This window comes from Amycolatopsis sp. NPDC004378, assembly GCF_053602455.1.
Genome location: NZ_JBSGDR010000029.1, coordinates 1 through 56,159, shown reverse-complemented (window position 1 = coordinate 56,159; position 56,159 = coordinate 1). Strand labels below are relative to the sequence as shown.

Genomic DNA, 56,159 nt, shown 5'->3' with positions numbered 1-56,159 from the left:
GTCGGCGCCCTCTCCGCCGGGCGCGCCACCGGTGTCTGTCATCGAAGCCCCTCGCCTGCAGTACCTGCTTGCGGACACTCTCTCAGAGCCCGTTGCACCCGGCCAGACCTGGGGTGACGTCCGCGCGTGGTGACACCGTGCGCACGAACGGGTGCGAGCGGGCCCGTTCCCCCGATATGCTGAACGCCGGGATCGGGTACCCCCGGTCCGTACCGAGACCCTTCGGGACTGCCCAGTGACGCAACCGCCCCACGGCCGGATACCGCCTCGCGGAACCGTCCAGCCGCCGCCGGTGCCGGATGCGCAACCGGATCTTCCCTGGCTGGGCCACCCGCACACCGTGTCCGCGCCGCGGCGCCGCTCACCGGCGGCCGTGATCGGCGTGTGCCTCGGAGCGGTCGCCGTGCTGGTGCTCGGGCTGGTCGCGATCGTGGTGCTGAACCGCGGCGAGACCCCCCTCGCCAACCCGAGCTACCGCGACACGCCGTCGTCGGCGGACAACCCTTCGCAGCTGCCGCTCGGCGGCAACGGTGCCCCGGCCTCGGCGTCGACCCCCTCGACCGAGGCGTCGGCACCCAGCGCGACCGGCCCGCAGAAGATCCTCAAGCTCGCCGACCACCCGATCCTGCAGGACCCGAACGCCGGCCTGCAGAACCGCGTCTGCAACCTGCCGCCCTGGCAGAGCACGCAGGACGGCGCCGAAGCGTTCTTCACGGCGGCGAGCAAGTGCCTCGACGCGGCGTGGGGCCCGTTCCTCGAGGCCTACCACCTGCCGTTCACGCCGCCGGCGCTGCACTTCCCGACCGGCGCGAGCTTCGAGACCGAGTGCGGCACCATCCAGGTCGGCATCGCGACCGCCGCGTACTACTGCGAAAACAACCTGTACGTCCCGTTCCGCGGCCTGCAGACCGACCAGTACGGCAACAACCCCGGCGTCTACCTGGCCCTGTTCGCCCACGAGTACGGCCACCACGTCCAGGAGGTCGCCGGGCTGATGGACGCGGCCTGGCAGAAGATCTACGAGGCCGGCCAGAACAGCCCGGCCGGGCTGGAGATGTCGCGGCGCAAGGAACTGCAGGCCCAGTGCTTCTCGGGGATGTTCCTCGGCGCGCACGTCGACCAGGGCGGCACGATCAGCCGCGACATGTACAACAAGGCGTGGAACGACCAGGAAACCCGCGGCGACAACACCTCCCGCAGCCACGACCACGGCACGAACGCGCACTACGCGTCCTGGTGGCGGGCGGGGGCGACGAGCAACCGGATCGCCGACTGCAACACCTTCGCGGCGCCGTCGTCCGAGGTCAGCTGACCTTCACGGCCGGCTTCGGCCGCAGCGGGATGCTCAGCCAGAGGTAGACGAACATCCCGCCGGAGAAGCACGCGAACACCAGCAGGGCCAGGCCGACCGGGCGCCGCGCGTCCGACGCCCCGGCCGAGGTGTCCGCGGCCCGGACGGTGACCGTGCCCTGGTCGGGCAGCACCTCCGGGACGCCGACGTCGATGCGCTCGCCCTGGCCGTGCCCGCAGCCGTTGAGCGTGCCCTCGTGGGTCTTGCCGGCGACGGTGAACTTCACGGTCTCGACGGCGTCGGGCTTGTCGCACGCCGCCGGCTTGGTGACCTCCGCCGGGACCGGGGCGCCGAGGTCGTCGTTGGTGATGCCCAGCAGCCCGGGCCCGGCCAGCCAGGCGAGCAGCACGACGAGCACGCCCGCCGCGGCGGGGATCGCCACCGTGGGCCACTTCAGGGCGAGGGATCGCGGAGGCACTTCGCCATGGTTCCAGATCCGCCGGGCAAAACCCAGGTGCCCTGGTCAGCGCTCGATCTTCTCCGCCTGCGTCACCTTCTTGACGTACAGCAGCTTGTCGCCCGGCTCGATGGCGTCGGCCTGCGGGGCGTCGACGCGGTACAGGACACCGTCGCGGACCAGGCCGAGGACCAGGTCGGACAGGTGCCGCGGCGAACCGCCCTCTTCGGACGGTTCGACCGGCCGCTCGGCGATCGCCAGCCCCGACTCGGGCGTGAGCAGGTCCTCCATGATGTCGACGACCAGCGGCGTCGACGTCGCCATGCCGAGCAGCCGCCCGGCCGTCTCGCTGGACACCACGACCTGGTTCGCCCCCGACTGCTTGAGCAGGTGGACGTTCTCCGCCTCCCGCACCGACGCCACGATGTGCGCCTTGGGCGCCAGCTCGCGGGCGGTGAGCGTGACGAGCACCGCCGTGTCGTCGCGGTTCGGGGCGACCACCACCGCGCGGGCGTGCTGCACCGCGGCGACGCGCAGGACGTCGGACCGGGTGGCCGAGCCGTGCACGGCGACGAGGCCGAGCGCGCTCGCCGCGTCGAGGGCCTGCTGGTCGGTGTCGACGACGACGATCTGGCCCGGCGCGACGTTCTCGTCGCCGAGCAGTGCGTTGACGGCGGACCGGCCCTTGGTGCCGAACCCGACGACGACCGTGTGGTCGCGCACCTTCGTCCTCCACTTCTGGATCTTGAACGCCTGCCGGGAGCGCTCGGTGAGCACCTCCAGGGTGGTCCCGACCAGGACGATGAGGAAGAGCACCCGCAGCGGGGTGATCACCAGCACGTTCACCAGCCGGGCCGACGACGTCGCGGGCGCGATGTCGCCGTAACCGGTCGTCGAGAGGGAGACCGTGGCGTAGTACAGGCTGTCCAGCAGGGACAGGCCGTCACCGTTGGCGTCGCGGTAGCCGTCGCGGTCGATGTACACGATGACCACGGTGGCCAGCAGGGCCAGCAGCGCGCCGATGATCCGCTTCAGGATGGAGCGCATCGGGCTGACGGTCAGCTCGGGCATCCGCAGGACGCCGACGAGCTCGTGGTCCGGCCGATCGGTGAGACTGCCCAACGGCAACCGCCTCAGGGCCTTCATGCACCTACTCCCAGCGGCAGGTGTCGAGCGTCACTCACGCCCGGAGAATAGCCGAACCGCCGGGCGCGCCGCCGCGTGGAACGATCAGGTCATGGCGATCTCACAACGGCCCGCGCACCTCCTGGCCGGCGCGCTAGGCGCGATGGGCGTCCTGCACTTCGCCGCGCCGAAGCCGTTCGACGGGCTGATCCCGGCTTCGCTGCCGGGGTCCCGGCGGGCGTGGACGTACGGCTCGGGCGTGGCGGAGCTGGCGGTCGGGGCCGCGGTGGCGGTCCCCCGCACGCGCCGCCTGGGCGGCCTGGCGGCGGCCCTGCTGTTCCTGGGCGTCTTCCCGGGCAACGTCAAGATGGCCGTCGACGCCCGCACGTCCCCCCAGCGAGCCGTCGCCTACGCCCGCCTCCCGCTGCAGTGGCCCCTGATCGCCTGGGCCCTGAAGGTCCGCGACCGCGCTTGACGGGGCATCACGCGTGATTGAGCGGGCATCACGCGTGTCTGAAGAGGCATCGCGCTGATGCCCCGCCAATCACGTGTGATGCCCCTCTGATCACGTGTGATGCCCCTCTGGTCACGCGTGTCGCCCCTTCGATCACGCCTCGGGGATGTCGCGGAGCAGGCGGCGGAGGCCTTCGGCGTCCAGGAGGTCTGCTGGGCGGATCGTGCGGTTCGCCCGGACGTAGTGGAACGCCGCGCGGACCTCGTCCACCGGGATGTCCTTCAGCGCCGCCCAGGCCATCCGGTACGCCGCCAGCTGGACCGCCAAGGCGTCGCGGCGGGACTCCGGCGGGATCGCGCCCGTCTTCCAGTCCACGACCTCCCAGTAGCCGTCCGGGTGCCAGAACACCGCGTCCATGCGGCCGCGCAGGGTGATGCCTTCGACGTCCGCCGAGAACGAGACCTCCGTCGCGTGCGGGACGCGGTCGGCCCACTCGCTCTCCTCGAACGCCGCCTGGAGCTCCTCGAAGTCCGCGTCGGGAGCCGCGTCGACGTCGGCGGCGCCGGGGAGGTCGTCGATCTCGATCAGCTGGTCCCCGGCGAAACGGCGTTCCAGCCAGCCGTGGAACTCCGTGCCGCGGCGGGCGAAGCTGTTCGGTTCCTTCGGGAGCGGACGGCGCAGCTCCGTCGCCAGCCGGTCGGAGTCCTCGGCCAGGGCCACCAGCTGGCTGACCGAAAGCCGGGACGGCAGCGGGACCCGGTGCACGTTGTCGTCCTTGCGCGCCCACTCCTCGAGCAGGACGTCGGTGTCGGTCAGCCAGCCGTCCGGATCGTCCTCTTCGGACTCCGATTCGTCCGAAGAGGACAGTGCCTCGAAGACCAGGTCCACGCCGGTCTGCACGCCGGTGCGGCGGTCCGCCAGCGGGTCGACCGGCCACTTCGACGTCCGGGTGTCCGACACGAGCGGGTTTTCGTCCTCGGCGGCCGGTTCCGGCGCCCATTCGGCGAGCTGCCCGACGCCGGTCTCGCGCAGCACGTCGCCGATCTCCGTCAGGAACTCCGACGGCCCCTTGAACCGGCTGCTGCTTTCGTTCCACCAGTGCCCGGACACGATCAGGGCGTGCTCGGACCGCGTCAGCGCGACGTAGCAGAGCCGCCGTTCCTCCGCCTGTTCCCGCTCGACGAACCCGGCTTCGTGCAGTTCCAGTCCTTCTTGGACTTCCTTGCGGTCGTAGCCCTCGGCGATCCGCAGGTCGGGCAGGTCCTGGGAGTCGCCGCGCAACGCCGCGGGCAGCGACGTCGCCGTCCGCAGCCACGACGACGACCGCCGCCGTCCCGGGAACACCTCGTGCACCAGGTGCGGAACGGCGACGACCTCCCATTCCAGGCCTTTCGCCGAGTGCACGGTGAGCACCTGCACGCGGTCCGGCACGACCTCGACCTCGCCCGGCGTGAGCCCGTCTTCGGCGTGCGCGGCGGTGTTCAGGTAGTCCACAAAGGACAACAAGGTGGCCGTCGGCGCGGTCTCGGCGTAGTCGGTGACGACTTCGGCGAACGCGTCCAGGTGTGCCCGGCCCGCGGATCCCGGCCGGGCCAGCGATTCGACGTCCAGGAGCAGCGTGCGCTCGACGTCGGCGACGAGTTCCGGCAACGACTGGTCGAGCCGTCGCCGCAACGCCGCGAGCTCCCAGCCGACCCGGCGGATGCGCTTGTAGCCCTCCTCCGAATAGCGGTCCGGCGAGCCCGGCTCGTCGATCGCGTCGATCAGTCCCGCCTGCTCGACGCGTTCCACGACCAGTTCCGGACTGTCCGAAGCGGACTTCTCCGGGGTGGACAGCTCCCCGGCGCGCCGCCACAGCGCGGCGACGTCGGCGGCCGCGAGCCGCCACCGCGCGCCGGTCAGCAGCCGGGCCGCCGCGCTGCCCGAAAGCGGGTCGGCGAGCACCTTCAGCGTCGAGACGAGGTCCGCGACCTCGGGCTCGTCCAGCAGGCCGCCGAGCCCGACGACCTCGACCGGCAGCCCGCGCGCCCGCAGCTCGGCGGCGATCGGCGCCATGTCGGCGCGGCGCCGCACGAGCACGGCCGCGGTCGGCGGCTTGCCGGTCTCCTCCTGCACGGCGTACCAGCGGCGCGCGAGCGCGTCGGCCACCCACCCGCGTTCGGCGCGGATGTCCGGCAGCAGCGCGCACGCGATGTCCGCGGCGCCGGCGCCTTCGCGCGCCCGCAGGCGTTCGACGCCCAGACCGCGGGCCCGGAGCGGTTCGGCGATCGCGTTGGCGAGGTCGAGGATCTCCGGCGGGTTGCGGAAGCTCGTGAGCAGGCCGTACTCGTTCGCCGGGACGAGACGCTCGCCGTCGGAGCGCGGGAAGTCCGTGGTGAACCGGGGCAGGTTGGCCGCGCTGGCCCCGCGCCAGCCGTAGATCGCCTGCGCCGGGTCGCCGACCGCGGTCACCGGCATCGGCGCGTTCTCGCCGCCGCCGAACAGGGCTCGCAGCAGCACGCGCTGGGCGTGCCCGGTGTCCTGGTATTCGTCGAGCAGCACGGCACCGAACCGCTCGCGCTCGCCGCGCACGACCGACGGGTAGCCGCTCGCCAGCTGCGCCGCCAGGGACATCTGGTCGGCGAAGTCGAGCGCGCCTTCGTTGCGCTTGCGCCGGTGGTAGTCCTCGACGAGCGGCAGCAGCGCGAGCCGGAAGTGCTGCGCCGCCATGATTTCCGTCAGCTTCTGCGGCAGCGCGGCCCGCTGTCCCTTGGCGCGCGGGGCGTTCTCGATGACCTGGCACATCCACCGCGTGTACTCGGCGAGCTGGTCGGTCGAGATCAGGTGCTCGCCGAGTTCCCCGGCGAGCTGCAGGACGTCGGCGGTGACGGTCGGCGGCACGCGGTCGGTGTCGAGCTCGTTGTCCCAGGTGGACACCACGCGGTGCGCGATCTGCCACGACGACGTCTCGGACAGCAGCCGGACGCCGGGCTGCACGGGCAGCCGCAGGCCGTGTTCGGAGAGGAGCCGCCCGGCGTAGGCGTGGTAGGTCAGGACGGTCGGTTCGCCGGCGACCACAGTGGACCGCAGCCCGCCGGACGGGTCGAGCCGGTCGAGCAGCCCGGAGCCGGCGAGCCGCCGCAGCCGCGCGCGGACGCGTTCACCGAGTTGCCGGGCGGCCTTGCGGGTGAAGGTGAGGCCGAGGACGCGGTCGGGGCTGACGATCCCGTTGGCGACGAGCCAGACCACGCGCGCGGCCATGGTTTCGGTCTTCCCGGCCCCGGCCCCCGCGACGACGAGCGAGGGTTCGACGGGCGCGGCGATGACGGTGGCCTGCTCGGGAGTGGGCCGGTGCAGCCCGAGCGCGTCGGCGAGATCGGCGGGCTCGACGGGATTGGCGGTGACGAGCGGGCTCACGCACCCCCCTCACCGGAGGCTCGTGAGGGAGAAACCGGGTTAGCACACTGGTTGTCGCCCACGACATCGTTCGGCTTGGTCACGGGCCCGGCACCTGTCGTCCTTCGGGGCGCAGCGGGCAGCAGCCGCGGGCCGGGCAGCGGTCGCAGTCCGGGTTCTCCTGGGCCTGGTAGTCCGGCCCCGCCGCCGAGGCCGCCGCGTCGCGGACCAGCTCCAGCCACTGCTTGCCACCCACGTCGTCCAACGGCGGCTGCGAACGCTCGGTCGCCCCGGTCTTGTTGTTCGCCTTCGCCACGTACACCAGCCGCGCGCCGCCGGGCTCGTTCGCGCCCTTGATCGCGCCCAGCAGCACCGCCAGCTGGTACGCCGCCAGCTGCGGGTGCTCCTCGGCGTCCTTTCCGGACACCGGGACCTTGCCCGTCTTGATGTCGACGATCACCGGCCGCCCCTCGGCGTCCAGCTCGACCCGGTCGACGCGGCCCCGCAGCAGCACCCGGACTTCGTCGGCCCCGCCCGCCGGCAGTTCGACCTCGATGTCCTGCTCGACGCCCGCCGCGGTCAGCTCCGCCCGGCTCTGCTCCAGCCACGTCGTGAAGTTGCGCAGCATCTGCTCGACCCGCCGCCGCTCGCGCCGCGAGAACCACGGCGCTCCGGCGTCGACGCGCACCCAGGCCTCGTCGAGCGCCGCCTGCAGCTCGGCGTCCGTGCTCCCGGACGCGACGGCCTGCGCGAGCCCGTGCACCAGCGTCCCGGTGACCGCGGCCAGCTGGGCCGGGTCGCTGCCGCCGTGGCGCTCGATCATCCAGCGCAGCGGGCACTTCGTCAGGATTTCCACTGTGGACGGTGAGATCCGGATCAGGTCGCCCGGCGGGTGCACCGGCTCGTCCGTCGACGCCGGGAGCAGGCCGTACCACGTCGAAGGGTGCGCGCCCGGCACCTTCGCGTCGGCCAAGCGGGCCAGCTGCGCCGCCGCCCGACGCCGGCGCGCGGGGTCGGCCTTGTCGTCGCAGACGACCTCGCGCAGCTCCCCCACCAGCTCGGCCAGCACCAGCGACCGGCCCGGCGGCTTCATCCGCGAATCGAGACCGCCGTCGTCGGCGCCGTTCTCCTCGAGGTCGTCGAGGAACCGCGACGGCTGTTCGTCCTCTCCGGACACCGCCGTCACCAGCAACGTCTGCTTCGCCCGGCTCATCGCGAGGTAGAACAGGCGCCGCTCTTCGGCGAGGATCGGCGCCGTCGCGGAGACGGCGTCGTCGTCCACTCCGGACATCAGGTCCTTGAGCCGTTCGACGCCCAGCACGGATCCGCGCAGCCGCAGGTCCGGCCACGCGCCTTCCTGCACACCGGCGACGGCGACGACCGTCCATTCGCGACCGGCGGCCGCGTGCGCCGTGAGCAGCGAGACGCCGTCGGCCGGGACCGCGGCCGGCGCGAGCGTGTCACCCGCGATCTGTTGCGCGCCCAGGTAGTCCGCGAAGGACGCGACACTCGACCGCGGCAGCCGGTCCACGTACCGCCCGGCCGCGTCGAACAGCGCGACGACGGCGTCGAGATCGCGATCGGCCTGCGCACCCAGCGAACCGCCGCGCTCGACCTGCTTCAGCAGCTTGTCCTGAAGGCCGCTTTCGTTCCACAGCCGCCACAGCACCTGCTCGACACCGTCCCCGCGCGCGACGGCCTGGTGCGTGACGCGCAGCAGCCCGCCGACGCGCCGCACCGGCTCGGACTCGGCGTCCGCCAAGCCGGCGAGGATGTCCCCGCCGCGCAACGCTTCCACGAGCAGTTCGTCGCTCGACCGCTGACCGCCCCCGGCCAGTTCGAGCCGCCGCAGACCGCGTCGCAACCGCCGCAACGCCAAGGGATCCGCGCCGCCGAGCGAGGACGACAGCAGCATCTCCGCGAGGTCGACGTCGAGCAGTTCCGGCGAAGGCGCGAGCTTCAGGACGGCCAGCAGCGGCCGCACCGCGGGCTGGCGGGCCAGCGGCAGCTCCTCCGTCGCCGAGCCGATCGGGACGCCGGCGGCGCGCAGGGCCCGTTGCAGCACCAGGAAAGTCCGCGCGGGCGACCGGACGAGCACCGCGATCTCCGACCACGGCACGCCGTCGACGAGGTGGGCGCGGCGCAGCTGGTCGGCGATCCAGCTCGCCTCGGCGGCCGGGGTCGGCATCACGCGGACCCGCACGTTCCCGCCGGTCGCCCCCGCGGGCGGGACGATCTTGCGGTGCGCCGACGCACCCGGCAGCGTCGCGCCGATCTTGGCGACCGCGAGCCGCACCGCCGGGGCGAGCCGGTGCGCCGTGGTGAGCGTGACGGTCCGGCTGCCGTCCGGGTCGGCGTCGGCGAACAGGCTCGCGTCGGCGCCGCGGAAGGAGAACACGTTCTGGTCGGGGTCGCCGGCCACGACGAACTCGGCCGCGGTGTGCCCGATCATCCGGACCAGGCTGGTCTGCAGCGGGTCGAGGTGGTGGGCGTCGTCGACGAACAGGTGCCGCACGCGCGTGCGCTCGCGCATCCGCAGCTCGTCGTCGTCCTCGAGGGCGAGCAGCGCGGACGTGACGAGCTCGGCGGCGTCCAGGGCGGGCGCGCTCGCGACGCCCAGCGCGTTGCCGCCCGCGCCCTGCAGCTGCGTGACCTCTTCGTACTGGGCCCAGAACTGCCCGGCGGCGACCCACTCGTCGCGGCCGCGGCGACGGCCCAGCTCGGCGAGGTCCTCCGGCCCGAGCCCGCGCTCGGCCGCGCGCATCAGCAGGTCGCGCAGCTCTTCGGCGAAGCCGGGGACCATCAGCGCGGGCCGCAGCTGCTCGGGCCAGTAGCCGGCCTCTTCGTCGAGGTCACCGGCCAGCAGTTCGCGGACGACGACGTCCTGTTCGGCGCCGGCGAGCAGCCGGGGCGGCGGCAGCTCCTCCGCCATCGCCTCCAGCCGCAGCAGGGAATAGGCGTACGAGTGGACGGTGCGCACCAGCGGTTCGCGGACGGTCCGGGGCAGCGGCCGCGCCTGGTCGGGGTCGGCGGTGAGCCGGCGGGTGATGTCGGCGCGCAGCGCGTCGGCGGCCTTGCGGGACGTCGTGAGCACCAGCACGCTCTCGGGGTCGGCGCCCTCGGCGATGCGGCGGGTGGCGGCCGACGCGAGCAGCGCCGTCTTGCCGGTGCCCGGGCCGCCGAGCACGCGGCGGAACCCGCCGGGTGCGGAGAGCACGCGCCGCGCGCCTTCGTCCCAGGTGAACGTGGGTGCGTCGGCGATCGGCATGCGCACCAGCCGCGCGTCCGCCTGGGCCGTTCGCCTCGCGTTCACCCAGCGATGGAACCACGACCGGTCCCCCGGGTGTCGCACCGGCACGCTTGACGGCACCCGCGGTGCGGCGGACGGCTGTCGTACCCATCCGGCAGAGTGTCGGTATGGACGACGTTCTGCACGAGCGCGTGCGGGAGATCATCGAGTCGGTGCCGGCCGGCACGGTGGCGACGTACGGCGACATCGCGGCGCTCGCCGGCGCCCCTTCGCCGCGGATGGTCGGCGCGATCCTGGCCGAGGACGGGCACGACCTCCCGTGGCACCGGATCCTGCGCGCGAACGGGACCCCGGCACCGCACCTAGTGCACGACCAGCTGGAGCGGCTGCGCGCGGAGGGTGTGCTGGCCGACGGTCAGCGCGTCGACCTGCGCAAGTACCGGTGGCAGCCGGACGGTGACGAAGATCCCGGTGAGGAGGGACTGTTCTGACCCCGTCTTTTTAGGTTAGCCTCGCCTAATGACGATCCAGGCGGAGCGGCCGACTCTGACGTACCACGGGGCCCGGGTCACCGTGGTCCGGCCGGTGACGCCGCACACGGTGCGCGTGACGTTCTCGGCGGTGAGCTTCCGCGACGTGCCCGCGGGGCCGCCGGACCAGTACGTCAAGGTGTTCTTCCCGCTGCCCGGGCAGGAGACGCCGGTGCTGCCGGAGACCGGCTCCGACGTCCTGTCCTGGTACCGGACGTACCTGGCGATGCCCGACGACGTCCGCCCGCCGATGCGCACGTACACGGTCCGGGCGCACCGCCCGGAGGCGGCGGAGATCGACGTCGACTTCGTGCTCCACGGCGACGACGGCCCGGCCTCGGCGTGGGCGTCCCGGGTCGCGCCGGGCGACCGGGTGGCGTTCCTCGGCCCGCACGGCCTGTACGCGGCGCCCGCGGAGTGCGACTGGCAGCTGCTGGTCGGCGACGAGACGGCGCTGCCGGCGATCGGCGCGATCGTCGAGCGCCTCCCGGCGGGCGCGCGGGCTTCGGTGTACGTCGAGCTTTCGGACCGCGCGGAGCGCCAGACGTTCGAGACCCGCGGAGCGGTCGAGGTCCACTGGGTGGTGCGCGGCGCGCGCCCGGTGGGCACGGCGCTGCTGGACGCGGTCCGCGGCGCGGCGTTCCCGGGCGGGACGCCGTACGCGTGGGTGTCGGGCGAGGCGGGCGTGGTCAAGCAGGTGCGGCGGCACCTCGTGCGGGAGCGCGAGGTGGACAAGCGGCTGATCTGCTTCACGGGCTACTGGCGGCAAGGCGTCAGCGAGGAGGCGGCCGGCCGGGAGTCGGTGCGGGCCGCCGAAGCGGGCGAGCTACCGTCCGACGAGGACTGACACCGGCGCCCCGCAGCTTAGGGAAGCTACCCGCCGAGCCGGTTGACCAGCAGCTTCACCAGCGCGCCCAGGCGCTGCCGGTCCGGCTGCAGCGTCGCGATGCCCGCCTCCTCCAGGGGCGCCGCGGTCACCGGGCCGACGCACGCGCACACCACCGGTCCGCGCAACGCCGTCAGCAGCTCGTCGTAGCGGCCGTAGGACCGGGCCAGCGTCAGGAAGTTCGCCGCCGCCGGGGCGCTCGTGAACGCCAGTGCGCCCAGGTCGCCCGTGATGGCGGCGTCGATCAGGTTGTGGACCGGCGTCACGTCCGGTGGGGAGAACCACCGGTACGGCTGCACCTCCACCAGCGACGCCCCGGCGTCCACCAGCGGCTCCGTGTGCTCGGGCAACGGCGTCCCGTGCAGCTGGACGGCCACCCGCGCGCCGCCGATCGCGGCCGAAGCGGCGGCGCCGAACAGCTCCGCGTTGGTCTCCGAAGCAGCCGAGAAGGACTCACGCAGACCGGCGCCGCGGACCGCGCCCACCGCCTTCGGACCGCGCGCGTAGATCCGGGACTCGCCCAGCCGCGCCAGCAACGGCTCGCGCAGGCCCCAGCCGGACGCCGCCTCGAGCCAGCCGCGGAAACCCGCGCCCGTCGTCACGATCGTGAGGTCGACCGGTGACGCCGCCAGGGCCAAGGTCGCTTCGCGGAGCGCGGGGTCGGAATCCAGGGGGACGATGGTGATCGTCGGGGCGTGGCGGACCTCGGCGCCGTGGCGTTCCAGCGCGGTGATGAACTCCCCGGCCCGGCGCTCGGCGGTGACGCCGACCGCGATCCCGCTCAGCTCAGCCATACATCGCGCCCATCTCCTCGATCGCTTCCGCCAGCTCCGCACGCAGGTCCGCCGGTTCGAGGACCTCGAGGTGCGGCCCGAACCGCAGCAGTTCGCCGATCGCCGGCTCGCCCGGCTCCACCGGCAGCTCCACGGTGAGCCAGCCGTCCGCGTCGGGCTCCCCGGTCGCCGAGCGCAGCGCGCGGGCGCCGACCGAGCCCGCGTAGAACGGTACGAGAGCCTGCGCGCGCGGCGACAACCGCACCACGGCGACGCGCGGGAACATCCGGCGTTCGAACTGCTCGGACCACTCCTGCCAGTAGCGCGCGAGGTCGAACCCGGCCGGTCGCTCGAACTCCTCTCCGAGGTCGGTGAGCTCCAGCACGCGTGAGATCCGGTAGGTCCGGTCGGTGCCGTCGCAGCGCGCGGCCAGGTACCAGTTGCCCGCCTTGAGGATCAGCCCGAGCGGCTCGACGTCCCGCTCGACGACGCGCTGCCCCCACCGCTCGTAGCGGATCCGGATCCGGTGCGACGACCACACGGCGTCGGCGACCGCGGACAGCACCGGCAGGCTTTCGATACCGCGGTGCCAGCCGGGGACGTCCAGGTAGAAGCGCTCGGCGACGCGTCCGGCGCGGTCGCGCAGCTCCTGCGGCAGCGCCGCGTACAGCTTGAGCTGGGCGGCCGCGAGCACCGTGCCGAGGCCCAGCTCGGCCGCGGCCACGGGCAGCCCGGCCAGCGACAGCGACTGGGCCTCCTCCTCGGTCATCCCGGTGAGCCGGGTGCGGTAGCCGTCGACCAGGCGGTACCCGCCGGTCCGGCCGCGGTCGGCGTACACCGGGACGCCGGACGCCGACAGCGCGTCGATGTCCCGGTAGACCGTGCGCACCGAAACTTCGAGCTCCTCGGCCAGCTCTTCGGCCGTCATCCGGCCGCGGTTCTGCAGCAGGAGCAGGACCGAGAGGAGCCGGCTGGCGCGCATGAACCCAGTTTGGCAGAAATACCTGACACAAGCTGACAGGTATGCCCGGCAGAGTGGCCTCCATGAACGCATTCACCATGAAGAACTGGGAAGAGAAGATCGTCAGCGGGACCGAAGGCGGCCCTCGCGTGGCGTACGCGCACGCGTCGATGGCTTACGAGGGCGTCGTCGAGGGTGAATCGATCTGCGATCTCTTGCTGTACTACGCGGGCGAAGGCTACGAAAGCGGCAAGACGACGTCGCCGAGCTTCGAGCGCTTCGACGGCAAGGTCGACGGTCGCGAAGGGACGTTCATCGTGAAGCACGAGTTCACCTTCGACGCCCAGGGCATCGCGTCGACGTTCGAGGTGGTCCCGGGCTCGGGCACCGGCGAACTGGCGGGGCTCACCGGGCGCGGCACCGTCGGCGGCGCGATGGGCGAGGAGAAGATGGGCTACACCTTCGAGTACACGTTCTAGGAGCCGCACGTGGACCGTCGTCAGGTTCTCGCCTACCGCATCGCCGAGCACGGGCTGCACCGCACGGCACGGGACGTCGCCGACCTCGCCGTCGTCCGGGCCGGGCTCCAGGACAGCATGCGGGACACCGCGCAGCTGGCCCTGGTGGCCCGGCTCGACGGCGAAGTGTCCCTTGTGGACGATCCGCGGCTGGTGCTTGCGTGGACGTTGCGCGGCGCGCCGCACTACCACCTGCGCACGGACCTGCCCGAGGTGATCCGGGCGCTGGTCCCGCTGGACGACGCGGACGCATTGGCCCGGATGCTGTGGCAGCGCAAGGAACTGGCGGCGACCGGGCTTTCGGCGTCCGATGTGGTCTTCACGGCGGCGGCCGCGATCCGCGCCACGGTCAAGGGCGAGATGACGAAGGGCACGGTGTCGACGGCGGTCACCAAGAAGGTGCCCGCGGAGTTCTCCCGCTGGTGCCGCGGCTGCAACGCGACGCACATCCACGAGCAGCTGATGCGCATCGCGGCCCCGCACGGCGGCGTCCGGCTGGTGGCGGGCGCGTCCCCGGCGACGCTGACCCCGCTGGAGGGCCGCGGCCGCGCTCGCCGCACCCCCGACCCGGCGGCCGCGACGGCGGTCGTCCGGCAGTACCTGACGTTGAACGGCCCGGCGTCCCCGGGCGAGGCGGCGGAGTTCGCCGGCACGGCGAAAGCGGTGGTCGACCGGACGTGGCCGGCGGACCTGACCGAAGTGGACGTCGAGGGCCGTCGCCGCTCCTTGCCCGCGGACCGGCTGGCAGCGCTGGAGAACCCCCCGGAGCCGGACGTGGTGCGCCTGCTGCCGCCGTGGGACCCGTTCGTCCAGGCCCGCGACAAGGCCCTGCTGGTCCCGGACCCGGCCCGCCGCAAGGAAGTCTGGAAGATGCTGGGCAACCCCGGCGTACTGCTGGCGGACGGCGACATCGCGGGCACCTGGCGGACGAAGGGCAGCGGCGCGAAGCTGACGTTCACGGTCACGGCGTTCGACCCCCTGCGCCCGGCGATCCGCGAAGAAGCCGAAGCCGAGGCAGCCCGGGTGGCGGCGGCGCGCGGCTTCGAGAAGCACGCGGTCGCCTGGGCGCCCTAGAACACCACCCGTGCCGCACGCAGGGCGTCCACCACGGCGGGGTCGCCGTCGACGTCGAATTCCGGGTCGCCCGGCCGGCCCGAGAGGTGCCAGAGGTAGTCGAGCGGATCGGCGCGCACCCACGCGACCGGCTCGCCCTCGCCGAGCCGCCACGCGCCGCCCAGCTCCAGCACCAGCGGCGGCCCGGTCCACTCCTCGGCAAGGTCACGGGCCACCTGCATGACCACGACGTCGTCGTTCACCGCGAACGGACGGCCGGTCGCGCGGGCGATCTCCAGCCGGTGCAGCCAGGTGTCCCGGTTGGACAGGACGTCGAGCACGTAGGCCATGGCCGGGTCGACCAGCGGTTCGCCGGGGAAGTACCGCTCGGTGCGCTGCCGCCGGACGAACGCCGGGGTGCGCCGCCGCCTGCGGACCGCCCGCGGCCCGACCCGCGCGAGCAGCGCGCGAAGCTCCTCGTCGGACAGCGGCGAGAAGGTCGCCACCTGCAACGCGTTGTGCGCGTCCAATGCGGACAGTTCCGGGAACCGCCTGCGCGCGGCCCGGATCCGGCCGGGGATCGTCCACGGCCGCGCCGTCTCCGCGTGCTGGCCGACCAGGTGGGCGACCACCTCGCGCACGGTCCACCCGCTCGCCGTGGGCCGCCGGCCGTCGTCCGGGCCGAGCGAACCGAGCAGGACGTCCAACGCGGCCAGCTCGGCGAGGCCGACGCGGGCGACCTCCTCGCGGTCCGGGCGTGCGATCGTCAGGGCGTGGCTGGTCCGGGTCTGTCGCATGGCTGCCCTCCCGGGGCGAAGTACCGGACGAACATGGTGAAAACCTCGGGCAGCAGCGACGTGAACCGCCCGGCTTCGTACCCCGCACCGGGCTCGTTCGCGAGCTGCTGCGACAGCGTCCCGGTGACGACGATCGACAACAGGGCGATGCCGGCCTCGGAGTCGGCGCCGGGATCGAGCTCCCCCGCGGCCACGGCGTCGCGCACCGCCCCGCGCAGCAGCTCGACCAGCTCGGCACTCGGCTGGAACGCTTCGGCGGACGGCTCGAACTCCGGCACCGGCCGCCACGCGACGAGCTGGGCGTGCACCGGGTGCGCCATGGCGACCCGGCCGAGCGCCTCGACCGCCGCGGCCAGGGCAGGCAGCCCGGGCACCCTCCCCTTCAGCGCCCGGGCCACCGCCTCTCGCTGCTGCTCCGCCCCCTCCCGGAACAGCACGTCGTAGACGGCGTGCAACGAAACGAAGTGCTTATACAGCGACGGTTGCCGGATGCCGACCCGCCGCGCGACCTCGGACAGGCTGAGGCCGGCCACCCCGCGTTCGGCCATGACCTCGACGGCGGTGTCCAGGATCTCCCGCCGGGTGTCCGCCCGCCGGCGTCGTTGCGGTCCGCGCGTCTCGTCCACCAGTCCCGCCCTCGGCTATGACCTCTAGCTTGGGCTATAGGTTATCCCCTTCGCCACGGACACCGCAAGGGGCCGTTCAAGCGTCCACGGCCAGCCGGTAGCCGCGCTTCACCACGGTCTGGACCACCCGGCCGCCGCCGAGAGACGTGCGCAGGCGGCCGATCGCCGTCTCCACCGCGTGTTCCTCGCCGCCGCCCGGCAACGCCGAGATCAGCTCGCGGCGGGACACCACCCGGCCCGGTGACGCCGCCAGCGCCCGCAGCAACGCCATCGGTGCCGGGGCCACTTCGTGCCACTCGCCGTCCACCACCGCCGCCTGGCCGCGGAGTTCGATCGCGCGGCCGCCCGCCGAAAACCGGGGTGAGCGGGTCAGCAGCGTCTCCGACACCGTGCGGGCCAGCGCCCCGATCCGCGCCCGGTGCGGCTGGACCGTCGGAATCCCCAAGGCCGCCAAGGGGCCCGCCGTGATCGGGCCGACGCACGCCGCCACCACCGGGCCCGACAACGCCGTGACCAGGCCCGGGAGCCGGCCGGTGCGGCGGGCCAGGGCGATCAGCGAGGCCACCGCCGGCGCGCTCGTGAACGGCAGCGCGTGGATCGAGCCCTCCAGGACCCCGTCCAGCAGGCGGTCGACCGGCGCCGGGTCCACCGGCCCGACCCAGCGGTACACCGAGATCTCGATGACCTCCGCGCCCGCCGCCCGCAGCGCGTCCACGAAGTACGGCAACGGTTCGCCGTGCAGCTGCACCGCGATCCGCTTCCCGGAAACCCCCGAAGAAAGCAAGTGCTGCAACAACTCCGCGTTGCTTTCCGACGCCGGCGAGTAGGCCTCCGAAAGCCCGGCCGCGCGGATCGCGCCCGTCACCTTCGGCCCGCGCGCCAGCAACGCGCACTCGGAAAAGCGCGAGATCAGGGAGTCGCCCAGGCCCCAGCCCTCTGCCGCCTCGAGCCAGCCGCGGAAGCCGATGCCCGTCGTCGCCACCACCGTGTCGACCGGGGTCTCCAGCAACGCCGTCGTCGCCTGGTGCAGCTCCGTGTCGTCGGTCAGCGGGACGATCCGGATCGCCGGGCCGTAGCGGACGCTGGCCCCCTTGCGCACGAGCAGCGCGCCGAGCTCGTCCGCCCGGCGCGCCGCGGTGATGCCGACCACGAAACCGCTCAGCGGCAACATCACGGGCTCTCCACTTCGACCACGCCCTCCCGCACGCGCACGTCGTACACCGGCACCGACACGCCCTCGGCGTCCAGGCACTGTCCACTGTCGAGCGCGAACCGCTCCTTGTAGACCGGCGAGGCGACCACCGGGACACCACCCGCGTCACCGACGATGCCGCGGGAAAGCACGGCCGCACCACTGCACGGGTCCCAATTGGACAGTGCGTACAGCCGCTCGCCAGGCAGCCGGAAGATGGCCACCTGGACGCCGCCGTCGAGCAGCGCGGCGACTCCGGCGTTCTCGGGGACGTCGGTCGCCGCGCACACCGCCGTCCAGGTTCGTTCGATCGACGTGGTCATCGGCGCACCTCCGGTACTCCCAGCATCACGGGCACCTTCTGCTCCCGCTCCGAGCGGAAGGAGATCGCGGGGTCGGGCGTGCCCGGCGCGTTGACGAACGACGTGAACCGCGCCAGCTTCTCCGGGTCCTCCAGCACGCCCTTCCACTCGTCGGCGTAGTTGTCGACGTGCTTGGCCATCGCCGCGTCGAGGTCTTCGCAGATGCCGAGCGAGTCGTCGACGATCACCGCGCGCAGGTGGTCGAGCCCGCCCTCCAGCTCCTCGATCCACGGCGCGGTCCGCTGCAGCCGGTCGGCCGTGCGGACGTAGAACATGAGGAACCGGTCGATCGTGCGGATCAGGGTCTCGGTGTCCACATCGGACACCAGCAGCTCGGCGTGCCGCGGGGTGGTGCCGCCGTTGCCCCCGACGTAGAGGTTCCAGCCGTTCTCCGTGGCGATGATCCCGAAGTCCTTGCTCCTCGCCTCGGCGCACTCCCGCGCGCAGCCGGAGACGGCCGACTTCAGCTTGTGCGGCGACCGCAGCCCGCGGTAGCGCAGCTCCAGCTCGATCGCCAGTCCTACGCTGTCCTGCACGCCGTAGCGGCACCACGTCGACCCGACGCACGACTTGACCGTGCGCAACGCCTTACCGTACGCGTGCCCGGACTCGAAGCCCGCGTCGACCAGCCGGCGCCAGATCAGCGGCAGCTGGTCCACGGTGGCGCCGAACAGGTCGATCCGCTGCCCGCCGGTGATCTTCGTGTACAGCCCGAAGTCCTTCGCGACCTCGCCGATCACGATCAGCTTGTCCGGGGTGATCTCGCCGCCGGGGATGCGCGGGACGACCGAGTACGTGCCGTTGCGCTGCAGGTTCGCCAGGTACCGGTCGTTGGTGTCCTGCAACGTCATCTGCTCGCCGCCGAGGACGTGCCCGTTGCCGAGGGTGGCCAGGATGGACGCCACCGCGGGCTTGCAGACCGCGCAGCCGCTGCCCGTGCCGTAGCGGCCGATCAGCTCGCTGAACGTCGTGATCCGGGTGGCCTGGACGATCTCGAACAGCTCCGCGCGCGACTGCGGGAAGTGCTCGCAGACGGCCTTCGACTGCTCGACCCCGCACGCCGTCAGCAGCTTGCCGAGCAGCGGGACGCACGAGCCGCACGCGGTGCCGGCGCGGGTGCACGCCTTGACCTTCGGCACCGAGTCGCAGCCGTCTTCGTGGATCGCCCGGGTGATCGTGCCCTTGGAAACCGCGTTGCACGAACAGATCTGGGCCGCGTCCGGCAGCGCGTCGACGCCGACCGCCGCGCCCCCGCCCGCCGGGGCGAGGATCGCGCCCGGCTCGGCCGGCAGCGGCCGCCCGACCAGCGCGCGCAGCGTGTTGTACTCGGTCGCGTCGCCGACGAGCACACCGCCGAGCAGCGTCTTGCCGTCGTCGGTGACCACGAGCTTCTTGTACGTCCCGGCGACCGCGTCGTTGACCGCGACTTCCAGCGCGCCTTCGGCCTGGGCGTGCGCGTCGCCGAACGACGCGACGTCGACACCCATCAGCTTCAGCTTGGTGGACGTGTCCGGCTCCGGGAACGTCCCCGAACCCCCGGTGAGCTGCGCGGCGACGATCTCCGCCATCGCGTACCCGGGTGCCACGATGCCGTAGACGCGCCCGTCGACCGCGGCGCATTCGCCGATCGCGTAGACCGCCGGGTCGCTCGTGCGGCAGGACGCGTCGGTCAGCACACCGCCCCGCGGGCCGACTTCGAGGCCGGACTGCCGCGCGAGGTCGTCGCGCGGCCGGACGCCCGCCGAGAACACGACGAGGTCGACGTCCAGCTCGGTGCCGTTGCCGAGCTTGGCCAGCAGCCGCGAGCCGTCGGCTTCGATGGCGTCGGTCGACGTTCCCGTGTGGACGGTCACGTCGAGGTTCGTGATGAGCCGCCGCAGCAGCGAGCCGCCGCCTTCGTCGACCTGCAGCGGCATCAGCCGCGGCGCCATCTCGACGACGTGCGGGGAGAGTCCCATGTCCCGCAACGCCTTCGCGGCTTCCAGGCCGAGCAGGCCACCGCCGATGACGACGGCCGAGCGCCGCCCGCGGCCGGGCTTTCCGACGGCCGCCGCGCGGATCGCGTCGAGGTCTTCGATGGTCCGGTAGACGAAGCAGCCGGGCAGGTCGTGCCCGGGGACCGGCGGCACGAACGGCCGCGAGCCGGTGGCCAGGACCAGCGCGTCGTAGGAGAGGACAGCACCGGAGGCCGTGGTGACCGTCCGGGCGGTCCGGTCCAGCGAGGTGACCAGCTCGCCGAGCCGCAGGTCGACGTGCGGGTCGTCCGCGTAGTCCGAACCCGGCAGGGCGAGGGCCGCCGGGTCCCAGGTGTCCACATAGGACGTGAGCGCCACCCGGTCGTACGCCGGGCGCGGCTCCTCCGACAGGACGACCACGTGCCAGTTCCCCGAAGGGTCTTCCGCACGCACCGCCTCCACGAGCCGGTGGGCGACCATGCCGTGTCCGGCGACGACCAGGGTGGGCATCTCAGACCTCCGCTCCCGCGAGCGCCAGACCGCGCTCACTCGTGGGCTGTTCGGCGGGCTTGCGCAGGTAGACCGCCCAGGTGACGGCGAAGCACAGCCCGTAGAAGACGAGGAACCCGACGAAGGCGGGCACACCGCTCTTCGTGTCGGCGAACGACTGGCGGAACGCGAGGTTGATGAACAGGCCGCCTTCGGCACCGATCGCTCCCGCCAGGCCGATCAGCGCACCCGACAGGCGACGGGCCTTGAGCAGCTCGGCCGCCTCCCCGGCGCCGTTGGCGATCGCCACCTTCGCCTTCGCGCGGAAGATCGCCGGGATCATCTTGTACGTCGAACCGTTGCCGACGCCGGTGAGCACGAACAGCACGATGAACGCGACCGTGAACAACGCGAGGGACTTCGACGTCGAGGCCAGGATCAGCACGGCCGTCGCCAGCGCCATGCCGATGAACGTGTAGAAGGTGATCTTGCCGCCGCCGATCCGGTCGGCGAGCCAGCCGCCCGCCGGCCGCGAAAGCGAGCCGAGCAGCGGGCCGAGGAACGTCACCGCGGCCGCCTGCAGGGGGCTGCGGCCGAACTGGTTCTGCAGCACCAGGCCGAACGCGAAGCTGTAGCCGATGAACGAGCCGAACGTGCCGACGTAGAGGAACGACATCACCCAGGTGTGCGGGTCCTTGACGACCTCGCGCATCCCCTTGGTGTCGCCCCTCACCGTGGCCAGGTTGTCCATGTAGAAGTACGCGCACAGCGCGGCGACGACGATCAGCGGGACGTAGACGTAGAGCACGATCCGCGGCGCGGTCGCGCCCGCCGTGCCGATCACCAGGAGCCCGACGAGCTGGATCGCCGCGACGCCGAGGTTGCCGCCGCCGGCGTTGAGGCCGAGCGCCCAGCCCTTGTGCTTCTCCGGGTAGAACGTGTTGATGTTCGTCATGGACGACGCGAAGTTGCCACCGCCGACACCGCCGAGCGCCGCCACCAGCAGGAACGTGCCGAGCGACGTGCCGGGGTGCAGCACGACCGCGGCCAGGATCGTCGGGATGAGCAGCAGGGCCGCGCTGACGACCGTCCAGTTGCGACCGCCGAACTTCGCCACGGCGAAGGTGTAGGGCAGCCGCATCACGCCGCCGACCAGCGTCGGCGTCGAGACGAGCAGGAACTTGTCAGCGGCGTCGAAGCCGTAGTCCTTGCCCATGAACAGGACGATGACCGACCACAGTGTCCAGATCGAGAAGCCGATGTGCTCGGCGAACACGGAGAACCAGAGGTTGCGGCGGGCGATCTTCTTGCCGGTGGACGCCCAGAACTCCTCGTTCTCGGGCTCCCAGTGCTCGATCCAGTGCTTGCCTCGGTGGGCCATCGCGGTCTCCTTGTCGTACGGGTTCATTGCGCCGCGAGCCAGTTCGCGATGCCGCCGACGGCGTCCGTGCAGCCGCCGCAGCCCGTGGTGGCCCGCGTGGCCCGCGCCAGTGCGGGGGTGTCGGTGGCCCCGGCCTTCCAGGCCTCGACCAGGCGGCTCTTGGTGACGTTGGTGCAGCGGCAGATCACCGTCGCGGCGGGCAGGTCGGCCGGGCCGGCCGCCTGGGCGCTGCCGTGGGGCAGCGCGCGGCCGAGCAGCACCGCGAGCCGGTCTTCCGGCAGCGGCGTGCCGCGGTCGTGGAACTGGGTGATCGAGGCGGCCGCGTCGGGCAGGCCGAGCAGGATCGCCCCGGTGACGCGGTTTTCGCGGACGACGAGCTTGCCGTAGCGCCCGCCGGTGGGGTCGTTGAAGGTCAGCACCTCGGCGTCCGGGGTATCGGCGGCGAGCTGCGTTTCGCCCAGGGCCGCGAGGTCGATCCCGCGGGCCTTGAGCCGGGTGACGGCCGTGGTGCCGCGGTAGCGGGCGGCCGCGTTCGTGCCGGTCAGGACGTCGGCGAGCACCTCGGCCTGCTCCCACGCCGGCTGGATCAGCCCGGCGGGCGCGCCGGGGTGCCGGGCGCAGTCGCCGAGCGCGTGGATCCGGCCGTCGCTGCTGCGCAGGACGTCGTCGACGAGGATGCCCCGGTCGACCTCGAGGCCGGCGTCCTCGGCCAGGCTCGTCTCGGCGCGGACTCCGGCGGCCACGACGACCAGGTCGGCCGGGACGAGCGTGCCGTCGTCGAGCTTGAGCCCGTCGCCGGGCAGGTAACGGGCGGCGGTGGCGCCGAACTTGAAGGTGACGCCCATGCCGGTGAGCTGCCGGGCCAGCACGTGCCCGGCGGCCGGGTCGAGCTGGCGTTCCATGACGTGCCCCAGCGGGTGCACGACGGTCACCTGGTTCCCGCGCCCGGCCAGGCCGCGGGCGGCTTCGAGGCCGAGCAGGCCGCCACCGAGGACGGCGACCGGCGCGCCGTGGCGGGCGGCGTCGAGGATCTTGGCGCAGTCGTCGAGACTCCGGAACGCGACCACGCCCGGCCCGGCTTCGAGGCCTTCGACGGGCGGGATCCACGGGTTGGCCCCCGTGGCCAGCACGAGCGCGTCGTAGTCCACAGTGGACTCGTCGGTCAGTTCCACGCAGCGCTTCTCGCGGTCGATCCGGGTGACGTCGACGCCGAGCCGGAGGTCGATGTCGTGCCGGGAGGCCCATTCGTCGTCGTGCAGCCGGACGCTCTCGGCACTCATCACCCCGGCGACGACGGCCGACAGCAGAACGCGGTTGTAGGCGGCGTGCTTCTCCGAGCCGAGCACGGTCAGCCGGACGCGTTCGGCGACCGGATCACGGCGCCGGATGTCGTCGGCCAGCCGGGCACCGGCCATGCCGTACCCGACGATGACGACGTCACGGGGACTCATGCGGCACCATCCACGGTAGACAGGGACACGGCACACACCTTGAACTCCGGCATCCGGCTGACCGGGTCGAGCGCCGGGTTGGTGACCAGGTTCGCGCGCTGCTCACCGGGGAAGTGGAACGGCAGGAACACGAGGTCCGGCTTGAGACTCGGGACGAACCGGACGCGCGCGAACGTCTCGCCGCGGCGGGACCGGATCCGCGCCCGGTCGCCTTCCTCGAGCCCGGCACGCTTGGCGGTGTCCGGGTGCACCTCGACGTACACGTCCGGGACGACGTCGTTCAGTTCCTGGATCAGCCGGGTCTGCGCGCCCGACTGGTAGTGCTGCAGGACTCGCCCGGTGGTGGCCTGCAGCGGGAACTCGTCGTCGGGCAGTTCGGCGGGGCCGGTGTGCTCGACCGGGGTGAACCGGGCGCGGCCGTCCGGATGCGCGAAGGCGTCGAGGAACATCCGGGGCGTGCCAGGGTGTTCCGGCGACGGAACCGGCCAGTGGAGGGCCTCGCCGTCGCGCAGCCGGTCGTAGGTGACGCCGGAGTAGTCGGCGACACCGCCCTTGGAAGCGATCCGCAGCTCCTCGAACACCGCCTCGGGGTCGGCCGGGAAGCCTGACCCCCCCAGCCGCGCCGCGAGTCCGTTGAGGACGTCCAGATCGGACCGGACGCCGGGAGGCGGGTCCAGTGCCTTGCGGCGCAGGAGAACCCGGCCTTCGAGGTTGGTCAGCGTGCCGCTCTCCTCGGCCCACTGCGTCACCGGGAAGACGACGTCGGCCATGGCCGCGGTCTCCGACAGGACGAAGTCCGCGACGACCAGGAAGTCCAGAGCGGACAGTCGATCTTGGACGCGCTGGGCACGCGGAGCCGAGACGACCACGTTGCTGCCGAACACCATCAGCGCCCTCGGGCCGTCCTCGGTGCCGAGCGCTTCGAGGAGTTCGGTGGCCGAGCGGCCGGGCCCGGGCAGGCTGTCCGGGTCGACACCCCAGACGCCGGCGACGTACTCGCGCGCGGCCGGGTCGTCGAGCTTGCGATAGCCGGGCAGCTGGTCGGCTTTCTGGCCGTGCTCGCGGCCGCCCTGGCCGTTGCCCTGGCCGGTGAGGCAGCCGTAACCGGAGCCCTCCCGGCCCGGCAGGCCGAGTGAGAGCGCGAGGTTGATCCAGCCGCCGACGTTCGCGGTGCCGGTGGCGTGCTGCTCGGTGCCGCGGGCGGTGAGGACGTAGGCGTTGCGCGCGCCGGCGAGCTTGGCGGCGGCGAGGCGCATGTCGGCGGCCGGGACGCCGGTGACGCGTTCGGCGCGTTCCGGCCACCAGCTCGCGGCGATCCGCCACACCGCGGCGAAGCCGGCCGTCCGATCATCCACATAGGACTGGTTGAGGTGGCCGCCTTCGACGACCGCGTGCAGGATCCCCAGCGCCAGTGCGAGATCGGTGCCGGGCGCGGGCGCGAGGTGCAGGGTCGCCAGCTCGGCCGTCGGCGTGCGCCGCGGGTCGACAACGATCAGGTCGGCGCCCCGCAGGTGCCGGGTGAACGGCGGCATCGTCTCGGCCGGGTTCGCCCCGGCGAGCAGCACGACGTCGGCGCCCTTGAGATCGGTGACGGGGAACGGCATCCCGCGGTCCGCCCCGAAGGCCTTGATCCCGGCCGCGGCGGCCGACGACATGCAGAACCGGCCGTTGTAGTCGATCTGCGACGTCCCGAGCGCGACCCGGGCGAACTTGCCGAGCAGGTAGGCCTTCTCGTTGGTCAGCCCGCCGCCACCGAAGACCGCGACGGCGTCCGGGCCGTTTTCCCGCTGGATCTCCTGCAGCTTGCGCGCGACGAAGTCGAGGGCGAAGTCCCAGCTGACGGGTTCGAGCGCGCCGTCGACGCGGATCATCGGGGTGGTCAGCCGCCGCGGCGACGTGAGGAGGCTGCCCGAAGTCCAGCCCTTCTGGCACAGGCCGCCGGCGTTCACCGGGAAGTCCCGCTGCGTCACGCGGACGCCGTCGAGGCGCATGCCGCACTGCAACGCGCAGTACGGGCAATGGGTGTCGACCTGCGGCACGGGCACCTCCTCGGTCAGCGGGAACGCCCTGACGCTAAGGAGGCCGTGTTACTCGGAATCGACCGAATGTTTCAGGCAGTTGACATTGCGGCGGGACTCGCGGGCCCCCGGCGGTGAGGTGCGTGCCCCCCTCACAGGACGCCGCTCACCTCACGGGCCGCCATCCGCAAGCCGTCCAACGAGGCCTGCGTCGACCGCGGGTTCAGCGCATTGGCCGCCAACCGGAACAACACCGCGCGCAGCAGCAGCTGCGGCCACTCCGGCAGGTGCGCCCACCGCTCCAGCAGCTCCCGGGTCGCGCCGCCCCAGGCCAGGGCGTCCACCGCGACGATGGCCGCGCCGTACTCGCCCGGGCGGTAGTACGGGACGAAGTCCACCACGCCCGGGGCCGCGTCGCCGTCGAACAGCAGGCCGGCCAGCAGCTCGCCGTGCGCCACCTGCGACGGCAGGCGGATCGGGCGGCGGGCACCCGCGAGGACCTCGAACCAGCGGCCGCCCTTCGTCTCCTCGAGCGGGACCTCGAGCTCTTCCCACGCCACGCGGTCCGCGATCGCGTCGACGTCGCGACGGCCGGCGATGAAGTCCGGCCGGGGCAGGCCGATGGTCGCGCGGTGCAGCTTCACCGCCGCGAGCACCGACGCGTCGCCGCGGTGTTCCGGCGTGCCGGCGACGAACCGCGACGCCGTCCAGCCGCCGACGATCCAGCGGCCGTCGCTGGAGCGGACCGGCTTCGCGACCCGCAGGCCCGGCTCGTCGGCGTAGTCGAGCGCGCGGGCCGTCCACAGGGTCTTGGCCTTGTCGGTGACCGGCTTGAACACGAGGTCTCCGCAGCGCCACGCCGTCGAGCCCGGCATCGGCTCGCTGCCGTCGTCAACGCCGCCGAAGGCCGCGCAGACGTGCGCCGGAGGACGTTCGAGGGTTGTCCGCACAACGGGTCACGGTACCCGGCCGGGTGGTCCACGAACGAGAAGACGCGCTGGTCACGCAGTGTTTTAGGACTCGGACGAAACGCCACGAGGGGCACCCCTTCGGCCTTGGGAGCCGGCGGGGTGCCCCTCGGGGAAGAGCGACTGTCAGTAGGTCGGCAGGCTCGGGTCGATCTGCTTGGCCCAGGCGAGGACGCCGCCACCGAGGTGCGTCGCGTCCTTGAACCCGGCCGCGTGCAGCGCGGCGAGGGCCTCGGCGGACCGGGCACCGGACTTGCAGTGCAGGACGATCGGCTTGTCCTGCGGCAGCTCCGCCAGCGCCTCGCCCGAGAGGATCCGGTCCTTCGGGATCAGCGTCGCGCCCTTGATGTTGACGATCTCGTACTCGTGCGGCTCGCGGACGTCGATCAGCGCGAAGTTCTCGCCGCTGTCGAACTTGGCCTTGAGCTCGGCCGGGGTGATCGTGCTGCCCGACGCCGCCGAAGCGGCTTCGTCCGACACGACACCGCAGAACGCCTCGTAGTCGATCAGCTCGGTGATCTTCGGGGTGTCCGGGTCCTTGCGGATCTTGACCTCGCGGTACTTCATCTCCAGCGCGTCGTAGCTGATGAGCCGCCCGAGCAGCGGCTCGCCGATGCCGGTGATGAGCTTGATCGCCTCGGTCACCATGATCGAGCCGATGGACGCGCACAGCACACCCAGCACGCCACCCTCGGCGCAGGAGGGCACCATGCCCGGGGGCGGCGGCTCCGGGTAGAGGTCGCGGTAGTTGAGGCCCTTGCCGTTCGGCGCGTCCTCCCAGAACACGCTGACCTGGCCCTCGAACCGGAAGATCGAGCCCCAGACGTACGGCTTGCCGAGGATCACGGCGGCGTCGTTGACCAGGTAGCGCGTCGCGAAGTTGTCGGTGCCGTCGACGATCAGGTCGTACTGCTCGAAGATCTCGAGCGCGTTCGACGAGTCCAGCCGGTCGGTGTGCAGGTGCACCTTGACCAGCGGGTTGATCTCCGCGATCGACTCCTGCGCGGACGCGGCCTTGAGCTTGCCGACGTCGGACTGGCCGTGGATGACCTGGCGCTGCAGGTTCGACTCGTCCACCACGTCGAAGTCGACGATGCCGAGCGTGCCGACCCCGGCCGCGGCCAGATACAGCAGCGCGGGGCTGCCGAGGCCGCCGGCCCCGATCACCAGGACCTTCGCGTTCTTCAGCCGCTTCTGCCCGCTCACCCCGACGTCCGGGATGATCAGGTGACGGCTGTACCGGGCCACCTCTTCCTTGGTGAGCTCGGCAGCCGGCTCGACGAGCGGCGGCAGTGCTGACATTGGTCCTCCATCTCGCGCGCGGATCGCGTCCATCCCACTATGCACAACGCGCGCAGGCAAATAGACCTTCCCGCGTCCGGATGGTGGGACGCGCTACTGCTGGGTCTTCGCGGACGGGTTCGGCCAGGCGTTGGGCTTGCAGACGCGGCCGTCCTTGGCCACCTTGCCCTTGTCGCCGCCGGGGATGTCGTTGAGCATCGAGACGTAGTCGTCGGCGACGCCGAACGACTGCTGCATCATCACCGGCGCGGGCTGGTCGTTGCCGCCGCACCCGACGTGCTGGTTGCCCAGGGCGTGCCCGACCTCGTGGTTGATGGCGTACTGCCGGTACCCGGTCATGTCGGCGCCGAACGCCTTGGCGCCGCGCACCCAGCGGGACAGGTTGATCAGCACGCGGCCGAGGCTCTTGCGGTAGCAGGACGCCTCGAAGGTGATCTGGAACCCGCAGGCGTCGGCCCGGTGCGTGGTCTCGGGCGTGGTGAGGCTCACCCTGAAGGACGGGTTGGGGAAGTTGGCGTCGACGCGCTGCAGCGCGATCTTGCCGTCCCACGTCCAGCTCTTGGGATCGGACAGGGTGCCCTGGACGGCGGTCGCGAAGGCGTCGTCACCCGCGTAGCTCGCCGGGTCGATCCCGTCCTCCACCTCGACGGTGTAGGTGTACAGCTTCCCGGTGCCGACCTTCGGGCCGCTGCCGGCCACGACGTGCCACTTGCCGGCGCCGGCCTGCGTGAACGGGCCGCCGTCGGGCAGGTCGGCGGTCGGCACCTTGAGGTCGACCGGGGTGGCCGGGTTCTCCGGGATGGTCTGCTCGCCGTTGCCGTCGATGGCGCCGCCCGCCGCGTCGCCGCCCGCGGACTCGATGCCGTTGGCGGCGCCCTGCTCGGCGATCGGCTCGGCCGGGCTGTTGGCCGTGTTGACCACGACGAGCACGGTCAGCACGACGAGGATCGGCAGGGCGTAGACGCGCCAGCCGTAGGTCTTGGTGAGCTTCGCGATGCCGGACTTCGCCGGCGGCTCCTTCTTCGGCTCCCGGCTTTCCGGGTCGTGCGGCTTCCAGGAGGCGCTCAGCGGCTCGGCGGCGGTCCGCCGGCCACCCGGGCGGTAGCGGTCTTCGCCGATGCGCTGGGCCTGCGGCTTGGCCGGGCGGTACTGCCCGGTCCGCGGCGGGTCCTCGGGCTCCGCGGAGCTGTGGGTCGAGCGGCGGGCCGAGGCGCGGTGAGGTGACCGCCGATCTTCGCCTCGCGCGTCCTGCTTCACCCGATCCACCGCACCAGGGTGCCACAGCGCCACCGAACCGTTATCGGCGACTGGCGGATGACCCGGCGATCAGTTGTCACCCTTTCGGGTTACCAGGTCCCGGCTTCCACGTGCTCCCACATGCCCAGGACCGCCTTCGCGACGACGATCGGCCGTTCCATCTGCGCCACGTGCCCGGTCCTCGGGAGCACCAGCAACCGCGCGGCCGGGATCACCTTCGCCGTCCGCATCGCGCGCCGCACGGAGATGACCCGGTCGTCCCGGCCCCACACCACCAGCGTCGGCGCCTGGACACGCGGCGCGGCCGACCACAGCGACGCCTTCCCGAGCGTCGACCACGCCCGGAAGATCGCGAACGTGCTGCGCGCCATCGCCGGCGCGGCCCAGGCGAACCCCGCCCGGGCGCCGTGCTCCTGCTCCAGCTCGTCGAGCCGCTGCTCCGGGAACCGCGACGGGTCGGCGAAGCACAGCTTGATCACCTGCGCGGCGCGTTCCCGCGGGCCGAGCGCGGCCAGCTGCGCCCGCACGCGGGCGCCGACCAGCGGCAGGTAGGCCAGCGCCATCCGCGGGTCCGACAGCCGCCGCGGGTCGAGGCGGCGGTCCGGCATCGCGGGCGAGATGAGCGTCAGGGTCTTGACCAGCTCCGGGCGCCGTTCGGCGATGAGCAGCGCGATCGCCCCGCCCATCGAGTTGCCGAGCAGGTGCACCGGCGCGCCGACGTCCTCGATGTGCCGCGCGACGACGTCCGCGTGCGCTTGGAGGCTGAAGTCGAACCCCGCCTCGGGCTCGGAGTAGCCGAAGCCGGGCAGGTCGGGCGCGGTGCCGCCGGCGACCGGCGCGAGCAGCGCGGCCAGGTCGGTCCAGTTCGTCGACGAGCCGCCGAGGCCGTGCACGTACACGGCCGGGACGCCGTCCGGGCCCGGCGTGCGGCGGACGTGCAGCCGGGCCGTGCCGACCTCTTCGAACGTCGCCGGCCACGGCGGCAGGATCGGGTCGAGGGACGGCAGTTCCCTGGTCGAAAGGGGCACGTGGGTCAGCGGCGCCCGCGCCTTCACGGGGGTGTTCACGGATCCAGAATGCCCGACCCTTGGCACGGCACACGTACCGGCGAGTAATCTTCAGGGCGACTTCACGCGGTGGCGACCCCGCCCGTCGAAGGTGTGATGACGGGAGGAAGAGCATGACGGAGATGACGCGGCTGCAGCAACGTGGGGTGCGCCTGCCCCGGACGGAACGGCGGGCCCAGCTCCTCGCCGCGGCGCAGCGGGTCTTCGCCGAGAACGGCTACCACGCCGCCGCCATGGACGAGATCGCCGAGGTCGCGGGCGTCAGCAAGCCGGTGCTCTACCAGCACTTCCCCGGCAAGCTCGACCTGTACATCGCGCTGCTCGAGAGCCACGTCGACGAGCTGGTGAAGCGCGTGCAGAACGCGCTGGACTCGACGACGGAGAACAAGCAGCGCGTCCCGGCCACGGTCGGCGCGTTCTTCGACTTCGTCAGCGAGGACGCGGGCGCGTTCCGGATGGTGTTCGAGTCCGACCTGCGCGGCGAGCCGGCGGTCCAGGAAGCGGTCGACCGCGCGACGTCGGCGAGCGTGGACGCGATCACCGAGACGATCACGGCGGACGCCGGCCTCGACGAGGACAAGGCGCGGCTGCTGGCCGTCGGGCTGGTCGGGATGAGCCAGGTCAGCGCCCGGTTCTGGCTGCAGCACCACCAGTCGATGAGCCGCGAGGAAGCGGTGGCGCTGACGGCCAACCTGGCCTGGCGCGGCATCGGCGGCGGCTTCCCGCTCAAGGACTCCTGACCAGTGCCGTGAATGCCACATTGAGGGACTTGAAGTCCCTCAATGTGGCATTCACGGCACTTCAGCGGGCGGCGGCGCGGACCAGGGCGGAGATGCGGCGCGCCACTTCGTAGGGGCGTTCCTGCGGCAGCATGTGGCCCGCGCCGGGGTAGCGGACGAACTCGGCGTGCGGCAGCTCGTCGGCGATCACCTTGGCGTGCGCCAGCGGGCAGAGCCGGTCCTTCTCCCCCGCCAGCACCACCGACGGCACGTCGCACAGGGCGCCCAGCCCGCCGACGCCGCGGTGGGCCGCGATCGCGTCCAGGAACAGGCCCGCGCTCGCCGGGTGCGCGCACAGCAGCTGGTCGACGACGCTGTCCACCTGGGCCCGGCCGGGCCGGTCGCCGAACACGAGCTTGCGGGCGCCCGAGCGGACCATGCCCGGCCGCATCCGCAGCGTCTCGCTCCGGAGCCCCGACAGCAGGCGGGCCAGCCGCGGTTCGAAGCGCGTGACGCTGCGCCCGGCCAGGCCCGGGAAGCCGAGCGTCAGCTGGTCCATGTCACCTGACGACGTCGCGACGAACGCCGCCCCGGCCAGCCGCTCCCGGACGAGCGCCGGGTGCCGTTCGGCCAGCACCATGAGCGTCATGCCGCCCATCGAGTGCCCGGCCAGGACCAGGGGTCCGGCCGGGACGCGGTCGGCGACCAGCTCGGCGAGGTCGTCCGCGAGCCGCGCGATCGTCGCCGAGCCCCGCCGGGCGTGTGCCGAACCGCCGTGGCCGCGCAGGTCGTAGCGCAGCACGCGCACGCCGGGGTCGAGGTGCGGCAGCACGAAGTCCCAGGTCCGGTGGTCCTGCGTCCAGCCGTGCACCAGCACCAAGGTGACCGCGGAGTCCGCCGGCCCGGTCTGCGAGACGTGCAGCGCGGCGCCGTCGCTCGCGACGAACCGGTGCTCGATCGACGGGTCCCGGAGCCGCGACGCGGTCGTCATCGGCCCGCCGGGAGCAGGAACGACTTGCGCCAGAAGTACTTCCCCGGCAGCCCGACCAGGCCGGACTCCTCCAGGAACGGCATGATCTTCTCCCCGGCCCACGCGATCGTCCCCTGCCAGTGCGGGTTGTTCAGGGCCGCTTCCACACCGTCACGCGGCCGGATGCCGACCGCCTTGTAGACGTTCGGGTTGATGAACGCCCGCGTCACGAAGTACGAGATCAGCGCGATGATGAACTGCTGGTAGGCGATCTCGGCCTTCGACAGCTTCGCCATCCCGCGCGTGACCTCTTCGCGGGCGAAGGTGACGTGGCGGGCCTCTTCGAGCACGTGGATCCGGTTGACCATGCGGACCAGCGGCTGGACGCCCTCGTCGTTCATCTGCTCGCGCTGCAGCCGGTCCAGGACCTCTTCGGCGACCAGGATCGCGCCGTAGCGCGCCGGGCCGTAGGAGATCGACGGCATCAGCTTCGCCAGCTTCCGCAGCCACGGCACCGGGCCGTAGGCGGGGCAGCCGATCCGCGACGCCATCCGCGCGAACATCGTCGAGTGCCGGCACTCGTCGGCGATCTCGGTGAGGGCGAACTGGGCGTGCGCGGACGTCGGGTCCTCTTCGTAGACCTCCTTGAGCAGCATCTGCATCAGGAGGATCTCGAACCACAGCCCGGTCGTCGCGACGCTCGCGACCTCGTGCTTGCCCAGCTCGATGCGCTGCTCGGGGGTCAGCTTGTCCCAGAGTTCGGTGCCGTACAGCGAGGAGCGCTCGTCGAGGATGAAGCGCTTGCCCTCGACCAGCGGCGCAGTCCAGTCGATGTCGACGTCGGGGTCGTAGAACTTGTTCGCCGAGGACTTCAGCAGGCGGTCCGCGGTCTTCTCGCGATCCGGTTCCTTCAGCGTCCGCGTCATCGCCGACACCCCTTCCGCAACATGTAACTTGAGGTAACAGTTACCTCTGGTAGCATGACCCGGGTGATCGAACGTGTCAAGCGCTCCGGCAAGCAGTCCAGGTCGTCTTCCCGTGACGAGGAGGCGACCGGCGACGCCCGGCGCGACCGCTGGCGCAAGCACCGGATCGCGCGGCGCAAGGAGTTCGTCGAAGCCGCGCTGCGGGCGCTCGACACGCACGGCCCGGACCTCGGCATGGAGGACGTCGCCGCGGAGGCGGGCGTCACGAAACCCGTGCTGTACCGGCACTTCGACGACAAGGCCGACCTGTACGTCGCCCTCGGCCAGCGCGGCACGGAGATCCTCTTCGAGCGGCTGATCCCCGCCATCAACGCCGAACTCGCGCCGGTGCCGCGGATCCGGATGGCGCTCGACGCGTTCTTCACGGTCATCGAGGAGCACCCGAACCTGTACCGGCTGCTCGCGCACGGCCGTCCGGAGAAGCCGGCCGGCTCGGACGTCGTGGCCGAGGACAAGGAACTGATCGCGACGGCGCTCACCGCGCTGCTCGGCGACTACATGCGGATGTTCAACATGGACTCCGGCGCGGCCGAGCCGTGGGCGCACGGCATCGTCGGCATGGTCCAGAACACCGGCGAGTGGTGGCTGGACCGCCGCTCGATGGGCCGCGACGCGGTCGTGGAGTACCTGACGCAGATCATCTGGGCGGCCATCGACGGGCTGACCCGCCAGAACGGCGTGGTCATCGACCCGAACCAGCCCCTGGAAGCCAACAAGGTGGTCCAGCTGGGCCGCGCTTCGGAGTCGCTGGAGGAAACGTCATGAGTGAGCACGACGAAGACGGCTACAGCGGCGAAGCGACGCTGGTGGTCGACGGCGTTTCGCTGACGGCGACGGTCGAGCTGCGCGGCTACTTCCAGCCGATCGACGGCTACTACCGCTGGTATGGCCGGGTGGCGGTCAACGACGAGCTGACGAAGCTGGCGGGCGGCAAGAAGAAGCCGGTCACCATCCAGGCCGGCACCCACTCGGCGACGGGCGAGCTCTCCGACCCGGACCCGTGGGGCCGCTACCGGATCACGGGCACGAGCACCCCGCCGTTCTCCGTGCCGACGACCCTGGAAGAACTCAACGCCTGAGAAACGCCGTGAATGGCACATCGAGGGACTTGAAGTCCCTCGATGTGCCATTCACGGACTTCGGAGCCGGGGCGGCCACCCCGCGCGGCGGCCGCACCGGCCGGCTCAGGAGGTGCGCGGCCCGGGCAGCTCGCGGCCCGGCAGCCAGCCGTTCGGGATGTCCGTCGCGCGCCACTTCCGCACGCTCAGCCGGATCGCCGTGACCGGGGCGCCGAGGAACGGCTCCGCCTCCGGCACCTTCGCGACGAGCAGCTCGCGCACCAGCGGGTCGTCCTCGGCCGGGACGACCTCCGCGAGCGCCTGGGCCTGCAGGAACGGCTGCATCGGCGAGCCTGTCGAGACCACCACCGACACGACCGGGTTCTCCCGGACGGCGGCCAGCGTGCGGCCGCGGTCCTCGAGCACCAGGTTCAGCGTGAACGGCCCGCTCTCGGCGAAGTACACGCCGCCGACCCAGGGGCCGTCGCTGCCCGAAGTGGCGAGGAACAGCGCTTTGTGCGCGGAAAGGGTGGTCCGCACGAGGTCCGCCACATCGCCGGCCAACGGCTCGACAGTGGTCATGCTGGTAGCTCCCGGGGTGTCCCGTCCGGGTCCTGTGACACCGGATCGGATGCCGAAGCTAAGGGCCGGAATCGCGACACACCAAGGAGAACCGACCGATCCGGTGAACCCCGGACGCACGAAGGCCACCCCGGGGACGTCCCGGGGTGGCCTCCGAACGGGTTACGAGTCAGTCGCCGACGCCGAAGCCGACCTTGCGGACGTCGGACGGGGCGATCTCGACGTACGCGATGCGGTCGGACGGGACGATGTACTTGCGTCCCTTCTCGTCGTTGATGCGGAAGAGCCCGTCACCGGCCGTCAGGGCCTCGGCGACCAGCTTCTCCACCTCTTCGGGAGACTGGCCACTGGACACCACCAGCTCGCGCGGCGTGTCCTTGATGCCGATCTTGACCTCCACGTGGGACCTCCGCTGGAAATTCGAAAGGGATGTGCCGGCCAAGGCTAACCGAACCGGCTCGTTCCGGTGGCGCATGACCGCGCCGGACCGCGTCGTCACGTCGTCGTACTCCATCGGGGTCAGCCCAGGCCGAGCGCCTGCATGCGCTTGGTGTGCCCCTGTTGCAACCGCCGGAACAGCGCCGCAATTCCGGAGAGGTCGCCCGAACCGCCGATGATGAGCTCGGCCAAGCCGTCGCGCTCGGCGACGACGTACTGGGCCTGGGTGAGCGCCTCGCCGAGCAGGCGGCGCCCCCACAGCGCGAGCTTGTCGCGGGTCTTCGGGTCGGCCTCGATGCCGGCCGCGACCTCGCGTTCGGCGAAGGCGGAGTGGCCGGTGTCGGCGAGCACGGTGAGCACGAGGTCCTTGGTCTCCGGGTCGAGCCAGCTGGCGATCTCCCGGTAGAGGTCGGCGGCCAGCCCGTCGCCGACGTAGGCCTTGACCAGCGACTCCAGCCACGACTTCGGCGGCGTAGAAGCGTGCCAGGCGTCGACCTGGGCCACGAACGGCGTCATCGCGTCTTCGATCTTCACGTCGTGGCCGGCCAGGTGCTGGGCGAGCAGGCCGTAGTGACCGATCTCCGCGGCCGCCATCTGCGCCAGCGCGGCCCGCCCGGCGAGGGTCGGGGCGCTCCGCGCGTCTTCGGCCATTCGGTCGAACGCGGAAAGTTCGAGGTAGGCGATCACACCCAGAAGGTCTACGACGCCCTCTGAGATCTCTTTCGGCTCGGTCACGGGGGCAGGGTATCGCCGAAGCACCCGGGCGTGTCGGGACGAGACCGATCCCACTGGTTCCGGCGTGCCGGGTACTGTCGAAAAACTGCTGACCAGGTACACTGCGATTGACATCAAGCTTCCGTACGCCATACCGGCGTCGGGAAACAGGCAGGTCACGTGGCTTGCCGACGTACTGCAATGTGCGTGCACGCCTCTTCCGGCATTCCCGGGACGGACCGGTTCCGCGCTCCAGATCAGCGCCAGGGACCAGGGTTTACTCCCGGTCGAGTGTCGAGCGGACCAACGGCGGTGCGCGCTGGTCACGAGAGAGGCGATCACCCTGACCGCAGAAATTCCCACAACCGAACAGACCCCCGCCGTCGCGCTGGAACACAGCGAGACCGGCCCGGCCGCGCTCGACACGTCGCACCCGCTGCAGGCGGGCGTCGACGTCGAGCCCGAGGCCCCGACCTTCGCGTCCTTCGGCGTCAAGCCGGAGATCGTCAAGGCCCTGGGCGAGGCCGGCATCGAGCGGACCTTCGCGATCCAGGCGCTCACGCTGCCGCTCGCGATGGCCGGCGACGACCTCATCGGCCAGGCCCGCACCGGCATGGGCAAGACCCTCGGCTTCGGCGTCCCGCTGCTGCACCGCGTGCAGGTCCCCGGCGACGGCACCCCGCAGGTGCTGGTCGTGGTCCCGACCCGCGAGCTGTGCATCCAGGTCGCCAACGACCTCAAGGGCGCCGGCAAGCACCTCGGCATCCGCACGCTGGCCATCTACGGCGGCCGCCCCTACGAGCCGCAGATCGAAGCGCTGCGCAAGGGCGTCGACGTCGTGATCGGCACCCCCGGCCGGCTCCTCGACCTGGCCGAGCAGCAGCACCTGGTGCTGGGCAAGGTCCGCGGGCTCGTGCTGGACGAGGCCGACGAGATGCTCGACCTGGGCTTCCTGCCCGACATCGAGCGCATCCTGCGGATGGTCCCGGACGAGCGCCAGACCATGCTGTTCTCGGCCACCATGCCCGGCCCGATCATCACCCTGGCCCGCACCTTCCTGCGCCAGCCGACCCACATCCGCGCCGAGGAGAACGACGCCGGCGCGGTCCACGAGCGCACCACCCAGTTCGTCTACCGCGCGCACTCGATGGACAAGCCCGAGGTCATCGCCCGGATCCTGCAGGCGGCCGACCGCGGTCTCACCATGATCTTCAGCCGCACCAAGCGCACCGCGCAGAAGGTGGCCGACGACCTGGTCGAGCGCGGTTTCGCGGCCGCCGCCGTACACGGCGACCTCGGCCAGGGCGCCCGCGAGCAGGCCCTGCGCGCGTTCCGCTCCGGCAAGGTCGACGTGCTGGTCGCGACCGACGTCGCCGCCCGCGGCATCGACATCGACGACGTCACGCACGTCATCAACTACCAGTGCCCGGACGACGAGAAGACCTACGTCCACCGGATCGGCCGCACCGGCCGCGCCGGGCGCACCGGCGTCGCGGTCACCCTCGTCGACTGGGACGAAGAGCCGCGCTGGAAGCTGATCTCGGACACCCTGGGCCTCGACAAGCCGGAGCCGGTCGAGACCTACTCGTCGTCGAAGCACCTGTACGAGGACCTGGGCATTCCGGAGGGCACCACCGGGCGGCTGCCGCTGGCCAAGCGCACCCGCGCGGGCCTGGGCGCCGAAGTGGAAGAGGACCTGGGCGGCAAGAAGCGCGGCCGCGGCCGGGGGAAGCCCGGCGAGGAGGCTTCGGAAGACGCGCCGCGTAAGCGCACCCGGGCCCCGCGCAAGCGCACCCGCGGTGGTTCGCGGGCGGCCGAAGCCGTCGAGGCGGCGGACAAGGCCGCGGCTTCGACGTCGGAAGAGGCTTCGGAAGGCCGCACCCGGACGCGTCGCCGCACCCGCGGCACCGCCCCGGAGACGACCGGCCCGGCCACCGAGAAGGAAGCCGGCGAGAACGCCGAGCGGCCGGCTCGGCGGCGCCGCCGTCGCCGCCCCGCGGCGACTTCTGATACACCTGCGTCGGCAGACTGAGGCCTACGCAGCGGGGGTCGGGTAAGTGAGCGACGTCGAAAAGGCGCCCGAAGAGGCCCCTGACTACGGCTCCGAAGACGTCCTCGAGGACGTCGAGTCCACTCCGCCCGCCCCGCGGGTCAAGGCGCGTCGCTCGCCTTGGAACCGCGGGCGGGACCGGGTGATCGCGGCTTTGATCGCGGTGGTCGTGGTCGCGGTCGCGCTGGTCGTCGGCATGACGAGCGACAGCGCGGCCACCGACCGGACCGAGGCGGCGCCGCCCCCGCCACTGCCCGCGGCGCCGGACAAGGTGCCGGGGTCGCTGGCCGAAATCTGGAGCGCGCGCAGCGGCGCGACGCCGGTCCCGGTCGTGGCGGGCGACGCGGTGGCGACGGCGGACGGCGGTGAGGTCGCGGCCCGCGACCCGCTGACCGGCCAGATCCGCTGGCACTACACGCGTGACCTGCCGTTGTGCACGATGAACGAGACGTGGGGGCGGCTGAACGCCGTCTTCTCGAAGTCTTCGGGCTGCAGCGAAGTCACGCAGCTGGACCCGGGCACCGGCCGGATCACCGCGCAGCGCAACGGCAACGCGGAGCTGGGCACGCGCCTGGTCGGCGACGGCTCGCACGTGACGGCGACGGGCAAGAAGCTCCTCACGACGTGGCGCGACGACTTGGTGCAGAGCGCCGAGTACGGCCAGGTCCCGGCGCTGGTCAACGCGGGCAAGCAGCCCCGCACCGGCTGCACGTACGGCACGGTCGCGGCGGCGTCGGGCAAGGTCGGCGTGATCGAGCGCTGCCCCGGTGACCCGGCCGACCGCCTGACGGTCTACAAGGCGGCGCCGGACAAGGACGACGAGCCGTCGGTGTCGTTCAGCAGCGTGCTGGCGGGCAAGCGGGCGCGCGTGATCGCGATGTCCGGCGAGCTGACGGCGGTGGTCCTGCCGGACCAGAAGCTGCTGGTGATCTACAACGGCGACGGCTCCCAGCGCGCGGCGTACCCGCTCGACGTGCCCCCGGCCGACCTGGCCGCCGACCCCGCGGGCGGCGTCGAGGCGACGACCCAGACGACGCAGAACGTCTACTGGTTCAGCGGCTCGAAGGTGGTGGCGCTGTCCCGTGACGACCTTTCGCCGCGCTGGACGTTGAGCAGCGCGTCCGGGCCGGGAATCCTGTTCGCGCAGCAGCTGGTGGTCCCGATCAAGGGCGGCCTGGCGGTGCTGAACGAGAACGACGGCTCGACGATCCGCACGGTGGGCGTGGACCGCCGCGGCTACCCGGGCGTGGTCCGCCTGGCCGCGGCCGGCCCGGTCCTGCTGGAGCAACGCGGCGAGACCCTGACCGCCCTGAATTGATGCCCGGCCAATCACGCGAGATGCCCGCCTGATCACGTGTGATGCCTGTCTGATCACGTGTGATGCCCGTCTAGGCACGCGAGCCGTGGCCGGCCGTGTGCGCAAAGCGGCATCACTCGTGGTTGGGGTCAGGTCAGCCAGAAGAGGGTCAGTGCCGAGACCGTGAACAGGACTACGGCCAGGCCTGCGCCGCCGGCCGGGAGGCCGTTGCGGCGGTCCGCCACGCGCTGGGCCAGCAAGGCCAGCACCGCCGCCACCGGGTGGCCGATCAGCATTATCGCGCCCGGGCCCGGGACCCCCTGGTAGAGGTCGATTCCGGCCACCAGCAGCACCCCGAGGGCCAGGACCGTGAGACCGGCGGCCAGTGAGCCCGTGAACCCCCGCCACCAGCGGCCGCGCTCTTTCGCCGGCTCGGTGGCAGGCTCTTCGGGGTCGCCTTCGATGCGCTGCGGGGTGACTCGTTCCTGCGGGACGGTCTGCGCTTCGTCCACGGGGAACGGCTGTGTCGACAGTTCGCCGGTGTCCGGTGAAGCCACTTTCCCTCCCTCTCAGGGCGCGAGCAGGTCCCACGGCTGCGCCGCCGGGGCCGCTTCCTGTCCCGCCGCGCAGCTCGGCCTGAAGTCGCACCAGGCGCAACGACGATCCGGGCGGGGCGGGAACAGCACGTCCCCGTCGCCGCCCGCGTCCAGGGTATCCGTGGCGAGCCGGAGGTCCCCGGCGGTCTCTTCGGCGCGTTGCAGGTGCCGGCGCAGGCTGTCCGTCGTGTGCTCGGCCGCCGCGATGGTGCCCGTCGGGAGGTGGTGCAGTTCGACCGTCGTGCACGGCATCCGCAGCGTCCGCGCCGCCGCCACTGCGTACAGCGCGAGGGCTTGCGACGCCCGGGCCTCGTACTCGTCCGGCGGACGGCGCCCCGTCTTGTAGTCGACGATCACCAGCTCCCCCGCACGCGCGTCGATCCGGTCCGCGCGGCCCTCGATGATCATCGACGGCCGCTCCCCCGGCGTCGCCGTGACCGGCGCCGACACCCATCGCTCGAGCCCGACCGGGTCGTGGCTGACGTCGTTGTCCTCGACGTACTCCGCCACCCACCCCTTGGCCCGCGCCCGGTACCGCGCGGCCTGCTCGTCGCTCTCGAAGCCGGCGTCCTTCCAGAACTCCGCCACCAGCGCCACCGCCCGCTGCGGCACGCGCTTGAGCACCGGCAGGTCGAACAACGCCCGCAGCGCGTTGTGCACCACCGCGCCCAGGGTGCTGTGCGCCCACGGCCCGGTGCGCTGCGGGGTCGGCCGTTCGAGGTACGCGAGCCGGTACCGGCGCGGGCAGTCGTCGAAGGTCGCCAGCCGCGCCGGCGAGACCTTCGTGAGCCGCACGGGTTGCGCGACGCCGAAATCGAAGCCCATTTGCTCCTTCACCCGGCCCACGCTACGCACCACCACCGACAGTTTTTTCGGGGGTTCGGGTGGCGGAGCCCCCGATACTTTCCGCGCTACCGCACCACCAGAACCGTGTGCGTGCCGCCCGAGACGGTGAGGGGGCCCGCTGCGCGCAGCGGACGGCCGTCCAGCAGCACCAAGCGGCCGGACGGGACCACCAGCGAACCGGACGTCCCCTGCGGAGCCGTGACCGTCAGCGAAAACACCGAGCCCTTCTGAGACCACGAAGCCGACAACGCGCCCTTCGGCGTCGGAACCGCTCCGCGCGCCCAGGAGACTCCGCCTGGGTGCGGCGAAACCGTCCACGTCGCGAAGCCCGGCGAAGTCGGTGAGACGCCCAGAAGCTCGTTCGTCAGCACCGGGACGACGCCGGTCGACCAGCCGTGCGCGGCCGACGTGTAGCCCTGCTCGTAGTGCGAACCGCCGTCGCCGATGCCTTCCCACGCCGTGATGCCCGGGTCGTGCGAGGTCATCCAGCCGTACATCCGCTTGATCTGGTCGATCGCCGAGTCCGCCTGCCCGGTCCGGAACCGTGCCTGCAGCTCCGGGAACGACGTGAACGCGTACACGCGCTTCGTGCCGTCGGAGACGAGAGTGTCGTTGTCCATGAACGGGTTCCCGTAGGGCAACGCGCCCGCCGCGAGCCGGGCCAGCGCGGAGGTGGCCTGCGCGGGCGACGCGATCCCGGCGACGATCGCCTGGCTGTTGCCGTCCTGGCCGTGGCGCACCGCGCCCGTCCCCGAGTCGAGGTACGCCCCGGCTGCCGGGTCCCACAAATAGGCGTTCACGGCCGCCGCGACGCCGGAAGCCCGCGCGAGCCACCGATCCGCGTCCGCCAGGTGGCCCGTCGCGCGCGCCAGGCCCGCCGCACCCTGCAGCGCCCGGACGTACAACGCGTTGTAGTACGTCACTTCGCCCGTACGCGGCAGGAACGCGTAGTCGCCGTAGCCGCTGGTGCCGTTAAGGCCCTTCGCGAGCAACCCGCGCGAATCGGTGACCGACGGGTACCACGTGTCGAGCGTCTTCACGAGGTTTGAGTAGTACGAAGCCGCGTACGCGTTGTCGCCGGTGTAGAGCACGTAGTCCCAGCTGGCAGTCACCCACCAGAGCGGATAGTCGAACAGCGGCAGCGTGTAGTTGTTGATCGACGCGGGCGGGATCCAGCCGTCCGCGCGCTGGTGGTCGGCCAAGTCGGCCAGGACGTTCTTCGCCGCCGTGCCGTCCTGGTGCGTCAGGTACTCGGTGAGCCCGGACACCGCGACGTCGCCGACGTACGGGTCACGGTCGCGCTTCGCGCCGTCGTGCAGCACCAGTTTCCCGTCCAGCGAAGGCGAAAACGCGCCGCGCGGGTCCACATCGGACGCGCGGAAGGTGTCCATGCCCAGTTCGTTGGTGTAGGACGCGGCGTACCAGTACTTGTCGAGGTCCTCGTCCGACGACTCGAACCAGCCGCGGTAGCTGTCCGGCGTGCCGAGGTAGGGCGTGAAGTCGAGCGAGACGCCGTTGATCCGCACCTCGCCGGACGGCTGCGCGGCCGGCGCGTCCGAGGCCAGCGCGTCGAGGCTGATCCGCAGGTAGCGGAAGCCGTGCAGGCCGTCCGCGCACACCTGGGTGCCGACCTGGCAGCCCTTCGTGTCCCGCCAGACGGCCGGCGTCGCCGGCACGGCGTACTGGTCGCTGCCCGGTCCGCCGGAGAAGTCCGACCGCGTGAAGTCGGAGCGTTCGCCGAGGTACTGCTGGGTTTCCGAGAACGACAGCCGGACGCCGGGCCGGTTCGCCGACGCGCCCGCGAACGAGATCTTCGGGTAGCCCGCGACGACCTTGCCGAAGTCCACCACCGCCACCGGCACCGGCGGGTCGGCGACCAGGCCCGGCCAGACCTCGGTGACCCGGCTGAACTCGCCCGACGGCGTGTTCTGGTCCTTCGTCACGGTGATCCGGACCTGGTCGGTCGTGACCGGCCGGTCGAACGGGATCGCGCGCTGCACGGCGGTGTTGCCGGTCACGGAAGCCGCGACCCGCCACGCGCCCGCGTCCAGCACCTCCACCGTGAAGTCCTGCGGCACGCCGTCCACGCTGGACAGCAGGGTGACGCCCGGGAGCGCGACCGGCGCGGCCGAGGTGATGGTCAGGACGTCGGGGTAGGCGCCGATCGTGTCGTCGTTCCAGAAGGTGTCGGTGTTGCCGTCGATCGCGTTGCCCGGCGCGTACGTGCGCGGCTGGCCGTTGCCGCCGTTGTTCGGTGCGTGGAACGACGACGCGGCGGCCGTGCTCCCCGCGGGCCACGCCGGCTTCGGCGGCGGCGCCTGCCGCTTCAACGTCGTGACGCCCCGGCCGAGCAGGCCGTCCGGGTTCGTGACGTCGCCGCTGGTCGACAGCACCTTCACCGGCCGCACGTCCCGGCTCGAGGGTGCGACGACGTACTTCTGCCAGCCCGGCGCGGCCACGGCGGCCGTGACGGGCGCGGCGACCACGCCGCTCGCCACCAGGACCGTGACCGGCAGGACTGCTCTGAGCCACTTCATCGAGGCCTCCGCACGCGAATTGAATCGTTTCAAGCGCTGAGCTGAGGTCAAGGCTGCGCGAAGCGTGCCAACGATGTCAACGAACCCGCCGGTTCCTGTCCGGCAGGACAACCCGAAAGGCGGGGTCAGTTGCCGCCGGCGATGAACCCGCGCACGGAGTTCGCGACGAGCTCCACGGCGATGGCCGCGAGCAGCAGGCCGGCCACCTTGGCCAGCAGCGTGATGCCGCTTTCCTTGATCAGCCGGATGACCACGCCGGAGTAGCGCATGCAGACGTAGATGACGAAGTGCGTCATCACGATCGCCAGCGCCAGCGCGATGTACGCGCCGATGTGCCCGTCGGCCTGCCGGACGAACACGATGGTCGCGGCGATCGCGCCGGGCCCGGCCAGCAGCGGCGTGCCGAGCGGGACGAGCGCGATGTTGACGTCCTCCGCCGCGGCCTCCGGCTCGTGGCCGTTGCCGGTGAGCAGCTGCAGCGAGATGAGCAGGAGCAGCAGGCCGCCGGCGCCCTGCAGCGCGGGGATGCCGATGCCGAGGTAGGCCAGGATCGCCTGACCCGCGACCGCGAACAGGCTGATGACCAGCAGCGACACCAGGACGGCCTGGCGCGCGGCCCGGGCGCGGACCGCCATCGGCTTGCGGCCGACCAGGCTGAGGAACACCGGCACGGTGCCCGGCGGGTCCATGATGACGACCAGGGTGATCGTCGCGCTCATGAAGAGCTTCGCGTCGAAGAAGTCGGCGATCGCCATCTCAGCCCTTCACGACCTGGAAGCCGGTCGCGCGCGAAACGAGTTCCTCGAGCTGCCCGGGGTCGGTGGTGCACTCGCCGAGCGCGATCGTCTTGTTCGTGCCGTGGTAGTCACTGGACCCGGTGACGAGCAGGCCGAGCTCGCCGGCCAGCTCGCGGGTGCGGGCCCGCGTCGGCGCGTCGTGGTTCGGGTGGTCGGCCTCGACGCCGGTGAGCCCGCGCTCGGCCAAGCCGGCCAGGGTGTCTTCGCTGATCGTGGCACCGCGGCTGAAGGCGAAGGGGTGCGCGATGACCGTGACGCCGCCGGCCGCGGCGATCATGTCGATGGCCTCCTCGACCGGCGTGTCGCGGCGGGCGACGTAGTAGCCGCGCCGGGGGCTCAGGTAGTCGGCGAAGGCCTCGTCGACGGTCTTGACCAGGCCGGCCCGGACCAGCGCCTGCGCCAGGTGCGGCCGCCCCGGCGGGGAGTCCTCGGGGAGCAGGCCGAAGATCTCGTCGGCGTCGATCGGGAGTCCGTCGGCGGCCATCCGCTCGGCCATCCGGCGCAGCCGCGTGCGGCGCTCGACCCGCAGCCGGGTCTGCTCGGTGACCACGGCCTCGGCCGTCGGGTCGAAGAGGTAGGCCAGCAGGTGGACGCTGATCTGGCGGCCCGTCTCGAGGTCGGTCGACACCGTCGACAGCTCGGCGCCGGGGACCAGGGTCAGGCCCGGCGGGATGGCCGCGGAGGCGGGGGCCCAGCCCGCGGTGGTGTCGTGGTCCGTGATCGCGACGACGTCGAGCCCGGCTTCACCGGCCGCGGCGACGAGCCCGGCCGGCGAGTCGGTGCCGTCGGAAGCGGTGGAGTGGGCGTGCAGGTCGATGCGCATCGGGTCCATTGTCGACGATGCGCTGCGTCACAGGCGCGGCGGGACGGCTCAGCCGACCGGCTTCTTGCCGCGCGCGGCGCGCTGGGCCTTGATCATCGAGAAGCGCTCGGCCTGCTTTTGCTTGTCACCGAAGACGAGCTCGGAGATCGTGTCGTAGAACTCTTCGGGCCGCGGCAGGTAGTCGATGCGGTTGAGGGCCTGGATCTGACCGGCCGACTCGACCACCATCGTGCCGTACCCCATCATGCGGCCGGTGGCGGTGCGCACGTAGCTGAGGTCGGTGACCTTGCTGATGGGCATCATCAGCACCTTGGTGGTGAACACCCCGGTGGTCATCACGAACCGCTTGTCGGTGACCACCAGGCGCTCGACCCACCACTCCATCACCACGTAGGCGAACCGGAGGACGACGAGCAGCGCCACGTACCAGAGGACGTTCTGGCCGATGTACAGCGCCGGTGGCAGCAGGTAGGACACCAGGACGCAGACGGCCAGCAGCGCGGCCGCTTCGAAGGTGTCCCACAGCAGCACCGCCCAGTGGCGGCGGATCCGGATGACCCGCCGCTCGGTGTCGAGGAGGTACTCGTCGGGATCGCGAGGCGCGAACATAGGTCGAGGGTAGCCCCGCTGTCAGCCCTTGAACACGTTGCTGACGAAGGTGATCACCGATTCGGCCGAGCTGCGCAGGAAGTCGACGATGTTGCCGACGAGGCCCGCAGCCTGCCCCGGCTGCGCAATGACGAAGAACAGCACCAACGCGATACCGGCGAGGCCCGCAATCTTCTTCACGTTCACCGCGATCAAATCCCGTCTCTTACGGTGACACCGGACAACAACCAAAACCTGACTTTTTACGTTGTACCGCACTGAACAGGCACAGGGGAGGTAAGTCCCGCGCTTGGGTCAGCACGCGGTCCGAAGTGTACCGTACGGCTACTCTCCGTGTACAGGACATCCGTTTTCAAGTCGGTCACGTCTACCCTTCGGGACATGGACGGCCCCCTCGGCACCACGATCCGCTGCGTCGGCGGCATCACCTTCGACCAACGTGGCCGGTTGCTGCTCATCCGGCGCGCGAACGACCCCGGTTCGGGGCAATGGTCGCTGCCGGGTGGCCGAGTCGAACCGGGCGAATCGGACGAACAGGCCGTGATCCGCGAGCTTCGGGAGGAGACCGGGCTCGACGTGATTCCCGGCACAGTGATCGGGACCGTGACGCGCGGGCCGTACGAAATCCACGACTACGCCTGCTCGGTGACGGGCGGCGTGCTCACCGCGGGTGACGACGCCACGGACGCCCGTTGGTCCGATGCGGCAGACCTGTCGGCCCTGGAGACGGCCGGGCAGCTGGTGGATCTCCTGTACGTGACCCTGTGTGAGTGGAAGGCGCTTCCGCGGACCTGAAAAGCCGCGAAGGCCCCCTTTCCGGCCACAAAAGCCGGTGAGGAGGCCTTCACGGGACTGGGCTACAGCGGCAGCCAGGTCATCCGCTGCCCGTGCGGAGCGGTCCGGGCCAGGGCGTGGGCCTCCGCCTTGCCGTCCTCCCACCGGACGACGCCCAGCGTCGCGAGGCCGTCGGACCCGGCGAGGTCCGACCGCCCCGGCAGCACCGTCTCGAGCCCGGCGCCGTAGAACTCCTCCGAAACCCACCACAACGGCCGCGACTCCGCGAGCGAAGCCAGCTTCGAGACGAACTCCGCGCGCCGGGGCGCCGGGAAGTACGCGAGCGCGTGGCTCGTCACCACCACCAGCGGCCCGTCCAGCGTGGCCGCGGCCGCCTCCAGGTCGTCGACCCCGTCGCCCGCGATCAGCGCCGGGCGGTGCTTCGCCTGCTCGGCCGCCGCCGTGCGCAGCAGCCGGATGCGGTCCGGCTGGTCGGCCCAGACGCACGCCTCCAGCCACGCCAGCTCGTCCTCGTCCGACAGGTCGACGGGGGCCCGGTCGAGCCCCGCCCGCGCCGTCACCGCGAGCTTCTTCGGCAGTTTCGGCGCCACCGCGCCCGGTGCCAGGTCCAGCGCGCAGTGCAGCCCGACCGCGGCCTTCGCCGGGCCCGCCGTCAGCTGCTCGCCGCCGTCGCACTGGTAGCGGTAACCGAAGCGGTCGAGCCCGAGCAGGAGACCCGCGCTGCAGCCGACCTCCAGCAGGGCGACCTTCCCGCCGGCCTCCTTCGCCGCCCGGGTGACGCCCGGGTACAGCAGCGCCGCCCGGCGGACCTCGTTCGTCTGGGTGTAGCGCGCGGCGATGAGGGCGCGCGCCTTGTCGGCCCGCTCCAGCAGGAACGACCGGAACAGCGGCCAGGTCTCGGAGTCGACGCCGTCGAAGCCGCCCAGGGACGGGTAGTACCGCGAGAGCGGGTGGATCGGGTCGGCCTGCACGAGCCGGTGCGCGGTCGCCATCAGCAGCGTCGCCCGCACCTCGCCGTCGCGCGCCGAAGCGAGCAGGCCCGCGACGTCGTCGTCCGCGGCCGCCTGCAACGCCAGGTGCTCGTACAGCGGGGAGACCCCGCGGGCCTCGACTTCCGCGAAAGTGCGGAGTACTTCCTTGATCCGGTCCAGGTCCATCAGAGCCTCACTCGTGCGGCACCGGCCGGCCCGGCTGCTCCCCGCCCCGAGTCTCCCCGTAGGAGCGCTTGGGCACCATCACCTTCCGCCGGAAGGTGCACACGATCAGGCCGTCCTGCTTGTAGCCGCGCGTCTCGACGTACACGACGCCGCGGTCGTCCTTGGACTTCGACGGCGTCTTGTCCAGCACCTCGGTCTCGCCGTAGATGGTGTCGCCGTGGAACGTCGGCTTGACGTGCTTGAGGGACTCGACCTCGAGGTTCGCGATGGCCTTGCCGGAGACGTCGGGCACGGACATGCCCAGCAGCAGCGAATAGACGTAGTTCCCGACCACGACGTTCTTGCCGAAGTCGGTGGTCTCCTCCGCGTAGTGCGCGTCCAGGTGCAGCGGGTGGTGGTTCATGGTGATCAGGCAGAACAGGTGGTCGTCGTATTCGGTGACCGTTTTGCCCGGCCAGTGCTTGTAGACCGCACCGACCTCGAACTCCTCGTAGTACCGACCGAACTGCACTCGTCATTCTCCCGTCGCGTAACACCGCGTGAGGCTGGTACGACACGCATCCGTAGTGAGGAGTACCCTCAACCATTGGTTCTCGCGCGTCAACGCGAGCCCCACCACTCTCCACCCGGCCCGAAGGAGGTGAGGAACCCCGATGAGTAGTGGCGATAGTCCGCTCCCTAGTAGTCCCAGCGTTCCCACCTCACGGGTCGTCTCCAGGTAGGCCTTTTCTCTCCCCGGGAACGCTGGTGCCTCGCCGGGCGGACGCGGTCCGCCCCTGGTCAGTCGTCTCGCACGACGTCGCACGACGCCCAGGAGAACCCATGCCTGCCATTCCTTCGCTCGGCGGCCTGCGCGGCCGCGGCAACAAGGGCGCCGTTCCCGTGCGCCCGGTCCCGGTGCCGCTGTCCGCGTACGTCGTCGACTGCGCGGTGTACGTCGCCGGTGAGCGCCTGCCCGGCCGCTGGACGCACGTCGAAGCGATCAAAGAGGTCCGCAAGCGGCACGAGGGGTTCGTCTGGATCGGGTTGCACGAGCCGGACTCGCAGCAGATCCAGGGCATCGCGGAGACCTTCGGCCTGCACGAGCTGGCGGTCGAGGACGCGCTCGAAGCGCACCAGCGCCCGAAGCTGGAGCGGTACGACGACACGCTGTTCCTGGTGGTCAAGACCGTCCGGTACGTCGAACACGAGTCCCCCACCACGGCGAACGAGATCGTCGAAACCGGCGAGCTCATGGTGTTCCTCGGCCGGGACTTCGTGATCACCGTCCGCCACGGGAACCACTCCGGCCTGGCGCGGCTGCGCCGTGAACTCGACGACGACCCCGAGCGGCTCAAGCTGGGGCCGTCCGCGGTCGTGCACGCGATCGCCGACCACGTCGTCGACCACTACCTCGACGTCACGGGCCGGATCGAGAACGACATCGACGTCATGGAGGCGCAGGTCTTCGCGCCCCGGTCGCTGGTCAGCGCCGAGCAGATCTACCTGATGAAGCGGGAGGTCCTCGAACTGCGCCGCGCGGTGATGCCGCTCGCCACGCCGGTCCAGCGGCTGGCCGAGGGCTACACGCGGCTGGTGCCGGACGAGGTCCGCTCGTACTTCCGCGACGTCGCCGACCACCTCACGACGGTGTCCGAGCGGGTGGCGGCGTTCGACGAGCTGCTGTCCACCCTGGTCGACGCGACCGTCGCGAAGATCTCCCTGCAGCAGAACACCGACATGCGCAAGATCACGTCGTGGGCCGCGATCATCACCATCCCGACGATGATCGCGGGCATCTACGGGATGAACTTCGACTACATGCCCGAGCTGCACTGGAAGTTCGGGTACCCGCTGGTGATCACGGTGATCCTCGCGATCTGCCTGCTGCTGTACCGAATATTCCGGAAGAACGGCTGGCTCTAGTCCCTCCTCTTCCCCCTCGGAGTGTTCGTCATGTCCCGGATGCTGTCCAACCTCAAGTTCTGGGCGCTCGCGCTCAGCGTGCTCTGGATCGTCGTCATCACTTCCGTCATCGTCGCCGACCCCGGGTTCGCGCACGGCATGAAGTAGTGCCGCGGCGTCGTACCCTGGGTGGGTGCCGAAAGCGCTGGTCGTCTCCGACGAGGTCGACGAGCGGCTGTGGACCAGCGCGGTCCGCGCCTGCTCGGTCGACCTCGTCATCGGCGCGGGCGACCTCCCCTACGACTACCTCGCGTTCCTGGCCGGCGCGCTCGACGTGCCGTGCGTGTTCGTGCCCGGCAACCACGACCCGGACCTGAGCGGCTACACGCGCTACGGCGGGCTGTCCATGAAGGACGGTTTCCCGACGGCGTGGCCGGGCCCGGCGGGCGGCATCAACGCCGACGGCCGGGTCGTCGACGTCGCCGGGATCCGGTTCGCCGGGCTCGGCGGCTCGATCCGCTACAACGACGGGCCGAACCAGTGGACGCAGCGCCAGCAGGCCCGCCGCGCCCGCGGCCTGGTGCGGCGCGCCCGGTGGCGCCGGCGTCGCGACGGCCGGGACGTCGACGTCCTGCTGACGCACTCGCCGCCGCTGGACCTGGGCGACCGGGCGGACCCGCCGCACCGCGGGTTCGCGTGCCTGCACCGCACGATCGACGTGCTGCGGCCGAAGTGGCTGCTGCACGGGCACATCCACCCCCACGGCGAGCCGGTCCCGGACCGGGTCGTCGGCGAAACCCGGATCCGCAACGTGGTGGGCCACCGGATCATGGAGTTCTCATGAAAGAGACGGGGTTCCCCCGCGCCGACGCGGAGAACGACTTCCTCCGCGCGCGCCGGGGCCAGGTGCTCTCGCGGCTTTCGACGTGGCTGCGGCGCGAGCCCGACGACGTCAACATCATGCTGCCGTTCCACGAGGTGGTGGAGGCGCTCGGCTACGCCGGCGAGACCCGGATCGGGCTGCGGGTGATCAAGCTGGACTCGATCGTCGGCACGGTCGACCGCAGCCGCGACTTCGACCGCCGCTTCCGCCCGACGTCCGGCCGCGTCCGCGAACGCTGGGAGCGCCTGGCCCTGGCGGCCCGCCGGGGCGAGGAGATCCCGCCGATCGAGGTGTACCGGGTGGGCGAGCTGCACTTCATCATCGACGGCCACCACCGGGTTTCGGTGGCGATCGCGCAGGGACTGTCCACAATAGAGGCGTACGTGACGGTCGTCCGGACCAAACTGGACCCGAGTGGCATCCGCCACCGCGGCGACCTGATCGTCAAGGACTACCGCCGCCTGTTCCTGGAGCGCGTGCCGCTGACGGGCCACGCCCGGGCGTCGGTGATCGTGTCGGACCCGTGGGACTACGCGAAGCTGGGCGAGCACGTGGAGGCGTGGGGCTTCCGCCTGATGCAGGACGAAGGCAAGTTCTGCGACCGGGTGAGCGTGGCCCAGCGGTGGTTCGACGAGGAGTTCGTCCCGGTGGTGGGCATGCTGCGGCAGGCGGACCTGATCGGCGACCGCACGGACGCGGAGGCGTACATGTGGGTGGCGGCGGAACGGTACCGCCTGATCCGGACCCACCGCTGGGACGACGAGGTCATCGAGACCCTGCGCTCCCGCCGGTCGTGAGGTGTTCAGGGCGGTTGGAACCGCCCTGAACACCTCACGACGAGCTGCGGCAGACCGCTCACATGTGGACGGCGCCGGGTGCGGCTTCGCCCTTCGGGACGCCCGGGCGCAGCAGCAGGCCGCTGATCAGCGCGCCGGCCGCGAAGATCACCGCGGCCCACGTGAACGCCGTGGTGTAGCTCTCGATCGCCGCCTCGGCCGCCAGTTGCGGGGTCGGGACCTTGCCCGCGAGGTACGACGTGGCCGCGTTGCCCGCCAGGGTCGACAGCAGCGCCGTGCCGATCGAGCCGCCCACCTGCTGCATCGTGTTGACCGCCGCCGACGCGACGCCCGCGTCGTGCGCCTCGACGCCGAACGTCGCGACGCTCATCGCCGGCGCCATCGCCAGGCCGATGCCGAAGCCCATCACCAGCAGCGGGCCGAGCACGCCGGACGCGTACGTGCTGTCGAGGCCGATGCCGCTCAGCCAGAACAGGCCGGCCGCCGCGATCGCCATGCCGGTCGGGACCAGCGGACGCGGGCCGAAGCGGGGCAGCAGCACGGCCGTCGCCGTCGTGGCGGCCAGCATCAGCGTCGCCACCATCGGCAGGAAGCCGACGCCGCTCTGGATCGGCGTGAACTTCAGGTTCTGCTGCACGTAGAACGTCAGGAACAGGAAGATCGCGAACATCCCGATCGCCAGCAGGAACATCGCCAGGTACGAGCCGCCGCGGTTGCGGTCGAGCAGCACGCGCAGCGGGAGCAGCGGGTGCGAGACGCGCTGCTGCAGCCACGCGAACACGCCCAGCAGCACGACGCCCGCCCCGAGGAAGCCCCACACCGAGACCGACGACCACGAGTCCGACTCCGCGTTCGCGAAGCCGTAGACCAGCGCGAACAGACCGGCCGACGCGGTGATCGTGCCCGGCAGGTCGAGCTTCGGGCGCGGCCCGGCGTCGCGCTGGTTGCGCAGCAGGACCGAGCTGCCGGCGAACGCGACGACCGCGAAGATGATGTTCACGAACATGCACCAGCGCCAGTCGAGGTACTCGGTGAGCACGCCGCCGAGCAGCAGCCCGACCGCCGCGCCGCCACCGCCGATGGCGCCGAACACGCCGAACGCGCGGCCGCGTTCCTTCGGGTCGGTGAACGTCGTGGTGAGCAGCGAAAGGGTGGCGGGCGCGAGCAGCGCGCCGAAGACACCCTGCGCCGCGCGGGCGATCAGCAGCATCTCGATGTTGGTCGCGAAGCCGCCGAGGGCGGACACCGCGGCGAAGCCGGCCAGGCCGACGAGCAGCGTGTTCTTGCGCCCGAACAGGTCGGCGAGACGGCCGCCGAGCAGCAGCAGGCTGCCGAACGCCAGCGCGTACGCCGTGACGACCCATTGGCGCGCGTCGTTGGAGAAGCCCAGGTCGACCTGCGCGGACGGCAGCGCGATGTTCACGACGGTCGCGTCCAGCACGACCATCAGCTGCGCGATGCCGATCATCACCAGGATCAGCCATCTGCGGCTGTGGTGCGGGTTCTCGGCGGCGCGCACGTCCCCCGGCGGCGCGACCTCGAGGGTGGATTCGGACATGGGTGTCCCCTCACTGGGAGTGATCAAGACAGTATGTGGAGTAGGTATCTCCCCTTACGCGACCCAAGGTACACACAAACCGGAGAAGGTGCCTCTACTTGACGCGTTAGACTGGACGGCATGGCACGGGACGCTGGTCCCGCCGCACCGGCGCGGCCGCTGCGGCGTGACGCTGAACTCAACCGCCGTCGCATCCTGGCGTCGGCCCGCGAGGTGTTCGGCCAGCGCGGGCTCGAGGCCACGCTGGACGACATCGCGCACCACGCCGGCCTCGGCGTCGGCACGGTCTATCGCCGGTTCCCCAGCAAGGAACACCTGGTCGAGGCCATGTTCGCCGAGCGGATGGAGGAGATCGGCGATCTCGCGTCGGAAGCGTTGAAGGCGGATGACGCGTGGCAGGCGTTCGTCGACTTCACGTGGAAAGCGGCCGAGATGCACTCCGCCGACCGCGGGCTGCGCGAGATCATGCTGTCCAACAAGTTCGGCCACGAGCACGTCGCCGAAGAGAAAGCCCGCATGGTGCCGTTGATCACACAGCTCGTCGAGCGGGCGCAGGCCGCCGGCGGGCTACGGGCGGACTTCGCCCCGTCGGACATGGCGCTCGTGCACATGATGGTCGGCTCGGTGGTCGAATTCACCTGCGCGGTCGACCCGGACCTGTGGCGCCGCAGCCTCGGCATGCTGCTCGACGGGCTCCGCGCCGAGCCCGGCAAGCCCTCGGAGCTGCCCCGCCCGCCGCTCGACGAGCAGGAGATCGACCGCGCGATGTCCTGCTGGCGTCCCTGACGTCAGCCGGCGCAGTTCGCCAGCGCCCGTGCGGCGTCGCGGCGGAACGCCTCGTCGGCGCGGAACAGGGCACACCCGTCCGACGCCGAGAAGCGCTCATCGCGGGCCAGGAGCTCACGCAGCACGGGCGCCACTTGCGCGGGCAACGGCCCCAACGTCGCCAACGCGCGCATCGCACGGGTCACGGGGAAGCCGATCCACCGCGCCTGGACGTCGTCCAGCTTCCGCAGCAGCACCGGCAGCACCTCCTCGACGTCGCCGGTGACCCGGCCCAGTGCGTGGGCCAGCGCCACCTCGGCCCATTCCTCGTTCGGCCCGCACCGGCGCAGCGTGCTCTCGAGCGGCGCGCCGATCGTTCCCAGTGACGCCGTCCAGCCGAGCGCCGAGGCCTCGCCGGCCTTGATGCCCTCCTCCAGCAGGTTCAGCGCCGCGGCCGGGTCGCCGCCGAGGCGCGCGAACGCCGTCGCCGCGGCGGCACGGACCTTCCACGGCCGCCGCCGGCCCTTCACCACTTTCCGGAGGGCCGGCAGTGCCGAGTCGCCGCCGATTTCGGCGAGGGTGTCGGCGCACCACTCGACCGTCAGCGGGTCGTCGGCGCCGAGCTGCCGCGCCACGTGCCCGGTCGCCGGCGCTCCTGCCGGGCCCCAGGCCTGCAGGAGCCGGGTCAGCGGCCAGATCGTGAACCGGTTGACGCTGCGGTCGAGCGTCTCGCCGATCCACGGCAGGAACTCGGGCGCGAACTCCGGGGCGTCCATCAGCGTCTCGTGGGCCCCCAGCGCGTCGAACCGGCTCCAGTGGCCCGGCATGCGGGGGATCCCGCCCCGCATGAACACGTCTTTCCGCGAGCCGAACCGGGCGAGCAGCGGCTCGACGCACCGGCGGTCTTTGAGGCGCAGCAACGCCCAGAGCGCGAAGTCACGGACTTCGTCCTGGTGTCCCGCGGCCGTCGTGTCGTCCGCGAGGGCGAAGAGCCGGTCGGCGTACTCAACCGACGCCGGGGCGACGCCGCCGAGCACCGCCGCCGCCGTGGCGCGCTCCGGCGAGTCCAGCATCGCGCCGAAGATCGGCAGCAGGCCCTCGACCGCCGACGGCCGGTCGGCCACCTCGCCCAGCGCGACGTCCACCGCTTGCGAGCGCCGTTCCGGGCGCGAGGACAGGGCGACCAGGAGCGCTTCCCGCGGCTTGGGCGCGAGCTGTCCGGCCGCCCAGTGGACCGGGACCGGCCGCTCGTAGGTGTGCATGCCCGCGAACGCCGTCATGTCCCGGCTCAGCAGATCGGCCAGGCGCGCGATCGGCGCTTCGCCGGTGATGCGGGCCGTCGTCGTGACGGCGACGGCCTGGATCGCGTAGGACTCGTCGCGCTCGGCCAGCCACGGCAGCACGTCCGCACCGCCCAGCTCGCCGATCGCGATCACGTACCCCAGCCGGACCGCCTCGGACTCCTCGCCGGGCCAGCGGTCGAGCAGCGCGCGCAGCACTTCGGGGTCCGGGTGCTCGCCCAGGACCAGCGCGGCGGCCCGCCGCACGTCGCGGACGGGGTCGCCGAGCAGCGCGACCAGCCGCGGCACGGCAGCCGCCCACGCACTCCCCCAGCGTTCGTCCGCCGCATCGCGCGCGCGGCGGGCGAGGTCGTACACGATCTGGAACACGTCGGCGCGGTGCCCGGCGTCCGGATCCTCGACGTAGCCCAGCAACCCGGGCAGTGCGTCGGCCGCGTCGGGGTTCCAGCCCGAGCGTGGCACGAGCGTGTCCGACAGCTGCTCGCAGGCCTCTTCGAACGAATCTCCGGAGAGGTCGCGCAGCATCGTGCTCCAGTGGTCCCCCCATGCCATCGGCGCAGCCTAACGATCTTCCCGTTGCGCGCCAACGGGTTTACTCGGAGGGGATCACCGCCCAGAGGATCAGGTAGGCCACGAACTGCGGGCCGGGGAGCAGGCAGGACAGCACGGCCAGCAGCCGTACGGTGTTCGGCTTCATGCCGAAGCGCCGCGCGAGGCCCGCGCAGACGCCGCCGATCATGCGGCCGTGGCGCGGACGGGACAGCGACCCCCTGGTGACCGGTGCGCTCATCGTCTTTTCCTTTCCTCGAAGATCCGATGTCCCCACTTCACCACCCGCGCACCCGCTTCCGCATCGCTCGCGGGAAGGATCGCTCCCTTAGGGGACGGTAAAAGCGAATATCATTCAGAAGCTCAGCGGAAACTCAGGAAACCGGGGCGAAATCCGATGACCTGCGGGTCTGGCGGGCGCCCTGCCGAACACAATGAGAGATGTCCCCGTCAGGGCTGGTTTTCGGCCACGGAACGGTGATACTTGCACACCGTGTACCCCCGCCTGAAGTCGTTGGCTGTCGCGATCCTCTGCGCCCTCCTCGCCTCGTGCGCGACGCCCGAGACCGCGCCCGACCAGACGGCGGCCGGGCCTTCCCCGCTGACCGCGTCCGCCGCGCTGGGGGACTTCGCGACCGTCGACTACTGCAGCCTGCTCGACGTGGCGGCGGTCGCGCCCGGCGCGAAGGCCGCGCCGACGTTCGAAAGCTGCCGCGCGGAGGCCGGCACGCGCACGATCGTGGTGGGGCCGCTGGCCTTCGACTCCGATCCGAACATCAAGCCCTACGCCTACCCCGGGCAGGTGCCGGACGGCGTCGCGATCCAGCAGTCGATGTTCAACGACCGCAGCGCGTGCACCCGGGCGATCACCTTCGCCGACGGCAACCGGCTCGACCTGACGGTCGCCGACGCCGGCAACGACCAGGCGGGCCGGTGCGGCGTCGCGGACGCGGCCGTCGGCTCGGTGCTGGGCGTGATCACCACGGGCAAGGTCGGCAGGCTGACCTTCCCGGAGCGGTCGTGGGGCCGCGTGGCGCCGTGCGCGATGCTGGACGACCACGGCCTCGACGACCCGGCGGGTCCCGGCAGCAAGCCGACGTCGGGGCTGTCCGGCCACAGCTGCATCCGCGGCAAGGTCAGCTTCAAGCTCACGGTGGAAACGACCGAAGGCGCGCAGCCGGCCGACCCGCCCGAGACGATCGGCGGCCGCCAGGCCCGCGTCCGGCTCTCGGGCGCGTTCTGCCTGGTCGACACGACACAGCCGGCACCGGGCCTGCCGGGCCGCCGCGAACTGGCGGAGATCAGCGTGGTGGAGACGGCGGGAACCGCGGGCGACGCCACGTGCGCCCAGGCCCGCAAGGCCGCGGGCGCGATCCTTCCCCGGCTCCCGAACGCCTGAAAGCCGTGAAGGCCGCCTCGAGCTCAAGGCGGCCTTCACGGACTTGCGGTTCAGTCCTCGTAGGTGAGGTTCTTGCCGTTCGACGGGTCGAACAGCTTGATCTTGTCCGCGTCGTACCAGACCTCGAGGTCCGCGTTCTCCGCCGCCGACGACTCCGCCGACAGCCGGGCCACGATCTGGGACTCCGCGCCTGGGACGTCGGACGAGCCGCTGTCCGCGGCCAGCTCCGCCAGTTCCTCGGACGTCGCCGTTTCGCCCTCCAGCGTGAAGTGGGCGAACTTCTCCGAACCCATCGACTCCAGCACGTCGATGTGCGCGGTGAACGTGGCCCCGCCGGACTTCTGGCTCGCCTCGACGAGCGCCGCGTCCTCGAAGTGCTCCGGCCGGATGCCGACGATCAGCTCACGCGGCGCGTTCGCCTTCTCCACCAGCTGCCGGACGCGGTCCGTCAGCGGCGTCGTGCCCAGCGCGCTGCGCAGCTCGTTGTTCTCCAGCGTCGCCGGGACGAAGT

53 protein-coding genes and 1 pseudogene (1 of these 54 running past the window's edge) are annotated in these 56,159 nt (G+C 71.8%); 17 read left to right on the top strand and 37 right to left on the bottom strand.

The genetic code is table 11. The features are described 5' to 3' along the window. Positions 1-42 carry the 5' end (the start) of a hypothetical protein gene (locus ACWEN0_RS44295; protein WP_451987127.1) on the bottom strand. 1,104 nt of this gene lie to the left of the window's left edge, so 42 of the gene's 1,146 nt are visible here — the first part of the coding sequence; its start codon is at positions 40-42; the stop codon falls past the left edge of the window. Between the two features lie 250 nt (positions 43-292). Between ACWEN0_RS44295 and ACWEN0_RS44290 the strand changes: the two genes are divergently transcribed. Further along, positions 293-1,312 (top strand): neutral zinc metallopeptidase, encoded by a 1,020-nt coding sequence (locus tag ACWEN0_RS44290; protein WP_451987125.1) that lies wholly within the window; start codon positions 293-295, stop codon positions 1,310-1,312. On the opposite strand, the gene ACWEN0_RS44285 is transcribed toward ACWEN0_RS44290, so the two are convergent. Continuing rightward, positions 1,305-1,733 (bottom strand): hypothetical protein, encoded by a 429-nt coding sequence (locus ACWEN0_RS44285; protein ID WP_451987187.1) that lies wholly within the window; start codon positions 1,731-1,733, stop codon positions 1,305-1,307. The genes ACWEN0_RS44290 and ACWEN0_RS44285 overlap by 8 nt on opposite strands. Positions 1,734-1,814: 81 nt before the next feature. After that, positions 1,815-2,894, bottom strand: coding sequence for a potassium channel family protein (locus tag ACWEN0_RS44280; RefSeq protein ID WP_451987123.1), 1,080 nt, complete (start codon positions 2,892-2,894; stop codon positions 1,815-1,817). A 91-nt stretch (positions 2,895-2,985) separates the two neighbouring features. On the opposite strand from ACWEN0_RS44280, the gene ACWEN0_RS44275 reads away from it, so the two are divergent. Then, positions 2,986-3,348 carry a DoxX family protein gene (locus ACWEN0_RS44275; RefSeq protein ID WP_451987121.1) on the top strand — a complete coding sequence of 121 codons (363 nt, stop codon included), beginning with the start codon at positions 2,986-2,988 and terminating at the stop codon, positions 3,346-3,348. Between the two features lie 132 nt (positions 3,349-3,480). On the opposite strand, the gene ACWEN0_RS44270 is transcribed toward ACWEN0_RS44275, so the two are convergent. Both ACWEN0_RS44270 and ACWEN0_RS44265 read right to left on the bottom strand, forming a co-directional pair. Then, positions 3,481-6,723, bottom strand: coding sequence for an ATP-dependent helicase (locus tag ACWEN0_RS44270; RefSeq protein WP_451987119.1), 3,243 nt, complete (start codon positions 6,721-6,723; stop codon positions 3,481-3,483). 79 nt (positions 6,724-6,802) lie between these two features. After that, positions 6,803-9,970 (bottom strand): ATP-dependent helicase, encoded by a 3,168-nt coding sequence (locus ACWEN0_RS44265; protein WP_451987185.1) that lies wholly within the window; start codon positions 9,968-9,970, stop codon positions 6,803-6,805. A 149-nt stretch (positions 9,971-10,119) separates the two neighbouring features. Here ACWEN0_RS44265 and ACWEN0_RS44260 point away from each other — a divergent pair, with 149 nt between their 5' ends. Both ACWEN0_RS44260 and ACWEN0_RS44255 read left to right on the top strand, forming a co-directional pair. Then, positions 10,120-10,443: an MGMT family protein gene (locus tag ACWEN0_RS44260; RefSeq protein WP_451987117.1), complete on the top strand. Its 324-nt coding sequence runs from the start codon at positions 10,120-10,122 to the stop codon at positions 10,441-10,443. 28 nt (positions 10,444-10,471) lie between these two features. Next, positions 10,472-11,329: a siderophore-interacting protein gene (locus ACWEN0_RS44255; RefSeq protein WP_451987115.1), complete on the top strand. Its 858-nt coding sequence runs from the start codon at positions 10,472-10,474 to the stop codon at positions 11,327-11,329. A gap of 26 nt (positions 11,330-11,355) precedes the next feature. On the opposite strand, the gene ACWEN0_RS44250 is transcribed toward ACWEN0_RS44255, so the two are convergent. Beyond that, the gene (locus ACWEN0_RS44250; protein WP_451987113.1) at positions 11,356-12,162 is read right to left on the bottom strand and encodes a uroporphyrinogen-III synthase; all 807 of its coding nucleotides are present in this window, start codon (positions 12,160-12,162) and stop codon (positions 11,356-11,358) included. After that, positions 12,155-13,123 carry a helix-turn-helix transcriptional regulator gene (locus ACWEN0_RS44245; RefSeq protein ID WP_451987111.1) on the bottom strand — a complete coding sequence of 323 codons (969 nt, stop codon included), beginning with the start codon at positions 13,121-13,123 and terminating at the stop codon, positions 12,155-12,157. The genes ACWEN0_RS44250 and ACWEN0_RS44245 overlap by 8 nt, the downstream gene beginning before the upstream one ends. 62 nt (positions 13,124-13,185) lie before the next feature. Here ACWEN0_RS44245 and ACWEN0_RS44240 point away from each other — a divergent pair, with 62 nt between their 5' ends. Together ACWEN0_RS44240 and ACWEN0_RS44235 are read left to right on the top strand one after the other, a co-directional pair. After that, a complete protein-coding gene (locus ACWEN0_RS44240; protein ID WP_451987109.1) occupies positions 13,186-13,581 on the top strand; it encodes a DUF3224 domain-containing protein in 396 nt (131 codons plus the stop codon). A 9-nt stretch (positions 13,582-13,590) separates the two neighbouring features. After that, positions 13,591-14,694, top strand: a complete 1,104-nt coding sequence (locus ACWEN0_RS44235; protein WP_451987107.1) for a DNA glycosylase AlkZ-like family protein — start codon at positions 13,591-13,593, stop codon at positions 14,692-14,694. On the opposite strand, the gene ACWEN0_RS44230 is transcribed toward ACWEN0_RS44235, so the two are convergent. The 12 genes from ACWEN0_RS44230 to ACWEN0_RS44175 form a co-directional block, all read right to left on the bottom strand. Beyond that, a complete protein-coding gene (locus ACWEN0_RS44230) occupies positions 14,691-15,470 on the bottom strand; it encodes a maleylpyruvate isomerase family mycothiol-dependent enzyme (RefSeq protein ID WP_451987105.1) in 780 nt (259 codons plus the stop codon). The two genes, ACWEN0_RS44235 and ACWEN0_RS44230, sit on opposite strands and share 4 nt — an antisense overlap. Continuing rightward, a complete protein-coding gene (locus tag ACWEN0_RS44225; RefSeq protein WP_451987103.1) occupies positions 15,440-16,096 on the bottom strand; it encodes a TetR/AcrR family transcriptional regulator in 657 nt (218 codons plus the stop codon). Before ACWEN0_RS44225 ends, ACWEN0_RS44230 begins: the two co-directional genes overlap by 31 nt. A 76-nt stretch (positions 16,097-16,172) precedes the next feature. Continuing rightward, positions 16,173-17,267, bottom strand: coding sequence for a uroporphyrinogen-III synthase (locus tag ACWEN0_RS44220; protein WP_451987183.1), 1,095 nt, complete (start codon positions 17,265-17,267; stop codon positions 16,173-16,175). After that, the gene (gene nirD, locus ACWEN0_RS44215) at positions 17,267-17,611 is read right to left on the bottom strand and encodes a nitrite reductase small subunit NirD (protein WP_451987101.1); all 345 of its coding nucleotides are present in this window, start codon (positions 17,609-17,611) and stop codon (positions 17,267-17,269) included. The genes ACWEN0_RS44220 and nirD overlap by 1 nt, the downstream gene beginning before the upstream one ends. Further along, a complete protein-coding gene (gene nirB / locus ACWEN0_RS44210; protein WP_451987099.1) occupies positions 17,608-20,115 on the bottom strand; it encodes a nitrite reductase large subunit NirB in 2,508 nt (835 codons plus the stop codon). The genes nirD and nirB overlap by 4 nt, the downstream gene beginning before the upstream one ends. A 1-nt stretch (position 20,116) precedes the next feature. Next, positions 20,117-21,475 (bottom strand): nitrate/nitrite transporter, encoded by a 1,359-nt coding sequence (locus ACWEN0_RS44205; RefSeq protein WP_451987097.1) that lies wholly within the window; start codon positions 21,473-21,475, stop codon positions 20,117-20,119. 23 nt (positions 21,476-21,498) lie between these two features. Beyond that, positions 21,499-22,926 carry an FAD-dependent oxidoreductase gene (locus ACWEN0_RS44200; RefSeq protein ID WP_451987095.1) on the bottom strand — a complete coding sequence of 476 codons (1,428 nt, stop codon included), beginning with the start codon at positions 22,924-22,926 and terminating at the stop codon, positions 21,499-21,501. Further along, on the bottom strand, positions 22,923-24,965 hold the full coding sequence (locus ACWEN0_RS44195) for a molybdopterin oxidoreductase family protein (RefSeq protein WP_451987093.1): 2,043 nt from the start codon (positions 24,963-24,965) through the stop codon (positions 22,923-22,925). Before ACWEN0_RS44195 ends, ACWEN0_RS44200 begins: the two co-directional genes overlap by 4 nt. 131 nt (positions 24,966-25,096) lie before the next feature. Beyond that, positions 25,097-25,894, bottom strand: coding sequence for a TIGR02569 family protein (locus ACWEN0_RS44190; protein ID WP_451987091.1), 798 nt, complete (start codon positions 25,892-25,894; stop codon positions 25,097-25,099). A 144-nt stretch (positions 25,895-26,038) separates the two neighbouring features. Further along, positions 26,039-27,214 carry an adenylyltransferase/sulfurtransferase MoeZ gene (moeZ, locus tag ACWEN0_RS44185; protein ID WP_451987089.1) on the bottom strand — a complete coding sequence of 392 codons (1,176 nt, stop codon included), beginning with the start codon at positions 27,212-27,214 and terminating at the stop codon, positions 26,039-26,041. A 93-nt stretch (positions 27,215-27,307) separates the two neighbouring features. After that, a complete protein-coding gene (locus ACWEN0_RS44180; protein WP_451987087.1) occupies positions 27,308-28,480 on the bottom strand; it encodes a DUF3152 domain-containing protein in 1,173 nt (390 codons plus the stop codon). Positions 28,481-28,560: 80 nt separating this feature from the next. Continuing rightward, positions 28,561-29,538, bottom strand: coding sequence for an alpha/beta fold hydrolase (locus ACWEN0_RS44175; protein WP_451987085.1), 978 nt, complete (start codon positions 29,536-29,538; stop codon positions 28,561-28,563). A 113-nt stretch (positions 29,539-29,651) separates the two neighbouring features. Here ACWEN0_RS44175 and ACWEN0_RS44170 point away from each other — a divergent pair, with 113 nt between their 5' ends. Continuing rightward, a complete protein-coding gene (locus ACWEN0_RS44170; protein ID WP_364556813.1) occupies positions 29,652-30,278 on the top strand; it encodes a TetR/AcrR family transcriptional regulator in 627 nt (208 codons plus the stop codon). A 61-nt stretch (positions 30,279-30,339) separates the two neighbouring features. Here ACWEN0_RS44170 and ACWEN0_RS44165 read toward each other — a convergent pair whose 3' ends face one another. Together ACWEN0_RS44165 and ACWEN0_RS44160 are read right to left on the bottom strand one after the other, a co-directional pair. Next, positions 30,340-31,248: an alpha/beta fold hydrolase gene (locus tag ACWEN0_RS44165; protein ID WP_451987083.1), complete on the bottom strand. Its 909-nt coding sequence runs from the start codon at positions 31,246-31,248 to the stop codon at positions 30,340-30,342. Continuing rightward, a complete protein-coding gene (locus ACWEN0_RS44160) occupies positions 31,245-32,153 on the bottom strand; it encodes an AurF N-oxygenase family protein (RefSeq protein WP_451987081.1) in 909 nt (302 codons plus the stop codon). The genes ACWEN0_RS44165 and ACWEN0_RS44160 overlap by 4 nt, the downstream gene beginning before the upstream one ends. A gap of 54 nt (positions 32,154-32,207) precedes the next feature. On the opposite strand from ACWEN0_RS44160, the gene ACWEN0_RS44155 reads away from it, so the two are divergent. Both ACWEN0_RS44155 and ACWEN0_RS44150 read left to right on the top strand, forming a co-directional pair. Further along, positions 32,208-32,978, top strand: a complete 771-nt coding sequence (locus ACWEN0_RS44155; protein WP_451987079.1) for a TetR/AcrR family transcriptional regulator — start codon at positions 32,208-32,210, stop codon at positions 32,976-32,978. After that, complete coding sequence (locus tag ACWEN0_RS44150) at positions 32,975-33,292, top strand: DUF4873 domain-containing protein (RefSeq protein WP_451987077.1); 318 nt, start codon at positions 32,975-32,977, stop codon at positions 33,290-33,292. The genes ACWEN0_RS44155 and ACWEN0_RS44150 overlap by 4 nt, the downstream gene beginning before the upstream one ends. A gap of 105 nt (positions 33,293-33,397) precedes the next feature. Here ACWEN0_RS44150 and ACWEN0_RS44145 read toward each other — a convergent pair whose 3' ends face one another. The 3 genes from ACWEN0_RS44145 to ACWEN0_RS44135 all read right to left on the bottom strand — a co-directional run bounded on the left by ACWEN0_RS44145 (position 33,398) and on the right by ACWEN0_RS44135 (position 35,026). Continuing rightward, positions 33,398-33,853 carry a pyridoxamine 5'-phosphate oxidase family protein gene (locus tag ACWEN0_RS44145; RefSeq protein ID WP_451987075.1) on the bottom strand — a complete coding sequence of 152 codons (456 nt, stop codon included), beginning with the start codon at positions 33,851-33,853 and terminating at the stop codon, positions 33,398-33,400. Between the two features lie 169 nt (positions 33,854-34,022). Then, complete coding sequence (locus ACWEN0_RS44140; protein WP_013223016.1) at positions 34,023-34,253, bottom strand: DUF3107 domain-containing protein; 231 nt, start codon at positions 34,251-34,253, stop codon at positions 34,023-34,025. A 119-nt stretch (positions 34,254-34,372) separates the two neighbouring features. Next, positions 34,373-35,026 carry a ferritin-like fold-containing protein gene (locus ACWEN0_RS44135; protein WP_284747445.1) on the bottom strand — a complete coding sequence of 218 codons (654 nt, stop codon included), beginning with the start codon at positions 35,024-35,026 and terminating at the stop codon, positions 34,373-34,375. A 415-nt stretch (positions 35,027-35,441) separates the two neighbouring features. Here ACWEN0_RS44135 and ACWEN0_RS44130 point away from each other — a divergent pair, with 415 nt between their 5' ends. Together ACWEN0_RS44130 and ACWEN0_RS44125 are read left to right on the top strand one after the other, a co-directional pair. After that, complete coding sequence (locus tag ACWEN0_RS44130; protein WP_451987181.1) at positions 35,442-37,037, top strand: DEAD/DEAH box helicase; 1,596 nt, start codon at positions 35,442-35,444, stop codon at positions 37,035-37,037. A 25-nt stretch (positions 37,038-37,062) separates the two neighbouring features. Further along, entirely contained in the window at positions 37,063-38,373 is a 1,311-nt protein-coding gene (locus ACWEN0_RS44125) for an Rv3212 family protein (protein WP_451987073.1), read from the top strand. A gap of 128 nt (positions 38,374-38,501) precedes the next feature. Here ACWEN0_RS44125 and ACWEN0_RS44120 read toward each other — a convergent pair whose 3' ends face one another. The 7 genes from ACWEN0_RS44120 to ACWEN0_RS44090 all read right to left on the bottom strand — a co-directional run bounded on the left by ACWEN0_RS44120 (position 38,502) and on the right by ACWEN0_RS44090 (position 44,746). Continuing rightward, on the bottom strand, positions 38,502-38,909 hold the full coding sequence (locus tag ACWEN0_RS44120; RefSeq protein ID WP_451987071.1) for a hypothetical protein: 408 nt from the start codon (positions 38,907-38,909) through the stop codon (positions 38,502-38,504). A gap of 12 nt (positions 38,910-38,921) precedes the next feature. Beyond that, complete coding sequence (locus tag ACWEN0_RS44115) at positions 38,922-39,773, bottom strand: RecB family exonuclease (protein ID WP_451987179.1); 852 nt, start codon at positions 39,771-39,773, stop codon at positions 38,922-38,924. 86 nt (positions 39,774-39,859) lie between these two features. Then, complete coding sequence (locus tag ACWEN0_RS44110) at positions 39,860-42,331, bottom strand: alpha-L-rhamnosidase-related protein (RefSeq protein WP_451987069.1); 2,472 nt, start codon at positions 42,329-42,331, stop codon at positions 39,860-39,862. A gap of 125 nt (positions 42,332-42,456) precedes the next feature. After that, complete coding sequence (locus ACWEN0_RS44105) at positions 42,457-43,086, bottom strand: MarC family protein (RefSeq protein ID WP_451987067.1); 630 nt, start codon at positions 43,084-43,086, stop codon at positions 42,457-42,459. Position 43,087: 1 nt separating this feature from the next. Further along, complete coding sequence (locus ACWEN0_RS44100) at positions 43,088-43,951, bottom strand: PHP domain-containing protein (RefSeq protein ID WP_451987065.1); 864 nt, start codon at positions 43,949-43,951, stop codon at positions 43,088-43,090. Positions 43,952-43,999: 48 nt separating this feature from the next. Beyond that, the gene (locus ACWEN0_RS44095; RefSeq protein ID WP_451987063.1) at positions 44,000-44,560 is read right to left on the bottom strand and encodes a PH domain-containing protein; all 561 of its coding nucleotides are present in this window, start codon (positions 44,558-44,560) and stop codon (positions 44,000-44,002) included. Positions 44,561-44,581: 21 nt separating this feature from the next. Continuing rightward, positions 44,582-44,746, bottom strand: a complete 165-nt coding sequence (locus ACWEN0_RS44090; protein ID WP_167379843.1) for a hypothetical protein — start codon at positions 44,744-44,746, stop codon at positions 44,582-44,584. Between the two features lie 195 nt (positions 44,747-44,941). On the opposite strand from ACWEN0_RS44090, the gene ACWEN0_RS44085 reads away from it, so the two are divergent. Further along, positions 44,942-45,355, top strand: a complete 414-nt coding sequence (locus ACWEN0_RS44085) for an NUDIX hydrolase (protein WP_451987061.1) — start codon at positions 44,942-44,944, stop codon at positions 45,353-45,355. A 62-nt stretch (positions 45,356-45,417) separates the two neighbouring features. Here ACWEN0_RS44085 and ACWEN0_RS44080 read toward each other — a convergent pair whose 3' ends face one another. Both ACWEN0_RS44080 and ACWEN0_RS44075 read right to left on the bottom strand, forming a co-directional pair. Further along, positions 45,418-46,512, bottom strand: a complete 1,095-nt coding sequence (locus ACWEN0_RS44080; RefSeq protein ID WP_451987059.1) for a DUF2332 domain-containing protein — start codon at positions 46,510-46,512, stop codon at positions 45,418-45,420. Positions 46,513-46,519: 7 nt separating this feature from the next. Next, the gene (locus ACWEN0_RS44075; RefSeq protein WP_013223004.1) at positions 46,520-47,023 is read right to left on the bottom strand and encodes a MaoC family dehydratase; all 504 of its coding nucleotides are present in this window, start codon (positions 47,021-47,023) and stop codon (positions 46,520-46,522) included. A 311-nt stretch (positions 47,024-47,334) separates the two neighbouring features. Here ACWEN0_RS44075 and corA point away from each other — a divergent pair, with 311 nt between their 5' ends. The 3 genes from corA (at position 47,335) to ACWEN0_RS44060 (ending at position 50,076) form a co-directional block, all read left to right on the top strand. After that, a complete protein-coding gene (corA, locus tag ACWEN0_RS44070) occupies positions 47,335-48,417 on the top strand; it encodes a magnesium/cobalt transporter CorA (protein WP_451987057.1) in 1,083 nt (360 codons plus the stop codon). Between the two features lie 172 nt (positions 48,418-48,589). Further along, a complete protein-coding gene (locus ACWEN0_RS44065; protein ID WP_451987055.1) occupies positions 48,590-49,240 on the top strand; it encodes a metallophosphoesterase family protein in 651 nt (216 codons plus the stop codon). Next, a complete protein-coding gene (locus tag ACWEN0_RS44060; protein WP_451987053.1) occupies positions 49,237-50,076 on the top strand; it encodes a chromosome partitioning protein ParB in 840 nt (279 codons plus the stop codon). The genes ACWEN0_RS44065 and ACWEN0_RS44060 overlap by 4 nt, the downstream gene beginning before the upstream one ends. A gap of 58 nt (positions 50,077-50,134) precedes the next feature. Here the strand turns inward: ACWEN0_RS44060 and ACWEN0_RS44055 are convergent, their stop codons facing one another. Continuing rightward, positions 50,135-51,634 (bottom strand): MFS transporter, encoded by a 1,500-nt coding sequence (locus ACWEN0_RS44055; RefSeq protein ID WP_451987051.1) that lies wholly within the window; start codon positions 51,632-51,634, stop codon positions 50,135-50,137. A gap of 120 nt (positions 51,635-51,754) precedes the next feature. Here ACWEN0_RS44055 and ACWEN0_RS44050 point away from each other — a divergent pair, with 120 nt between their 5' ends. Continuing rightward, positions 51,755-52,420 carry a TetR/AcrR family transcriptional regulator gene (locus tag ACWEN0_RS44050; protein WP_451987049.1) on the top strand — a complete coding sequence of 222 codons (666 nt, stop codon included), beginning with the start codon at positions 51,755-51,757 and terminating at the stop codon, positions 52,418-52,420. Positions 52,421-52,422: 2 nt separating this feature from the next. On the opposite strand, the gene ACWEN0_RS44045 is transcribed toward ACWEN0_RS44050, so the two are convergent. Together ACWEN0_RS44045 and ACWEN0_RS44040 are read right to left on the bottom strand one after the other, a co-directional pair. Then, positions 52,423-54,252, bottom strand: coding sequence for a HEAT repeat domain-containing protein (locus tag ACWEN0_RS44045; RefSeq protein ID WP_451987048.1), 1,830 nt, complete (start codon positions 54,250-54,252; stop codon positions 52,423-52,425). 40 nt (positions 54,253-54,292) lie between these two features. Beyond that, complete coding sequence (locus ACWEN0_RS44040) at positions 54,293-54,490, bottom strand: PspC domain-containing protein (RefSeq protein ID WP_451987046.1); 198 nt, start codon at positions 54,488-54,490, stop codon at positions 54,293-54,295. 252 nt (positions 54,491-54,742) lie between these two features. Here ACWEN0_RS44040 and ACWEN0_RS44035 point away from each other — a divergent pair, with 252 nt between their 5' ends. Further along, entirely contained in the window at positions 54,743-55,648 is a 906-nt protein-coding gene (locus ACWEN0_RS44035; protein WP_451987044.1) for a hypothetical protein, read from the top strand. A 50-nt stretch (positions 55,649-55,698) separates the two neighbouring features. Here the strand turns inward: ACWEN0_RS44035 and ACWEN0_RS44030 are convergent. Next, positions 55,699-56,159, bottom strand: a pseudogene (locus ACWEN0_RS44030) (ABC transporter ATP-binding protein); the annotation flags it as partial.

Bases quoted from the DNA above. Each gene is read 5' to 3' on its own strand.
- ACWEN0_RS44160 (WP_451987081.1), bottom strand. From the start codon at position 32,153: ATGACGCGGACGCTGAAGGAACCGGATCGCGAGAAGACCGCGGACCGC.
- ACWEN0_RS44205 (WP_451987097.1), bottom strand. From the start codon at position 21,475: ATGGCCCACCGAGGCAAGCACTGGATCGAGCACTGGGAGCCCGAGAAC.
- ACWEN0_RS44200 (WP_451987095.1), bottom strand. From the start codon at position 22,926: ATGAGTCCCCGTGACGTCGTCATCGTCGGGTACGGCATGGCCGGTGCC.
- ACWEN0_RS44100 (WP_451987065.1), bottom strand. From the start codon at position 43,951: ATGCGCATCGACCTGCACGCCCACTCCACCGCTTCCGACGGCACCGAC.
- ACWEN0_RS44095 (WP_451987063.1), bottom strand. From the start codon at position 44,560: ATGTTCGCGCCTCGCGATCCCGACGAGTACCTCCTCGACACCGAGCGG.
- ACWEN0_RS44045 (WP_451987048.1), bottom strand. From the start codon at position 54,252: ATGGCATGGGGGGACCACTGGAGCACGATGCTGCGCGACCTCTCCGGA.
- corA (WP_451987057.1), top strand. From the start codon at position 47,335: ATGCCTGCCATTCCTTCGCTCGGCGGCCTGCGCGGCCGCGGCAACAAG.
- ACWEN0_RS44265 (WP_451987185.1), bottom strand. From the start codon at position 9,970: ATGCCGATCGCCGACGCACCCACGTTCACCTGGGACGAAGGCGCGCGG.
- ACWEN0_RS44150 (WP_451987077.1), top strand. From the start codon at position 32,975: ATGAGTGAGCACGACGAAGACGGCTACAGCGGCGAAGCGACGCTGGTG.
- ACWEN0_RS44050 (WP_451987049.1), top strand. From the start codon at position 51,755: ATGGCACGGGACGCTGGTCCCGCCGCACCGGCGCGGCCGCTGCGGCGT.
- ACWEN0_RS44115 (WP_451987179.1), bottom strand. From the start codon at position 39,773: ATGGGCTTCGATTTCGGCGTCGCGCAACCCGTGCGGCTCACGAAGGTC.
- moeZ (WP_451987089.1), bottom strand. From the start codon at position 27,214: ATGTCAGCACTGCCGCCGCTCGTCGAGCCGGCTGCCGAGCTCACCAAG.
- ACWEN0_RS44060 (WP_451987053.1), top strand. From the start codon at position 49,237: ATGAAAGAGACGGGGTTCCCCCGCGCCGACGCGGAGAACGACTTCCTC.
- ACWEN0_RS44165 (WP_451987083.1), bottom strand. From the start codon at position 31,248: ATGACGACCGCGTCGCGGCTCCGGGACCCGTCGATCGAGCACCGGTTC.
- ACWEN0_RS44155 (WP_451987079.1), top strand. From the start codon at position 32,208: ATGACCCGGGTGATCGAACGTGTCAAGCGCTCCGGCAAGCAGTCCAGG.
- ACWEN0_RS44280 (WP_451987123.1), bottom strand. From the start codon at position 2,894: ATGAAGGCCCTGAGGCGGTTGCCGTTGGGCAGTCTCACCGATCGGCCG.
- ACWEN0_RS44240 (WP_451987109.1), top strand. From the start codon at position 13,186: ATGAACGCATTCACCATGAAGAACTGGGAAGAGAAGATCGTCAGCGGG.
- ACWEN0_RS44105 (WP_451987067.1), bottom strand. From the start codon at position 43,086: ATGGCGATCGCCGACTTCTTCGACGCGAAGCTCTTCATGAGCGCGACG.
- ACWEN0_RS44230 (WP_451987105.1), bottom strand. From the start codon at position 15,470: ATGCGACAGACCCGGACCAGCCACGCCCTGACGATCGCACGCCCGGAC.
- ACWEN0_RS44055 (WP_451987051.1), bottom strand. From the start codon at position 51,634: ATGTCCGAATCCACCCTCGAGGTCGCGCCGCCGGGGGACGTGCGCGCC.
- nirD (WP_451987101.1), bottom strand. From the start codon at position 17,611: ATGACCACGTCGATCGAACGAACCTGGACGGCGGTGTGCGCGGCGACC.
- ACWEN0_RS44110 (WP_451987069.1), bottom strand. From the start codon at position 42,331: ATGAAGTGGCTCAGAGCAGTCCTGCCGGTCACGGTCCTGGTGGCGAGC.
- ACWEN0_RS44080 (WP_451987059.1), bottom strand. From the start codon at position 46,512: ATGGACCTGGACCGGATCAAGGAAGTACTCCGCACTTTCGCGGAAGTC.
- nirB (WP_451987099.1), bottom strand. From the start codon at position 20,115: ATGCCCACCCTGGTCGTCGCCGGACACGGCATGGTCGCCCACCGGCTC.
- ACWEN0_RS44245 (WP_451987111.1), bottom strand. From the start codon at position 13,123: ATGCGCGCCAGCCGGCTCCTCTCGGTCCTGCTCCTGCTGCAGAACCGC.
- ACWEN0_RS44250 (WP_451987113.1), bottom strand. From the start codon at position 12,162: ATGGCTGAGCTGAGCGGGATCGCGGTCGGCGTCACCGCCGAGCGCCGG.
- ACWEN0_RS44085 (WP_451987061.1), top strand. From the start codon at position 44,942: ATGGACGGCCCCCTCGGCACCACGATCCGCTGCGTCGGCGGCATCACC.
- ACWEN0_RS44260 (WP_451987117.1), top strand. From the start codon at position 10,120: ATGGACGACGTTCTGCACGAGCGCGTGCGGGAGATCATCGAGTCGGTG.
- ACWEN0_RS44170 (WP_364556813.1), top strand. From the start codon at position 29,652: ATGACGGAGATGACGCGGCTGCAGCAACGTGGGGTGCGCCTGCCCCGG.
- ACWEN0_RS44220 (WP_451987183.1), bottom strand. From the start codon at position 17,267: ATGTTGCCGCTGAGCGGTTTCGTGGTCGGCATCACCGCGGCGCGCCGG.
- ACWEN0_RS44040 (WP_451987046.1), bottom strand. From the start codon at position 54,490: ATGAGCGCACCGGTCACCAGGGGGTCGCTGTCCCGTCCGCGCCACGGC.
- ACWEN0_RS44275 (WP_451987121.1), top strand. From the start codon at position 2,986: ATGGCGATCTCACAACGGCCCGCGCACCTCCTGGCCGGCGCGCTAGGC.
- ACWEN0_RS44145 (WP_451987075.1), bottom strand. From the start codon at position 33,853: ATGACCACTGTCGAGCCGTTGGCCGGCGATGTGGCGGACCTCGTGCGG.
- ACWEN0_RS44255 (WP_451987115.1), top strand. From the start codon at position 10,472: ATGACGATCCAGGCGGAGCGGCCGACTCTGACGTACCACGGGGCCCGG.